This window comes from Rhodococcus sp. KBS0724, from assembly GCF_005938745.2.
GTDB lineage: Bacteria > Actinomycetota > Actinomycetes > Mycobacteriales > Mycobacteriaceae > Rhodococcus_F.
This window is the reverse complement of record NZ_VCBX02000002.1, coordinates 1-57,671: the sequence shown is the minus strand read 5'-3', so window position 1 is coordinate 57,671 and position 57,671 is coordinate 1. Positions and strand designations below refer to the sequence as shown.

Here is a 57,671-nt window from a genome sequence, read left to right as displayed (position 1 = left end):
GGTTACGATAGGTCTATTGATCTGTGATCGTCAACACTCAATTTTTCCCGATAATGGCAAGCATGACGTAAATCGGCCCCTATAATTGGTCTCAATTGGTTCATCGAGAGGAATTACTGTGACCCTGGCTGTAGGCCCCACGGCGGCCGCCCTGCGGCACATCGAAGCCCTCGTCGTCGAGCAGCAGTTAGGCCCAGGGGACAAGCTGCCGACCGAACGGGAACTGGCCGCCGACGCCGGTGTCAGTCGTGCTGTGGTCCGGTCCGTCCTCGAAGAGCTTGAACACCGTGGAACCGTGGTGCGGTACGTCGGTCGGGGCACATTTCTCTCCCCCCGGGAATCCCACCCGGAGACGGCGAACCATCCCAGCCCCAGCGAAATCATGAGCTCGCGGCTCATCCTCGAACCGGAACTGCTCCCACTCGCCGTCGCCGCAGCGACCCGCGACGACATCGAGGAAATGCGGCGCTGCCTGCACGGCGGGGACGGCGCCCGATCCTCGGAGGAGTTCGAGAGGTGGGACACCGCGCTGCACCACAGCTTTGCGCTCGCCACCCACAACATCGTCCTGATCGGGGTCAGTCAACTCCTCATCGATAGCCGTCAGCAACCGATCTGGGGCGGCCTGAAGAAACGCACCTTCAGCCTTGAACTGCACCGTGAATACTGCGGCGAGCACGAGGACATCGTCGAAGCCATCGCCGACCGCGACCCGGACAGCGCCCGCACCGCGATGCGCGTGCATCTACGACACGTCCGTACGACTCTGCTGGGGGACAACGCCTGACCGACCGCTGCGCCACTCACTAAGGATCGGAACAGGTTTCGGTGGTCGAAAGGGAAAACTTACGAGTCCTTTGTCGCGGACTACTGATCGGAAAATCGCTGAACATCGACTCGTGCCGCCACGACTCTGGTCAGTTGCCGTGCCCAACTCGCCCCGCAATCAACAGCCCCCGGCACCGACGTGATCCGCACAGTTCCTGGTGGATCACCACACCCCGAAGCGGTGAGGAGTACACACGCTGCACTAGGCGCAGCGCACCACCCATCGCCCCGCGAACGCGCGGGCCCGGTCGCCCTCAACGCCCGAAGTGACTCAACGGAACCATCTTTCGATCTCTGAACGGTGTGCACAGGTTGTTCTTGGCTGCGCGTGCCGCATTGATGATCTCGCAGCATCTTGTAACGTGATACAACCACGATTGATGCACGCGGGTAGGAAAATTATGGGGGAGCGATGGCCGAGAATTTCGTCCGACTTCTGTTCGACGACCTTGACGATGCCGCGGCGAGCACCAGGACATCGTCGACGCCATCGCCGACCGGGACCCGGACAGTGCCCGCACCGCGACGAGGGCTCATCTACGGCACGTCCGTACGACTCTGCTGGGGGACGACGCCTGACCAGACCGCAATGCCACCCGCCACGACGGAGCAGGTTTCGGTCACCCCGTTATATGCAATGCAACTGCATGGCCCGAACCTTCAGGGAACGCCCATCGTTACTCGCGATCCATCCGCTCTTGTCTGCATCATCGATCGACGTCGACGGACAGGCCGATCTGTAGTGCGTGCAGCATCGGTATTGTCGATCTTACCGCCCCCTCGATCCGGTGAGCCCATCGCTGCAATATCAGCAACCGAAATCACGCCGCAAAAACTCGCAGAGAGATCAGCTCGGCAAGAGCTGGTATGCAAGGACCACGACGGCGTCTGTTGCTTCGGCGTGTAATCCACGTGCGTGCGGGCTCAAGTCCCGTTGGGCTTCGCAAAATCCCTTCTATACTGCATCAGTTGTTGCGGCCAGGACAAAACTGCGGCGTGACTATTGAACCCGATGAGAATCTCGTAGTGATCTGCGACCGGTAGGCATTCGACGGATGTCCTCAAGCCGCCGAAGCGAGACCGGACCGGTGAGGCCGCAACAGCGTGGACAGATCCCGAGAAGCGCATCTTGAAGAGGACATCGCATATTTACGTTCAGCCGACTTCACCGCGGGGCGGAGGTCTCGGATTGATTTCGCAGTTGAAAAACCGGTATCACTGATTCACTAGCGATTGTTTGAAAGACCACCCCGACTGGCAGGCCGACCTGCAGGTCTATCCCGTTGGAGCCGATCAGGTTCGTATGCATGAGAGGTCCTTCGTCGAGCTTCACCACCGCAACGACAGTACGTTCCTCGGTGAAGGACTTGCTGTATTTCTGATGCACGACAGTCCATGTATGCAGGGTTCCGCCACCGCTGGCCGTCACCCAGATCATGTCTTGCATGCCGTGTTGGGGGCAACATCCTGCAGGCCAGAATGATTCAGCGCAGATACGGCAGCGGTAGATGAGCAGGACATGGTCACGACATGCGTCCCAGAATGGTTGATCGATCGCGTCTTCTACGACGTCACCCGGTAGGGGCCGGTCGACGGGGATCATCGAGCTGCACCCAGGATGAGGGCGGCGTGTGCCCAGGATCCCTGTATTCCGCCGTTCCCCCCAGATCCGCTGACCAGGCATGTCTGCGCGCCGACAACCTGATTGCTCGGTGCCTCACCTCGCATCTGAAGAATCCCTTCGCTCAGCGGGGTAAATCCGGTGGCATAGAATCCGGATAGTTGACCGCCTCCGGTATTGGTCGGGATCGTGCCACCTGGCCCGGTGTGGCCGGCGGCAACAAATGAACCGCCTTCGCCTGGCTTACAGAATCCGTATTCTTCGAGTTGCATGAGCGTAGCAATGGTAAATGGTGCGTACAGCTGCGCAACGTCGATATCTTCGATTCCGACTTGAGCCTGTTCGAACGCGCGCTGCGCAGCGCGACTGACATTCATGGACTCGAACATCGAACCGTTCCACCAGCTTTCGATCCCATGCGAGGTGCCGGCTCCGAGAACTTCAACCGGGCGATCGGTGAGATCAGCTGCGCGTTTTGATGACGTGACGATGACGGCCGCCCCGCCGTCGGTTGGACGAGAGCAGTCGAGAAGCCGTAGGGGATCGACGATCATGCGCGAATCCTGGTGATCATCAAGGGTAATCGGCTGCCCGTAACCTTGTGCTCCGGGCCGAACCGACGCAAATTCTCGTTCGGTCACGGCAACTCTTCCCAGATCTTCCGACGTTGTCCCGTAAAGCGACATATGGCGACGGGCAGCAAGCGCATATGTCGCTGCGGGCCCGACCATGCCGTAAAGATAGGGATAGCCGTAGCTGTACGCCTTGATGTCTCTCTCAGTGCCAGCATTGCTGTGCGGATTGAGTTTTGGTGGAATTGACGAATACGCCTCGCCGTAGACGCAGGCTACGTGTCGAGCCTGGTCCGTAGCCACAGCCCCGGCGGCCACCAGGATGCTGGCGACTGGAGATGCCCCTCCGGTCATGAGGGAATATGCAAAAGCAGGTGAAAGCCCCAGGTAGCGGAGGTCTTCCGGGGTTGCGCCTATGAAAATGTAACCATCGATGTCCGAACGTTGTAGGTTGGCGTCAGTCAAGGCGAGGTCAAGAGCTTGCCGCCGCAGCTCTCGACGGGAAATGCCAAGGCGTCGGCCTTGTTTGGTGAGACCCATGCCGGCGATCGCCACGTCGAGCTGTGAGTTCATGTGTTTCCACCTTCCAATCCGCAAACCGAACTCCTCGAGTTGCGTTGTGGGCTAACTCGTCAACCACAACTCTTCCGGCAACGGCGATCCGAGGCCGTACATGACGACGCCCTGCATATTCCGTCCTGCGATCACCGAGGGCGAGGACCGGATGTAGAACACGCCCGGAACCAACTCCGCAAGCCGCGTTTGCACAACGTCGTACGCCTTCTTTCGCTCTTCTGTCGAGGCTGCAACGCGACCGGCATCGAGCGCTGCATCGAGTCCGGGGTCGCTGATTCCGCTCATGTTTCCCGCAGACTTCGAATGGAAACCGGTCCACAATTCGGTGTCGGGGTCAAGAATATTCGCCGAAGTGATCACCATCTCGAAGTCGCGCTTTCCGACGACACTCGAGATGGCGGTGGAATCAACGGACTTGACTTCGACCTCGACATTGTCGAAGGCGCTCAGTTGAGCCTGCACACCCTCTGCGGTCATCTTGTTCTCAGCGCTCGAATACGAGGTAAAGGCGAAGGAGACCGGCTTACCTGCAGCAGCCAACTCGTCGAACAGCGATTGTGCCACTTCCTTGTCGTTCTTTGTCAGCGCTATGTTGCTGTAGAACGGGGATACTTCTGGGAACAGAGTCGTCGGGACGTCGCCCGTGCCGTTGTAGACCACGGTATTGAGCATGTCCAGGTCCAGTGCCAAGGAGACTGCACGGCGGGCCCTCGCATCGTCGAACGGAGCGCGACGAAAATTCATCGCCAGGTACTGTCCGCCGCCTGTTTGCACGAGATCTGTTGCGAACCCGGCTTTGTCGGCATCATTCAAGTTCGATGGATTGGTTTCGGATGTGAGGTCGGCACTGTCGGTGGTAACCGCGTTGTACCGTTGGGCAGTATCAGGCATGAACCGTACGGTGAGTGAGTCCAGGTACGGCTTGGGCGCATCCCAGTAGGCTGGGTTTCTTTTCAATACGATCTGATCCTGCCGTGTCCACGAGGCCAACGTGAACGGGCCGGCACCGATGGGTGCCGTATCGAATCCTTGGCTTCCCTTCTGCAGGGCGGTTGGTGACGCAATCCAGTTCATAGAAGTGGTGACCACGGCCTGCACGAAGTGTTGATTCGGCGCAACCATGGTGAGTCTCATTGTCGTAGGGTCGATTACCTCGGTTCCCGCGATCTGAGGAGTGACCTTACTCGCCCCTGAACCCAATGCGGGGTCGCGTAACCGATCCCAGTTGAACTTGACCGCTGCAGCATCGAGTGGGGTTCCGTCGGTGAACATCAGTCCTGGCCGTAGCTTCAGGATGTAGGTGCTTCCGCCATCTGTGGTGGAGAAGTCCTCAGCCATCTTGTATTCGATTTCGAGTGTCTCGACGTTGTTGATCATCAGCGTTCCGTACAGCGCGTTACCGAGTTGAGGTTGAGTCGCCCATGCATTTCCCAGTGTTGCTGGGTCAAGAGTGCGAGGTTCACTGACTTGGATGGTGCGACCGGTACCCCCGGCCACTGGACCGCCGACCTCTTCCGCGCTCGCGCCGGATTGGGGAACCTGGCCGCACGAAGTGAGCATCATGGTTGCCGCACATGCTGCACCGACCAGCGCGCAGAGTAGTCGTCTTTGTCGAATCATCGTGGACCTCTTAGATGAAGTAGGAAAATGGGGTCACATAATTGCGCGGTGTTCCTTGAGATCGCCGATCTCTTCCCAGTCCAGTCCGAGGCTCAACAGGACTTCTTCGGTGTTTGCGCCGTGCTCGGGGGCGCGTCGCAGCTCCGGAGGACCTTCATCGAATTGGACCGGACCATTCGGCATGGTCAGTACGGTGCCGTCGTCGGACTTCACCGAACCGAGATATCCGTTGGCTAGAACCTGGCGGTCCACCAGAAGCTCCTCGATCGATTGCACTGGAGCCCAGGGCAAGTCCGAGGTATCGAACCGAGTCACCCACTCCGCGTAGGAGCGTCCGGCGAATATCTCATCCAGAATCTGCAGGCAGTCCTCGCGGTTGTCGGCACGGTTGGTCATCGTCGTGAAGCGTTCATCGGCCGCCAACCCCGGTTGCCCCAGAATGGTGCAGAGCTCGACCCAGTATCGATCAGGTTGTAGAAGAGCGAGGGTGATGTGTCGGTCATCCTGCGTTCGGAAAACGTTGCCCAGTGGGTTTGGGCCTTGTCCGCGTGAGCTTCTGGCTCGTGGTTTGTTGCCCTGGACAGCGCCCAGCACGTCCGAGCCCAGCGTCCATATGGCGCTGGCCAACAGAGACACGTCGACCACGGACGGCTCACCGGTGCGTTCTCTCCGAAACAGAGCACCGGCAACACCGAATGCGAGGTTCATCGCGGCTTGCCGATCGCCGAACGCACCGCGGGGCGAGAGCGGATACTCGGATCCCTCAGGAGTCAGTACGTGTCCCATCCCGCCGCGCGACCAAAAAGCAGTGTTGTCGTATGCGGGAATGTCTTTGTCCGGTCCCCGAACACCGAAACCGTGTCCGCGAGCATAGATCAGCTGGGAATTATGTTGCCGCAGTTCGTCAACTCCAAGGCCCAGTCGGTCCAACGCTGATGATCGAAAGTTCGTGAGGAACACGTCTGCGTCGGCAATAATTCGATAAAAGATGTCGCGTCCCTCCGGATTCTTCAAATCGATTCCGACACTGCGCTTCCCGCGGTTCGCCAGTTCAATCGAATAGTTCACCGGTCCGGACCCGGTGGTCACGCCTTGCTCGATCAGTCCGCGGTAGGGGTCGCCGGCCGTCGGCGATTCCACCTTGATCACGTCGGCTCCCCAGTCGGCCAGCAATGCACCCGCCACCGGCACGAATACCCACTGAGCGAGTTCGACCACCTTGATCCCGTGGAAGACGTCCACTCCTATCGCAGCATTCAAAATCTATCCTTCCGTCGCCTCAACTTCCGGCTTTGCGGTCGCGTTTCGGTCTTTTCTGTTGTTGGCGTGTGGGTTTGGTGGGTTGGTTAGGGTTGTGTGGGTGGGGTGCTGGGGGTGAATCGGTAGAGTTTTTCGGCGTTGCCGCGGAGGAGTTTGTATTGTGTGGTTTCGGGGAGGTGTGCGATTTGTTTGCGGGCGATGTCGATGGAGTTCGGCCAGGTGGAATCGGAGTGTGGGTAGTCGGTTTCGAACATGATGTTGTCTTCGCCGATGAGGTCGATGTTGGCGATTCCGGATTCGTCGTGGATGAAGCAGCCGTAGACGTGGTCTTTGAAGCGTTGTCGGATGTCGAGGTCCATGGGGACTTCGGTGGCGGCGTGGCCTTCGTATTTGACGCCTTTGGCGGCCCAGAAGCGTTGTTTGTCGTAGACCTGTTCGGCGCGTTCGAGGAAGTAGGGGATCCAGCCGATATTGCCTTCGGAGAGGGCGATTTTGAGGTTGGGGAACTTTTCGAAGTAGTCACTGAAGAGCCATTGGAGCATGGTGCCGGCGGTGCGGGTGGCGCCCCAGGTGAGGTTGGCCATGAAGGGGGCGTCGGAGGCGATGGTGGGGAGTCTCGAGGAGGAGCCGACGTGCATGGAGATGACGAGGTCGTTGTCGGCGGCTGCGGCCATGACGGGGTCCCAGTAGCGGCTGGGGTCGTTGATGGTGGGTAGGCCGAGGGGTTCGGGGTTTTCGGAGAACGCGATGCTGCGGGCGCCGAGGGCTGCGGTGCGTTCGATTTCCTTGACGGCCAGTGCGGGGTCCCAGAGGGGGATGATGACGAGGGGGATGAAGCGGCCGGGGTCTGTGGCGCACCATTCTTCGAAGATCCAGTCGTTGTAGGCCTGGAGGCAGCGTAGTGCGAGTTCTTTGTCCTGTGCTTCGTAGAAGATTTGGCCGCAGAATCGGGGGAACGACGGAAAGCCGAGGGAGGCAAGGATTCCGGCTTGGTTCATGTCTTCGAGGCGGGCTTTGGGGTCGTAGCAGCCGGGGCTCATGTCGGCGTAGGTGATGGCTTCTGGGCTGAAGTCTTCGCGTGATTTGCCGATGACGGCGGACAGGCCGCTGGTGGGGACGGATCTGTTTTCGTAGATCCAGGTTTCGGTGGTGCCGTTGTGGACGAGTTTGGGGGCGCGGTCGCGGTCTTTGGCTGCGATGCGGTCTTGCCAGAGGTTGGGTGGTTCGAGGATGTGGTCGTCCACCGATATCAGCCAGTTCAGGTCGGGTGTGGTGTGTTGTGAGGTCACCTGGTGGTTTCCGTTCGTTGGTCGAAGGAAGGGTGTGTGTGAGGTGTTTGGAGGGTTGTTCTCGTTATTGTGAGAATCACACTCTCGTACGGTATAGAACGTAGTTCCCGTTGGCAATGGGCTGCCGTTGGTCAGGTCGGATGGGCCGTCGACACTTCTGCAGCCTTGTCAGCAGTGCGTTGCATGGCATTCATGCACTGCTGCAGGGCGAATGCCGGGTTGAATTCCAGATGGTTGGTGGGTTCGTCGTACTTGAGGACGTGGCCAGCGGGAATGAAGTAGACCTCGCCGGCCGAGATCACTTCGTCTGGCTGATCTGTGTTCGGGTACACCGCAGTAATGGCACCTTCAAACACGTAGCCGTAGTGCGGGCAGGGGCATACGCCGCCGGGGAGACCTCCGATTCGGTTGAGATCGGTGGTGTCCACAGGGGTTTCAGTGGTGGTGTAACCCACTTCCATATCTCCCCACTGCGTTGAACGGAAGCGGCCATTGGTCGCGGGCCATCGGCCCCCGCCGCCATTGGGTAGATCGGCAGGCTTTGCGTGTGGCATTGAAGTTTCCTGTTCGTTGGCTTGGGTGTTGTTTCCGGTCGAATTCCGGCGGACTGGATGCGAATGGTGGTCCTAGTAGAAGAGAATTATCTTCTCTCGCAAGAGAATGTAATACATTTCGGGTGCCTCTAAAACGCTTCGCGCTTATCCGCAGGCTGGCAGTGGGTCCCCGTAAAATGGGCAGATGCCGATTGTGTAGATCGGCGGAAAAGACTCGTGTTCTCGCCGTATCTAGAGTATCGTTCTCGAATTGGTAGATCAAGGTTCTCGACCTGGTGTCCCCAGTGGAGGTCGCGCACTGGCGGATTGCCGAAACCGTAGCTTAAGCGACTGGTCGCAACACAGTTGGCAGCCAAAGTGGCGGAGCCGCTGGACACTTCGAAGGAGGATTTAGAGCTCCATGCGCACTATCCCGGTTGAGTTGAAGCGGCAATATGAATCGATGGGGTGGTGGACAGGCGACTCCCTCGGAACAATGCTCGCCGACGGACTGCAGGCCAACTCCAACGTCACGTTTCGGGTTCATTCGGTCGTTCGCCCCTATGAGGGGACATTCGGCGATGTCGAATCGATTGCACGGAAGCTAGCCACAGGGCTCAAGTCCCGCGGTGTTGGGCCTGGCGATGTCGTGGTCATGCAACTGCCTAATTGGATGGAGGCCGCGGCGACATTCTGGGCATCAGCGTTCCTCGGCGCTGTAGTCGTTCCCCTGGTGCATTTCTACGGCCCGAAAGAACTGAGGTTCGTTCTGGCTGACACCAAACCTCGGGTATTCATCACCGCGAACGAGTTCGGCCGCATGAAATATGATCCCGAGGTCAGTGCGGACGTTCCGATTGTCGGTGTGGTCGGTGCCGGATTCGAAATTCTCCTCGACAACGAACCCATGACCGGCACGCTCGAGGTCGACCCCGCGAGGCCGGCTGTCATTGCGTTCACGTCCGGGACTACCCGAGACCCCAAAGGGGTCGTTCACAGCCACCAAACGCTGGGCTTCGAAACCCGTCAGCTTCTTGCAAACTATCCGGCGGACCGCGGCGCTCAATTGACCGCGCTCCCGGTAGGGCACTTCATCGGTATGGTGAGCGCGCTCCTCACCCCCGTGCTCGAGGGCGTGTCGGTAGATCTGCTCGACCAGTGGGATCCTGCCCGTGTGCTCGAATTGATCGACAGCCACGGTGTGGCGATCGGCGGTGGCCCCCCGTACTTTGTTACCAGTTTGCTCGAGCAACCCCAGTTCAGAAGCGATCATTTGAGCTATCTCCGATACCTGGGGCTTGGTGGGTCCTCGGTGCCCGGCGCGGTGACTCGCAACCTCGCGGACCTGGGGATCTGCGTGACTCGCTCGTATGGCAGCACTGAGCATCCATCGATTACGGGCTCACGAAACACCGATCCGGAAGACAAGCGCCTGTACACCGACGGCAAACCACGACTCGGCGTCGAGATTCGATTGGGGGAAGACGGCGAAATCTTCAGCCGTGGACCGGACCTCTGCCTCGGCTATACCGACAACACTTTGACCGCAAGTGCTTTCGATGCCGATGGCTGGTACCGCACCGGAGATGTCGGCGTTCTCGACGGCGATGGTTACCTGACGATCGTAGATCGTAAGTCCGACTTGATCATCCGCGGCGGCGAGAACATCAGTGCAGTGGAGGTTGAAGACGTGTTGCTGTCGATGCCAGCCGTCGCGGAGGCCGTGGTAGTAGCAGCGCCCGATGCTCGACTCGGTGAGCACGCCGCCGGAGTGGTTCGCGTGCGGATCGGACATCGTGTGCCGACGTTGGACGATGTCCGCGCCCACTTCGACTGTGCCGGAATGGCTCGGCAGAAGTGGCCTGAGGAGCTTTTCGTCATTAAGGACTTTCCACGCACAGCCAGTGGCAAAGTGCAGAAATATGCTGTTCGTCAGGACATCCCGAAAATGCGGGCAGAGATTCAAGCTCTCCAACCAGAGCCTTCGGGTCACTAAACCGGGAATATAGACAACAATGATCCGGCAGGTTGTCGACGCTGGTGCCGGCTCGGTGATCCTGCCATGATCGTGCACTCCCGAGGCTCTTGACGTGGCGTTCTCCCGGTGCCTCACTGCCGCACTGCAGTGGCGCTTTCAGGGAATTGAGGTTCACTGCGTTAGTCCCGGCCCGGTCATGCCGTGGGTATCTACCGATGCATGCTTCACCGTTAATACTCGGAAGCTCGACAACGGCGTGATCGCTGATGATCTTGTTGCGCAACGAGGAGAAGTACACCGCCTTGACGTTGGTCGACATTGGCGCGACTGTATACGGCGACATGGAAGCGGTCACAGTGAGCGACGACGCGCGCATCGGCACAACCCGGAGGGCATGGGGTGAGGAAAAGGTTGTGTCGCGAATTAGCAATAAGTTCGATACCAAATGGGGTGTGATTCACGGCGACACCCGTCCAGGAAGTCTCGTTCTCGACTCGGCAGGACAACCGGCGCTTGTCGATTGGCAGCTCGTGCCGCTTGGAGCGTGTTCGAGAGTGCTTTGAACAACCTCTGTAAGTCATGAACATATTTAAGTTCACGTGGGCCACGTTCGTTGCCGGGATGAACCAGACAGCCATCCCGGCAACTCTTCTACCGCAGGAATTTGGGCGGAAGCGCTTCGCTATCAGCTTTTAGTCGACTGCCGTTTCGTGGCACGGCGACGAGGGGAACTTGGAGGGCGTCCACGGTCCAGTGCTGCTTTGCAAAATTCCCAAAGGTATTCGGTTGTCTGCTCGGCGTCACCGCTGATAACACCGAGGGCAATTTGATGGTAGAACGACATCACGAGGTTCTGAACGATCTTCGCATCGCGTTCAGCGTCGACGATATGGAGGACACCTGCCTCCGCGGCGTTGCGCAGAACACCCTCCATCAGGATGAAGTACGGCGCTGTCACCAGAGCAACGTCAGCGGGGTGATCCACCTGGAGACGAAGGTGCTCTCGGACTATGGCCGCACCCATCAGCGTTCGCTGCTTCGAGGCCCGCGCTGACGCTGCGCCGACGATCAAGGAGCGAACCTTCTCCAACGGATCAGAGATATCGGTAAGCGCTTGCTCGATCTTGTCCACAGACGACCGTATTTCTTCTTCCAAGACTGCCAGCACCAATAAGTCTTTGGTCTCGAAATGCCGGTACACGGTTTGGAGCGCCACTCCTGCCCGGACACTGACCTGCTTCATCGTGAACTGGAAGCTACTTGTCTCACTGAACAACTGCCTGCTCGCCGCGATGATCTCGCGGGCTGTGACGAGTTGGCGGGTGGCAGTTTTCTCTTGCGCGCGATAGGCAGAGCGATCGAGCGCGCGCGACTCCCATCCAGCTTGCGCCCGACTGTCTGAATCGTCTTTCATCTATGACCACCCTTAATTGTTGTGTCCCGTCGACCCTAAACCGTCAGCTGCATCTTTCCTGCCAGCGAATCACCAAGCGGAGCTACATTACGCAGTGCGCGTTGGTCTCGATCAATCTGGTCGGGAAGACGGAAGCCGTAGTCGGTCCGCGGATAACCACAACAGAGTCGGCCCTGTACCTCGGCCTCATTTATTCGAGACCGCGCCCGGTTCGGCGAGGCGCTGTTCGTCGATGATGGTCTGGAGTTTTCCGAGGGTTTCGTCGAGGCCGGCGCCCAAGCGTGGGCTGGGAGTGAAAGTGGCCGGGAGGTTCCGCATTCCCTGGATAGTGCCGATCGATTCGTAATGCACCGCACCTGCCGGGTCACAGAGGTAGTCCGGCATCCGGTCGAGTACCGCGAGGAGCATCCGTTTGAACAGCGTACGGGCCAGGTTCGAGCCGATGCAACGGTGCACTCCCAAGCCGAAACTGAAGTGCCGATTGGCTTTACGGAGTAGATCGATTTCGTTGGGGTCTTCGAACATTTCGGGATCGCGGTTGGCCATCGCCCAGGAGAGCCACAGACGTTCGCCCTCCTGGAATTTGACATCGTCGTATTGACAGTCTGCAGCGAAGGTACGTCCGGCCCCGGCAAGGGGAGTGTAGTAGCGCAGGAACTCCTCGGTCGCCGGATTCAGCAGGACGTCGCGGTCTTCGCTAAGGCTTGTGCGCTGGTCGGGATTCTGTGACAGCCATTCGAATGCGTGCGACGACAGCGCGGTCGTGGTATCGAAGCCACCTCCGATGATCAGGCTGAGCACGCCGAGCACTTCCATGTCGTCAGGGTGTTTACCATCGACTTTCGCACGGACGAGCGCATCGATCATTCCGGGGCGAGGCTTCTCACGAATCTCCGTGAGGCTGGACCGGAGGTCTGCTCCCATGGCGCGTTTGAGTTCCCCGATACGTTCCATGTCGGGGGAATTGGGTGGGGTGTAGATAGACGCATGAACTGGTTCGCAGTAGACCTCCCACTTCTCAATCGGAATACCCAGCATTGCGAGCGTGAGCACGGCCGGTACAACGTTCACGAGATCGTCGACGAAGTCGATGGAGCCCGTTTCGATTTTGTCGTCGAGGGTTGCTCGGATCACCTCGTCGATGACAGGGTGCCATTTCTCGATGGCGGCAGGGGACAAGAACGGGTTGAGTACCGCACGATACTCGCGATGTTCGGGTTCATCCATTTCGGCGATGCCGCCCCTGATGTTCGTCACGTTCGGTGCTGTGGGGATGGATATACCTTTGTACCCCTTACGTTTTCCCCTGACGTCGTGGTCGCTCGAGATGGCCTGGGAGCGTGCCAGGGTGAAATTTGCGGCAGCACTGGCGGCGACCCAGTGGCCGCCGTGGGTGTCGGACCACGCCACCGGACACTTCGACTGCATTTCCTCGGTGATACCCACAAAATTGTCGCGGTAATGCGGGCCATGCCGTTCGAACTGGAACGCAGGTTTTCTCCGGCTGTCGTCGGATACGACACTGGCGGGTACAACATCGTCAACGCTCATGGTGTCAATCCTTCGCTGCGATTGCTTGTTCAGGGCAGGACTTCTGGGCGTTGAGTACCTGGGCGGTCAGGAGTGCAGGAACGTTGCCTGGGGTGGCCGACGCATGCCCGTCAATGTCGCTGAGTTCGAAGACTTCTGGGGCGGCCATCGCGCACAGGGTATGTCCCTGGCAGAGTTGGGGGTCGACATTAACTTTCACTACTTCTCCCGATTCTGTGCAGGTGTGCGGCGTAGGACGATGACAGGAATTTTTCGGTCGGTACGTTGGGCGTAAGCGTTGTAGTTGGGCCACGAAGCTGCCGCCAGATTCCAGAGCCGTGTGTATTCGGCACCTTCCGCTTCGAGCGCCTGGGCAGTGAAACGGTCATCCTGGACTTGCACGCTCACACTGGGGTCAGTGTTCAGGTTTAGATACCAGTTCGGATGTGTGGGGGCTCCGCCTTTCGAAGCGATCACGATGAGATCGTCACCGTCGCGCGCGTAGATCAACGGGGTTTCTCGCATCAATCCACTTTTTCGTCCGAGCGTGGTCAACAGTAAGCACGTCACGCCATTCCATTCGTGCCCTTCTCGGCCGCCGGTCTCTCGGTAGCGTTTGACGTGTTCCTCGTTGAGTAACAGCAGATTTGGTGCTTCGTAGTCTTTTTCACCTTGATTGCCGGACATCATCGACTCCTCGATCTATTGCGCTACGTATCCACCGTCAACAGGCAAGATGACGCCGGTGATGTTGCGTGCGTTGTCCGTTGCAAAGAACAGCGCGGCCTGTGCGACGTCTTCCGGTGTGATATTTCGGCCTAGCGGGTGTTGCCGAGCCACCCGCTCGAATGCTGCGGGCTGTTCTGCTGAGCCAACGCCGGGGATATGCATGAAATTGGTCGTCGGCATTCCAGCCGGACACACCGCGTTGACACGGATATCGAAGGGAGCCGATTCGATCGCAACTGCTCGGCTGAGTTGAATTACCCCACCCTTGATTGCTCCGTAAACCGTTCCACCCCAGCCGACCAAGCCTGCAACGGAGGCCGTGTTGATTATCGACCCCGCGGTTTTCTGCGCCCGGAATTGCAGTACCGCGTGTTTGGTCCCGAGGAAGACGCCCTTGAGATTGATGGATACGAGTCGATCGAAATCGTCGAGGGTGTGGTCCTCGAATCTGAGACCAGGACGTGGTGTCGAGACGCCGGCGTTGTTATACATCACGTCCAACCGGCCGTACTCACCTACAGTCGCTTTGATCGTTGCCTCGATGTCGTCCTCGGAACTGACATCGCAATGGACGGAAACCGCACGCCCACCGGACTCTTCGATCAGTCGTACGGTTTCCTTGGCCCATTCGTCTCGAACATCCGCGCACACGATATTGCCGCCCTCCCGTGCGAACAGAAGCGCCGCGGCGCGACCGACTCCCGAACCGGCTCCGGTGATGACAATCGACTTGTCTGTGAGCTGCATTTCCGAGATCTCCTTGGTTGTCTTGAACATGGCGGATTCTCCGATCACCAATTGCTGACGCTGAGATGCTTGATCTCCTGGTAACCGCGCAAACCATCGACGCCACGCTCGCGGCCGAGGCCACTTTGCTTGTAGCCACCCGAGGACGCGTACGCACTCGCCGCGAGGCCATTGACATTGACTGCGCCGGCGCGGATTCGGGTTGCAACCTCGGTCGCCTGAACCAAGTCTGGACCGAAGACCTGACCGGAAAGCCCAAAGGGCGAGTCATTGGCTATCGCGACAGCCTCATCGATCGTGTCATAGCCGATGACGGTGACGACAGGACCGAAAATCTCATCCTGCGCTGCCGGATTCGAGTTGTCCGGGACGTCGAGGATGGTCGGCTCGAAGTAGAACCCTCGGGGTAGTGACTTCGGACGACCACCGCCGGCGACGACGCGGCCGCCGTGCGCGACAGCGTCTTTGACGTACGTTTCACAGCGTTCCCGCTGGCCGGCCGAGATGAGGGGCCCTACAAGTGTTCTCGGATCGATCGGGTTGCCGACCGTCAATCGCGATGCTATGGCAGCACCCTTCTCGAGTACCTCCGCCTTGCGGTCGTGGGGCACGAGCATGCGCGTCGCCGCAACACAGGCCTGGCCAGCATGGTTTGCGAACACAGTGGGGAATCCCGCGGGTGCCCGGTCCACCGCATCAGGCAGGTACAGCTGTACAGACTTACCGCCCAGTTCGAGCATCACCCGCTTCGTTGTCGCGGAGGCTTGTTTCATGATCATTCTTCCGACTGCCGTGGACCCGGTGAAACTGATTTGATCGACCGCCGGATGAGAGGTCATCAGTGCGGAGCCTTCGAATCCGCTTTCCACCACCACGTTGAGGACACCTGCCGGAAGTCCTGCGGCCTCGGCTGCATCGCCGAAGACCAACGCAGACAACGGAGTGAATGGACTGGGACGAAGCACGACGGTGTTGCCCGTCAGTAAAGCCGGGAAAACCTTCCATGCATTGATCCAGAACGGATAGTTATATGCCGAAATGCAGGACACGACACCGACAGGTTCGTACGTCATCACGCTCAGTGCCACTGAGTTCGACGAGATCGCATCACCTAGAGGCCTGGGGCTGTATTCCTGTTCCGGCAGAGTCAGATACAGGTCGACTGTCTGGCGCATTTGCAGAATTGCTTGATCCAATTGTGCCGATCCGAGCATGCGCGCCGTCGCTCCGGCCTCCTGACGAAGGGTCTCGGCTAACTCATCGCGATGTTCTTCGAAATAGTCCAGCATCCGAAGTACGACTCGAACACGGTCTCGTCGATCGGACCCCGTCCAGGTGTCGTCGTCGAACGCATCGCGCGCAGCGCGCACCGCATCCTGGACTTGCCCGATCGACGTGGTTTCGACGTCCGTGACGGCGTCCTCGGTCGCAGGGTTGACTACCGCCAGCGGATCACCCTCGCCCACCACGAACTTTCCGTTGATGTAGGGCGCTCTGGTGCTGATGATACTGCTCATGGGGCTCCTCTTGACGATGCGAGATCGCCGGCCGGAGATCGCCTCAACTTCCGGCTTTGCGGTCGCGTTTCGGTCTTTTCTGTTGTTGGCGTGTGGGTTTGGTGGGTTGGTTAGGGTTGTGTGGGTGGGGTGCTGGGGGTGAATCGGTAGAGTTTTTCGGCGTTGCCGCGGAGGAGTTTGTATTGTGTGGTTTCGGGGAGGTGTGCGATTTGTTTGCGGGCGATGTCGATGGAGTTCGGCCAGGTGGAATCGGAGTGTGGGTAGTCGGTTTCGAACATGATGTTGTCTTCGCCGATGAGGTCGATGTTGGCGATTCCGGATTCGTCGTGGATGAAGCAGCCGTAGACGTGGTCTTTGAAGCGTTGTCGGATGTCGAGGTCCATGGGGACTTCGGTGGCGGCGTGGCCTTCGTATTTGACGCCTTTGGCGGCCCAGAAGCGTTGTTTGTCGTAGACCTGTTCGGCGCGTTCGAGGAAGTAGGGGATCCAGCCGATATTGCCTTCGGAGAGGGCGATTTTGAGGTTGGGGAACTTTTCGAAGTAGTCACTGAAGAGCCATTGGAGCATGGTGCCGGCGGTGCGGGTGGCGCCCCAGGTGAGGTTGGCCATGAAGGGGGCGTCGGAGGCGATGGTGGGGAGTCTCGAGGAGGAGCCGACGTGCATGGAGATGACGAGGTCGTTGTCGGCGGCTGCGGCCATGACGGGGTCCCAGTAGCGGCTGGGGTCGTTGATGGTGGGTAGGCCGAGGGGTTCGGGGTTTTCGGAGAACGCGATGCTGCGGGCGCCGAGGGCTGCGGTGCGTTCGATTTCCTTGACGGCCAGTGCGGGGTCCCAGAGGGGGATGATGACGAGGGGGATGAAGCGGCCGGGGTCTGTGGCGCACCATTCTTCGAAGATCCAGTCGTTGTAGGCCTGGAGGCAGCGTAGTGCGAGTTCTTTGTCCTGTGCTTCGTAGAAGATTTGGCCGCAGAATCGGGGGAACGACGGAAAGCCGAGGGAGGCAAGGATTCCGGCTTGGTTCATGTCTTCGAGGCGGGCTTTGGGGTCGTAGCAGCCGGGGCTCATGTCGGCGTAGGTGATGGCTTCTGGGCTGAAGTCTTCGCGTGATTTGCCGATGACGGCGGACAGGCCGCTGGTGGGGACGGATCTGTTTTCGTAGATCCAGGTTTCGGTGGTGCCGTTGTGGACGAGTTTGGGGGCGCGGTCGCGGTCTTTGGCTGCGATGCGGTCTTGCCAGAGGTTGGGTGGTTCGAGGATGTGGTCGTCCACCGATATCAGCCAGTTCAGGTCGGGTGTGGTGTGTTGTGAGGTCACCTGGTGGTTTCCGTTCGTTGGTCGAAGGAAGGGTGTGTGTGAGGTGTTTGGAGGGTTGTTCTCGTTATTGTGAGAATCACACTCTCGTACGGTATAGAACGTAGTTCCCGTTGGCAATGGGCTGCCGTTGGTCAGGCGGTGGAAGCGAGCCAACGGCAAGAGTCACCAGGAAGCGTTGCGCTGCTTAAAGAGGAGGCTCTCGGATGTAGTTTCACGGCAGGTTCTGCGCGGCTTTGAGATCGCCCTTGCGGTAGGCCCGGGGGAGGGGTAAGCAGGGGCGATATCGTCCTACGCGGCCGCCTGGCACGCCGCACTTCGGACAAGTCATTTCCTGAACGGCCGATCTACGTGGCCATCGGTATCACTGCATCCGGGAACGATACATAGTGGGTTTGTGGGCCGGCGACGGCGATGAAGGCGTCAAGCCTCGAGCTCGGCGCCGAGATAAAGATTTGGGGCACCGCAGATTGTGGGCGTCGTAGTCTGCGATGGTCTTACAGCTCGTTCTGATGCATGTGATGCTTTGTTGGGCAACCAGAAACGGTGTTCCTCGATGGAGCATGTTCAATACCCGCGCGATTGGACAGAAGTGTGGTCTCCAGTTGGCCACGGAAATATTTCGCCGCGGCACGAGGGGTGGGTATAATGTCCCCGATAGCGCCGTGCCGTGGGCGATCGTGACGAACTTGCCGGCAAACCTTTCGAAAAGTCATTAACCTGAATGTTTATGCATCCCAGTCGATGCCAGGACAGACAGCGTTCCCGGTGACTCTCTCCGAGACACCGCGTGCGCCAGTCGCCGGGTGAGCCCTATCGGCGAGTGCTGCGCTCATTGCAGCGAGATCGCTTTCGAACACGTAGTGCGCACCGTTGCCCGTAGAACCCCCGCGACGTCCACTGGCAGTCGGTATCGGTCCGCATTGATACAGAACACGCGTCGTTAATAGCCTGGCGCCAGCCCGGTTAGTTGGCAGTACCGCTCCAAACCGGTCTGCGGCGAGTTGGTTTGCCGGCCTTGCGGAAATCCGTTAAGAACGGTGCCATCGCTGCGTAGCTACGTCCTTAATGGGACGTGCTGCCGTCAATGGTTTGGAAGTACTGCTGGACCGGTGGTGGATCAAGCTGTACAACGGTCGGTCTGTCGATGTATCCCTCGAAGAAGGCAGCTCTCAGATTAGCTTTCGCAGTGGCGATATCGGTGTCGATCTCGTAGAGCGCCACAAAACTGGTGCCGTCTTCGGTCTGAAGGCGACGTGCGGAAACGAATCCTTCGACTGCCAGGATCGCAGGGATATGGACTTCGTCGTACCACCTGTGAAACTCGGAGATGTCGTCGAACGAGATGGGCCGACTTTCAACGAGCATGATTCCTGTGGGCATATGCCGTCCTTTTCGATTACTTTGAATCGCCCGGGAAGTCCGGTGACCTTCTATTTGAGAACTGCGCGATCGGCTGAGTTCTGTATTCACAGTAGTGGAGCGTCTCAAGCTCGGCCAGAGGCATTTTCCCGCAGTGCTCGTGCAACCTGTTGGTTGACCACTCCCCCGCTCGAATGTGGGGATTCCGCGTGTTCAGCCTACGGCCGGTACCCTGTTACCGAAGGCGTTCGAGTTGCAATAAACGGCCAATCATCTCCATCAATCGGCTGGCTGGGCTACCAGGGGCGCGGCTCTCGACGAAAAGAACGATCGACGAAGGTTTCCAGTTCTGTATCGGCTTTTCTCGACGGAATCCGGCCACGAGAAGCCGACCAGATCGTGATCGACGAGCTGCTGTCGATGTGAGTGCGGTCAGCGTCGAATCGCTTGGTACACAACCAGTCACTGCTTCGAGTTGATATCCTCAGCAATGGTCTTCGCAGTAATCATGAAGGCGATTCGCCGTTCAATTCGATCACAATAAGCAATGAGGTCATATGTATGTCCTGATCACCGGTGGCGCCACCGGCATCGGCAAGGCGATAGCCGCAGAGTTTCGAAGTATCGCAGGCACGGACATCGTCATCACAGGGCGAACCGAGAGCGCTCTGCAGGCGACGGCCGCGGAACTAGACATCAGCTATGTGGTGTGCGACCACTCGAGCCCTGAAGACGTATCGCGTGCCGCGCAGCGCCTACCTGCGGATCTCGATGTAATCGTCAACAATGCAGGGGGCAATGCCGGGTTCGACAAGGAGGCCCAGACCGGACTCGCAGGCGTGCAATCTGCATGGCTCGAGAACTACGTTGCAAACGTCCTCACCGCTGTGCTCACAGTTGGTGAGTTGGGTTCACGTATCAACGACGGCGGGCGAATAATCAACATCGGTTCTATCGCTGCGGAGAACGGATCCGGTTCCTATGGTGCCGCGAAAGCTGCGGTCGGTTCATGGACGGTCGGCCTCGCAAAAGAGTTCGGCCACAGAGGAATCACCGCCAATACCATCGCTCCCGGATACATTGGCGACACCGATTTCTTCAAAGGTCAGCTGACTCGAGAAAGGGAACGCGATCTGATCTCGCTTACGCAGAACGGGCGACGAGGTACCCCTGCCGACATAGCAGCGGTTGCGCGCTTCCTCGCCTCGCCCGGCGCCGCGCACATCACAGGTCAGACACTGCACGTGAATGGTGGGGTACACACCACGCGTTGACGTCCCCACGGATGGGCACACCGGGTTCAGCAAGAGGGGTGCCGAACCCGGCGACGAAAGGGTCCTACCCTCAGAGGGGGATGGTTGTGCCGCGGTAGATCTCGTCGAGGTAAGGGACTCCTCTGCCGAGATGGTCCTCATCGGCGGTGCTTCGACGGAGTAGATCGCCGTGCTACAGAGTTCGATCCCGCATGGCCGGAAACATGGAAGGTGGACACCATGCGGATCCGGGTGACTGCACTACGGTCCGTTGATCGCGTTACGGGGTCGCCCATTAAGCCGTCCGTCCCGGCGATGCCGACGCACACGGTGTATCCGCTGTCGATGTATCTGCTCAGAATGGGCGCAGAGCAGAGTGTTCTGCGGCGACATCGGCCCGGACCTGGAATCAAGGACCCGACCTACTCATTGCTAGCGAGGACACCGCCGCGGGGCAGATCGCCGGAGTTGTGCCAAACGGCGGCAATCGGGTTTCCCATGACAAGCCACTTGACGACGTAATTAGGGAAGCCCGTCGATCTGGGTGTCTCTTCTCTTCCGAAACCGCCTGCTGCGGAGTGAATCCACAGCAGGAGTCGGCGACCTACCAGCTGCCGGCTGTTCTTATTTGAGCATGCCGCCGGCGTCGACGGTGAGCGGAAGTCCCGTCACATAACGGGACTCGTCCGAAGCAAGGAACAAAACGGCATTACTGATGTCGACGGTCTCCACCCAGCCAACCGGCAGTACATGCATGGATCGTGCCGCAACGGCCATGTCTTCCTCGGTGGGATTCTCGAGGTCCGGACGGAACATCTTCATGGTGGCGTCATGCATGAACATCGGTGAGTTGACGTTCGTGGGGTGCACCGAATTGGCCCGGATCGAGTACTGACCGAGTTCGATGGCGAAGGAACGCGCCAGGCCCACCACACCGTGTTTCGCAGCGACGTATGGTCCGATGTTCGGATGTGCCTTCAGGCCTCCGACCGAGCTCGTCAGAATGATCGAGCCACCGTTGCCACCCGCAATCAAGTGAGGGACACCAGCTTTGACCGACTTCCATACGCCGGTCAGGTTGATGTCGATCATCTCCTGCCATTCGCTTTCGTCAACCTCGTCCAATCGCTTTCCTCCGGTGCCTATTCCGGCATTGGCGACAATGATGTCGAGGCGACCCAGCTGTTCGACACCATCGTCCAACGCTGACTTGACAGCACCGAAGTCGCGGACGTCGACCTTCGCAGTCACGATGCGACGGCCGAGTGCTTCGACCAGTCTTACTGTTTCCACCAAGTCTTCTGGGGTCGCCGGGGCAATGGACGAATCCGGCTGGATGGGTCCGCAGATATCAATTGCGATGATGTCTGCGCCCTCTTGGGCAAGCCGAACGGCGTGACTGCGCCCTTGCCCACGGGCCGCGCCCGTGATGAATGCGACCTTTCCTTCAACTCTTCCTTGCATGAAGAACCTTTCCAGTTGCACATCGCGCATTTCGCCCGATGAGAGTTTTGATGTGACCGGTCTCGGCCGTGCGGCCAATTTGAGTCGTCGGCAGTTACGGTGCCGCTGTGAACTCGATGTTGAGTTCGGCGAGTCCGCGCAAGAGGAACGATGGCTCGTACGTGTACGTGCGATTGTCCGTTGGTCCGTGCGACACCTCGCTGATCTTGAAGTCCTGCATCCGGTCGAGGAGACGGTTCAGGGTTACGTGACCCTCAACTCTCGCCAGCGGTGCGCCTGCGCAAGTGTGCAATCCACGACCGAATGCCACATGATCATGAAGGTTCTTGCGATCCAAGCGAAACTCGTTCGGATTCTCGAATTTTCGCGGATCCCGGTTGGCGCCGGCGAGGCTCAACATGACGATTGTTCCTGCCTTGATGTCCACACCACCGATGGTCGTGTTCGTACGCGCCAATCGGAAGTCAACCTTGGTCGGGCTGTCGAAGCGAAGCGACTCCTCCATGAATGGCCTGATGAGGGCTCGGTCCTCGCGGAGCATCTTTTCGAACTCCGGACGATCGCCGAGCATGCGCAGAGCTGAGCTGAGAAGCTTCGTGACGGTTTCCTGCCCGGCACCGAACAAGAAGGTCGCGGGGCGTACCACCTCCATTAATTCAGGTGTCGAACCGTCTGGGTAGGTAGCGGTTGCCAAACCGCTCAAAATATCGTTCTGGGGATCGCGGCGTCGTTCCTCGAGGTAACCCTTGAACTTCTCATCCAGGTAGGCGAGGGGGTTCACCTCGACTGGTGTGTGGTCGAGCGCACCCACGGTGTGTGGGGTTTCCGATTTTGCTGCCAAGATGCGCCGAAACTCCGGGCGCTCGGATTCCGGTACGCCGAGCAGATCCGTGATGGCGAGTGTTGCGAACGGTTTGGCGTACTCGCCGAGGAATTCGCAGCGTCCATTTTCGATGAACTCGTCGATCTGGGCATCTGCGAGCTTCCAGATGTACTCTTCGTTCTCTTTCAACCTCTTTGGAGTGAGGAGTCGGCCTAATAGGGAGCGGGCCATGGTGTGCTCTGGCGGATCCATGACCACTATGTGCTCGGCGATCGGGAACAGATGGCGATGCGCGTTGATCTGCGCGGTGATGTCGTCGCCTTCCGGCTCGAACGGTAAGGGGGGAAATGGACCACCGATGGCGTTGACGGCCGACAGCGACTCTGAGTTCTTGAAAGCTTCGATCACTTCCGGGTGGCCGGTGACGATGACGACGTTGTGGTGAGGTTCGCGGTAGACGGGATTCTGCTCTCTGAGAGCAGCAAAATACTCAAACGGGTTCTGAGCCAGTGATTGGTCGGTGAAGTAGTCGGCAGATGCTAGATCGGTCATGAGATTTGCGTCCCTTCGAGTTTGGGAAACCGGGGCCGGCATTGCTCTGGCCCGGGGTCTGGTTGCGGGGCAAAGATGTTGAACATGAGATTGGGGATGGAGGTATGTTGGCTCTCAACATTTTTCAATCCAGCTGATGGCCTGACGTGGGCACCCCCCAATGGCGGCTCGAACCTGCGTTATCTTGGATTCCGGAGGATTGTCATCGCACGTGGCGACATCGTCGGCGTCGCTGAGTTCGAAGATCTCTGGCGCGATCTCGACACACAGCGCGTGAGCTTCGCATGCGTGAGGGTCCACATGCAGTCTCTTCTGTGATGGCGTCAATTGGTGTCCTCTCGAGCGGCATTGCCATTTCGGTAGCTGCCACTGCCGAATCGGGCGCGCGTACCTGGTTGTAGTCGATGGCCGGAGCGTTGTGGAGTAGGGCCGAGGGGCTGAACCGCGTCTGCAGACGTCATGAAGCGGCAGCCCGGTTCGGGGCCGACTTTCCCATCAAGTTTCGAAAATCCTTGGAGTATCGGCTCAACGAGTATTACATTCTCATTATGAGAATACAACGTTCTACCCCATGCATGGGAGTTAATGATTGTGAATTGGAATCGCTTGGAGCTGCGTGGACAGTGAGCGCACGCGCGAAGTCGGTTCGGTCATGAAAGCAAGGGTCCCCGACACGCTCGAAGAAGCGCTATCGCCGCAATGGTTGACCACCGCCTTGCAACCCAGTTTTCCGGGAGTTGCCGTCCGTGAAGTGATTCCGGGTCCGATCGTGGATCGGGTATCGACCAATGCGCGCTTCACGATCGTGTGCGACGGGGAGATCCCCGAGGGGCTGTCGCCTAGGTTGTGCGTAAAGGGATACTTCAACGAACAGGGCCGCGAGGCCCGGTTCGTGGGGGAGCGAGAGGCCTATTTTTATCGGGACCTCGCGGCGGAAAGTGGTGTGCGAACGCTAAGGAGCGTGTTCGCCGACTTCGACACCGAAGCCCGTCACGGCGTCGTGGTGACCGAGGATATCGTGGCGGACGGAGGCTCTTTCTTGGACGCCGCCAGTCACATCACCCCAGACCGGGCGGCCGATAGCCTGAGTCAGTTCGCCAAACTGCATGCCTCGACGTGGGGCAATCCGAAATGGGCCGACAAACACTGGCTGGACTCGAATTTGGCGGGTGCACTGCGGGCCTGGGGCGATGATGCGATCACCGCTCGGATAGATGCCAATTTCCACGGCCCCAACGGTCGGCGGGTTCCGGATGAGGTCAGCGATGCGCCCCGCCTTACTAGCGCGTACAGTTCGCTGGTCACCACCATCGAAGCTGAGCAAGCATCTTCAGAGTGGTGCGTAATTCATGGCGATGCCCACATCGGGAACACGTTCCTGGATCCCTCGGGGGCATTGAATCTGGTCGACTGGCAACTCGTACAGCGTGGAATGTGGTATCTCGATGTCGGTACACACATCGGCACTGCGTTGACCGTGGAGGACCGTCGCAGCAGCGAGAAGGATCTCCTGTGGCACTACCTCGATTGTCTGGCGTCCCATGGCGTCACTCCTCCATCGCGGGATGTGGCCTGGCGAGCACTTAGTCGAGGGATACTGCGTGGGCTATTTCTTTGGGGGATCACAACCAAGGTTGACCCGACACTCATCGAGATCCTGCTTCACCGCCTCGGCACGGCTGTTGCTGACCACGACGCGCTATCGCCTGAAAAGTATTTGGCACCACTGTGAAAGGGTATAGAGCCACAAGTGGTCTGCAGCCATCTCATATCACTCCGCATTGAAGTGGTGTAAGACTGGTGCGGGCCAACGCTCTTCGTTGAGGCGTTGCGGTGCTGAGTGGGCTGATGGGGTGGCGGACTCCTTCAATGGGCCTGCAGACGCGGCCGCAGGCTAGAATTCGCAGCATGTCCCGAGCTGAGGAGAGGTCGTCTGCGGTCCAGCGATCGCGGAGTCGTGCGGCTGACCAAGTGCGGTCCATTCTCGAGGCTGCTCAGTGTCTCATCGAGAAAAAAGGTGACACGTTCACGACGCAGGAACTCATTAAGGAAGCCGGTGTCGCGCTCCAGACCTTCTACCGCTATTTCACGAGCAAGGACGAACTACTGCTTGCGGTGATTAGTAATGAGATGAAAACCGCCTGCGCGCTGTGGGAGGAGGCAGCTGCTGAGTTCGACGATCCGTTGGACAGGCTCCGCTTCTACGCCGGACACATTTTGGGCACGCTGGGGGAAGATCCTCGCCGCGACGCGCTCGCCCGGTTTGTCATAACTACCCACTGGAGGCTCCATCGGTTGTACCCCGCGGAGCTCGCCATGGCCGACAAACCCTTTGTTGACCTGTTGCACAAAGAGATTCGATCCGCGAGGGACCGCGGGCAGTTAACCACCACCGCAGCAGAGAGCGACGCCTGGTTCATTGCCGAGCTCGTGCGGACGGTGTATCACTACTGGGCCTATGCCCCAGTGGAACACGATGATGCAGAGGAGCGCTTGTGGAATTTCTGCCTTCGCGCTCTCGGTGGAACGCCGTAGTACGTAAGTCTTTGTACGGGAACGAAATTCGTCTGAATGAGATCCGATAGTTCCAACGCTTGTCTTGAATGCGCGCCCAAGCATATGGTGGTGTAGCTCACTTCAACTGATTCCGTGCATCGCTAAGTTGTTGGCGCGTCGGATGTTCCACACCTTCTTGGGGCACGCAAGATTGTTCGCCTCCTCGCCTCCAGATCGCCTCCAAGCATTTAGCCCATCCGGCCACCCCCTATGAAAGGCTTCCCATGTCCCACCATGTTCGCATGCCGAGATTAAGGTTCGCAGTCCTCTCCGTGACCGTACTGATGCTTGTAGCTGCCTGTGGGGGCGGAAGCGAGACTGCATCGGGCGGTGCGCCCTCTGAAGAGGGTGAACCGATTGCGGGGGGAACGGCTCAGGTTCTCCAACACGCCGAACCCCAATCTCTTGATCCCGCAGCACTTTCCAATACCTGGGCGCATATGGCCACGCTCGGCAATGCGCTGTACGGGACTCTCATTACCAACGACAGTGCCACGTTGGACACTCAGTACAAGATGGCTACGGGTTTCGTTACCACTGATGGTGGAAAGACCTTCGATCTGACTTTGCGTCCGGGGCTGATGTTTACCGACGGCACCCCGCTGGATGCGGCTGCGGTCAAGGTCAACTGGGACAGGCTCAAAGACCCCTCGCTCGGATCGAATTCGACACGTTACGCGGTCCTGGTCGCGAACACCGAGGTAGTATTACCCGATGTCATGCGGGCGACTCTGGTTTCGCCGAACCCACAGTTTGCCGAGACCGTGGTTGCCTCGTCGATGAATTGGATTGCTTCGCCCACCGCGCTCGAGAAGGGCGTGCAGTCCTACTCAGACAGCCCGGTCGGGGCCGGGCCTTTCAAGCTAACCAGATGGACTCGCCAAGGCGAGATCGAACTTGAGAAGAACCCGGGCTACTGGGATGCACCCAAACCGTATCTCGATAGCTTGACCATCCGCACCGTCCACGACGCGAGTCAGCGCCTCAATGCAGTGGCGACAGGGGGCGCAGATCTCGCTTCGGAGTCATCGATGAACACCATCAACCAGGCCGACGCCCAGGGTTTGGGTTACGAGGTCGTTCCCACCGGTGGTGGCCAGATCATCGCAATGAACCATCAGCGACGCCCTTTCGATGATGTCCGGGCGCGTCGTGCTGTCCAAATGGCCTTGGACACAGAGATTTTGAATACGATAGTCTTCTCCGGACAAAATGAGGTTCCGCAGACCCTCTTCAACGAGGAGTCGGCTTACTACCGCGACATACCGCTCCAGAACGCGAACCGCGAAGAGGCTCAGCGACTGTTCAATGAACTGGCGGCTGAAGGTAAACCGATTGTGGCCACCTTTATGGCGTACCCCACAAGCGATTCGCGCATGCTGGCAGAGGCCGTCCAGGCCCAGCTTAGTGCGTACGAGAACATCGAGGTCAAGGTCGACGTGCGCGATATTGTCGGCGCTACAAGGGCAACGATGACCGGTGACTTCGACTTGACGATCTCGGCCGCGATCGTTCAGGGGCCCGACTTCGCACTCTGGACCGCATTCCATTCGACGTCGACAGGTAATCAGATGGGCGTCAGTGATCCGGAGTTGGATGCAGCCTTGGACAAGGGTCGGACCGCCACGACAGACGCCGAGCGACTTGAGGCGTACACCGAGGTCCAGAACCGAATCAATGCAGTGATACCCGGAGTGTGGTACACCCGCGCGGCTCCTGCCGTTATATACGGAAAGAATGTTCGGGGTGTCGAAATGTACACTCTGGGATCGCCTCTCCCCGAGGATCTCTGGGTAAATAATGGGTAGTCGCGACCGTTCGAGTTGGCCTTCGGTCTCGATTCGGGTAGAGGTGTCCTGTTTATGACAGCTTGAGTCGAGACCACCGTGACGGCCAGTCCCAGACCCATCTGCGACTCGCCGGACCGATGATGACGGTTTGAGCTGAGCCCACCTCAGTGTTGTGGCATCTGGCTTGTTCGGATGCCAGCAACTGCTGGAGGGCAGTGATGGAGACTCGGATGGAGTTGTTCGCCCGCATTCGACGTGATGCCCGGGTCGAGGGGTGTTCGATCCGGCAGTTGGCCCGCCGCCACCAGGTTGGCCGGGCAACGGTGCGGATGGCGTTGGCACAGGCGGAGCCGCCACCGAGAAAAGTTCCGGTGCGCTGCTCCCCGAAACTCGATCCGTTCAAAGCCGCGATCGACGCCATGCTCACCGCCGATATCGACGCCATGCTCACCGCCGATATCGACGCACCACGAAAACAACGCCACACCGCCCGCCGGATCCTCGCCAGACTGGCCGACGAACATGGGGCTCAGCACCTTTCGTATTCGACGGTGCGTGACTACGTGCTGGTCCGGCGAGCACAGATCGACGTCGAAGCTGGACGCCGCATCGAAGTGTTCGTCCCGCAGGAACACGCACCCGGTGCCGAAGCGGAAGTCGATTTCGGTGAAGTGTGGGTGATCTTGGCCGGGGTGAAAACGAAATGCCACATGTTCGCCTTCCGACTCTCGCATTCGGGGAAATCCGTGCACCGCGTGTATTCGACGCAAGGGCAGGAAGCGTTCCTCGAAGGCCATATCGCCGCGTTCGACGAGATCGGCGGTGCCGGTGACCCGTCACATCCGCTACGACAACCTCACCAGCGCCGTGCAAAAAGTGATCTACGGGCAATCCCGAGCGCGGGTGGAGAACCAGCGATGGGTGCTGTTCCGCTCGCACTTTGGGTTCGACCCGTTCTACTGCCAGCCTGGTATCTCCGGGGCGCACGAGAAAGGCGGCGTGGAGGGCGAGGTGGGCCGGTTCCGCCGAAACCGATTGTCCCCGATGCCTGTTGTCGACTCGCTCGATGAGCTCAACGAGAAGATCCGGATCTGGGACGAGGCGGACAACGCCCGCCGTATCGGCGACCGGATCCGCACCGTCAGAGCTGATTTCGCAGTCGAGAAGCCACTCTTAGCGCCACTCCCGAACGAGGGGTTCGATCCTGGATTGTCGCTGGAACCACGAGTCGATCGGTCAGCGTTGATCACGGTGCGGATGGCGAAATACTCTGTCCCGGCACATTTCATCGGCAGGCAACTGCGGGTGTCGTTGCGGGCATCGGAAGTGGTGGTCTTCGACGGCCGGGCGGTGATCGCTCGCTATCAACGGGTTATCGCCCGGGGCGGTCAGAGCCTGAAATCTCGACCACTATCTCGAAGTACTGCGCACCAAACCCGGTGCCCTGCCAGGGGCGAGCGCTTTAGCCGCAGCTCGCAGGAACGGGACGTTCACCGCAGCTCATGACGCGTTCTGGGCGGCTGCCCGCAAAACCGACGGTGACGCCGGCGGAACCCGCCAACTCATCGACGTCCTACTCCTGCACCGCACCATCGATAGCGATGACGTAATCGCGGGCATCGAAGCCGCGCTGACCGTGGGCGCAGTGACCGCCGATGTCGTCGCGGTCGAAGCCCGCCGCCACGCATCATCGGAAGTCGATGCGGGTGGGTCTGATTCAGGCCGTCATCTCGTTGCTCGTCGCGCAGGCCGGGAGCAACGCGTTGTCAGCCTGACCCAACGCCGTCTCGCCGATCCGGCAGCGATCATCGCTGGTCTGCCAGCCGATTCTCGGCCCGCGCCGACGGTCGATCACTACGACCAACTCCTGCAACTACCCGAACGCCGCAACCCCGTCCCATCCCGGTATTGCCGTGGGACACGGCTGCATCGAATTGTTGATGAGAGCTGCTGGTGTGAAGGGACTTCCGGGAAACAAACGTGCGCGTTCCAAGCATCAGACTCCGACTCCGAGTGATCTCATGGACCGTAAGTTCACTCGCGACGAGCCGAATAAGCTGTGGGTCACGGATATCACGGAACATCCCACGCCTTGGATTCCAGCAGTCGTCGCAACACTCGTGGTTACGAGACTTCCAGTAAAGCACTCAGGCGCTCTGCAGGGGTGTCCCAGTCGAGCGATTTCCGGGGTCGGTCGTTGAGTTCCTCCGCGACGGCCAAGAGTTTGTCGACGCTGTGCGCTGCCAGGTCGGTACCGCGCGGGAAGTATTGGCGCAGTAGTGGAGTGGTCCCCGAAAGTTGGACTCTTAATGGAACCTTATGCGATGGCGGGTGTTTGGGCGCGGTACTCGTCGGGGCTGAGGTAGCCGAGTCGCTGTTGAATGCGGGTGGTGTTCCACCATCGCAGGTAGTCAGTGAGTCCCGTGTGAAACTCGTCGAGAGTTCCGGGTTTCTGGATGCGGAACCATTCCTCCTTGAGGTGGCTGAAGAATCCCTCCATGACGGCGTTATCGAGGCACGTGCCTTTGCGGGACATTGACTGGGTGAGCCCTGCTTCGCGCAACGTGTCCCTCCAGAGGGTATGGCGGTACTGAAATCCTTGGTCGGAGTGGACAAGTGGCTTTTCGCCAGCGTTGAGGGTGTCGATTGCCATACGGAGGCTGTCGGTGACCATCTTCACGCTCGGAGAGGGCCCCGCCGTCGCTGAGATGATCCGGTTGTCATGGAGATCGAGGATGGGCGAAAGGTAGACCTTGGAACTGCCGATGTTGAACTCGGTTACGTCCGTGGCCCACTTGGTGTGCGCAGTCTCTGCCGCGAACTGGCGGTTCAACACGTTGTCGGCTGCCTCGCCGACCTCGCCTCGGAAGGAGTTGTACCGTTTGCGTCGACGCACCAGGCACCGCAGTCCGAGGGTGCGCATCAGTGTGAGCACGGTTTTCTTCGACACCCTCCGCCCCTGTCGTCGCAGGACAGCGAGGATACGTCGGTGCCCGTAGGCTCCCTTCGCATCTTCGAAGGTCTCACGAATGGCTTCTTTGAGCTCAGCATGCCGGTCCGCGTGACGGAGTCGATTCCGATGGTCGTAGAACGTCGACCTGGGAAGGTCCGCGATCTGCAGCAAGAGTGCCAGCGGAAATTGCGCCTTGAGATCATCGACAGCTCGAACTTTCGCCCGTCGTTCCCGCGACCTCAAGGCCCGCAATTTTCCCAGATACGCGACCTCAGCGCGAAGCCGTTCGTTCTCCGCACGCAGTGTCTCGAGCTCGCTCTTCGAAGGGGAATCCCCGCGATCGGTTGGAGGCCTGCCACGCCTTTTCGGGCGCAACCCGTCTTCTCCGTCACGTCGGTAAATGACCGTCCAGTTCGCTACCGTTGTGGGCGAGGGCAAGTCGTACTCATCGGCCAGAGCCCTTCCGGACTCTCCGTTGACGTTGCGACGCACGATCTCGAGTTTGGTCTCGAAATCGTACTGCCTGCGGTCTCTCGTCACCAGCGCACCTGCTCCCCGAAGTTGCCATCGTTGATACAACATTTGGACAGGGTTCGGGGCGAGGTCAAGAGCCAACGCGACGGACTTCGCAGTGAAGCCTTCCTCGAACAGTTCGAGCGCCGACACGGCGTCGATGTGACTTAACGTGCTTTTCGAGTACATCTAACTACTCCCTGAAGAAGGATACCTAGATTCGGTGTCCAACTATCGGGGTCCAGTCCACTTCAGCGGGTTGGACTGATGTCGCGAATTGCGGCGATGTTCAGAAGTGATCGCAAGGCGGAAAGTGAACTGATCCGGAACGGGGACAACGAGGTGAACACCCTGAAAATAGGTGACAAAGTCGTTGCCAGCGGGGATTTCGGCGGGATTCTGCGCAGACGAATCCCGGCGGGGTCAGTCGGCCGCGTCGTTCAGGCGGGGTTGGCGCGGAATCTTCGGGTGTCATTCATCGTCAAGGGTGAACCTGGTGGACATTTCGGAGTCGACGAACAGGTTGAAGTCACTGTCAAAGACATCGATCCGGTGATTCCCGTACGAACGTAACTTGCTTAGCTGCAACCGCCGGCGTCGCCGCCGCTCGTTCCACAATCGGAAGAGACTGTGCCGCTGTCGAATCCGCTGAAACTGTGGAAGCTTCCCGCTGCGCCGGAGCTTGCACTTCCAGCTCGGCGTCTGCCAGGGGAGGGATGCTCGTCGTACGCGTCGAACCGATGCTTCGGCACGTCGAGCACAGCCTTTCGTGACACGTCAGTCTGACGTTGCTGGCGTAGCGCCGCCGGTAGCGCGAAGACTGCCAGGCCGACGAACAAAGCGATTGCAGCGATAGTCACCATCATGTCGATCATGGTCCGACCCCTTCATTTCCGCCTGCTACCAGGCTCTTTGTGTACCGCCTGTCAGTTTCAGAAAACGACTGCATTTTTCAGAAGACCACTGCACGTCAGCTGGAAGCATCGTCATTAAGTCGACCCCGAGCTGCCGGCGGTCGAGGCGTGGTTCGCTAGATCCGAGACCAACTCCGAGAGTTCCTACGTGCGTGTGCGCCCTCAACTCGGAATTGATTGCTTTCTCCTATCAAGCTGCACGTGTCCATCAATCGGCGGTTACTGATACATCGATCAGAAGCTTTCTTTCGACGTCTCGCGAAGATGACGAGCACGCCCCGGCACTCCGGACCCGTTTCGGCACAGCCGGGATTGGTACCTACCTGTAGATAGATACCAAAATCCCGGCACTGCCACTAGAACCCTCCGCTGTATTCGCCCGGCTGATCCTCGTTGGTATTCGACCCTCGCACCGGGGTCTCCCCAGGGCTGCGTCCCATTTTCGAATCTCTCTCGAAGTCTTCCGAGGTTTGGGGCGCACCATCGTCGTACTGCTGAACCGTCGTAGGATTCGTTGTTCCAGGTGTTTGGTCCTGGCCTCGATCGGTGAGCGCAAAGTACGAACCGACGAGCACAACCGCAACCGCGACAGCGGCCAAAGCGACACCTTTTTGACGATTCAAAACCTCAACCTCCAACTTGGTGTTCGGTTAACAAAGAAGTGATCTCCTCCGACGACTCGATCGTATGCATTGAGCAGAACCCTGACCCCGGCCGCCGCGCAAACTCCCCTTTGTATAGTTATGCGCTACTTCGGGTCGTCTCTCTTTCGGCCGATTCTGAGGCACCGACAGGTGAGACATCCGTGAAGGCTCGACGAATCGAACCGAGTGGGAAGATCCTGACATGAGCCGCGAAACGATCCTGCAGACCGAAAGACTGAAACTTACGACCTGGATCCCGTCGGACCTGCATGACCTCGCCACACTGCACTCCGACCCCCAGGTCATGCAATTCATTGGGTACGGACGACCGGAGAGTGTCGCGGAGTCGCAAACGCGGCTCGATGGGTACCTCGATGAACAACGACGTCAGGGGTGGACCAAGTGGCGTTTGGTCAACCGCACCGGAGAAATGGTCGGTAGAGCTGGGTTCGGTGAGGTCGATTCCTGTCGCGAACTAGCCTATGCCTTTCGGCGAGATCAGTGGGGCCGAGGTTTCGCAACGGAGATTGCGTCCGCTTTGGTGGACTGGAATTCTGAACATCCAGACCGAGAACTGTTGTCGGGCAGTCTTTGTGCTCATGTGGAGGATGGGCACCGGGCGAGCATGCGCGTCCTGGAGAAGGTCCGTTGCCGCCCGTGCGAGGATCCTCGCTGGGGCGGCCAAAGTCATTGGGCGCCAGCGGATACAGTGCCGCGAGCATCAACGACGTGATCGTCTGCGGCGGCCTCACCAAAGGCGGTCTGTTCCATCACTTCCCGTCCAAGCAGTCCATTGCACAGCAACTCGTTGTCCGTTGGTCACGGTCCACCACAGATCTGGTGGTTGAACGAACTGCACGCGGTGTCCGGGGATGAGTGCCCATGCCGCGATCGTTGAGGGTGAGGATCGTGTTGCGGTGCGCATGATGCACTCTGTGCGGGGGGATCAGTGATGTCGTTGGGCGTGTCAGCAGCTCGTAGTGGGAGCGAGGCCGGCGAAGCGGGTGTCGCGGAACTCAAGCGCCGTGGCGGACTTCGACGCCGATCCCTGTAGCTGCCGCGTAGGTCCAGGGAAGTCACCGTCGTGATGTCCTGCCCCTTTCGAATCAGCTGCGCCTCGGCGCGATCCTTCCGAAGTCATCGTTCCCGACTTGTCCCATTCCATGCTCAATGCAGTAGCCGCACAGAAAGTTTGGCCACCAGAGGTCCTGGGGGCTCAGGATGCTTCAGGGTCAGGCACTGGTTGACTCTGCTAGCTCGGGAGTCGGTACTGGCGTCGTGGATTTTCGGGCCATGAGAGCTGACTTGTACAGTCGGCCCGCTCGATAGGACGAGCGAACAAGCGGCCCGCTCATGACTCCAAGAAATCCGGCTTCCTCGGCTTCCTCTCTCAGTTCGATGAATTCTTCTGGCTTGATCCAGCGGTCGACTGGATGGTGCAGGGGGGAAGGCCGAAGGTATTGAGTCAGGGTGAGGAGTTCGCAACCGGCAGAGCGTAGATCATGTAGAGCCTGGGTAAGTTCCGTGCGCGTCTCGCCTAATCCGAGAATCAGATTCGACTTGGTGATGAGATTTTCCGTTCGAGCGGCGTCCAGTACCTGGAGTGAGCGGTCATAGTCGAAACCTGGGCGAATGCGTTTGAACAAGCGTGGGACGGTCTCCAGATTGTGGCCGAGCACTTCCGGTTTGCTGGCAAAGACCGTAGCTAGCTGGTCGTGGGAGGCCCGGAAGTCCGGGGCAAGCATCTCGACACCGGTACCGGGGTTGAGCTCGTGGATCGCGCGTACGGTCTCGGCATAGAGCCATGCGCCACCATCTGGCAGATCGTCTCGTGCTACGCCGGTCACAGTTGCATATTTCAGGCCCATCGTGCGCACGCTTGCAGCGACGCGTGCGGGTTCGCCGCGGTCGAGTGCGTCCGGTTTGCCAGTGTCGATCAGGCAGAAATCGCATCGGCGAGTGCAACGACTTCCACCGATGAGGAAGGTTGCTTCCTTGTCTTCCCAGCACTCAAAGATGTTCGGGCAGGCAGCTTCCTGGCAAACCGTGTGAAGATTCTTGCTCTCTACGAGTGAGGTCAACGAGGTGTAGTTCGGCCCGGTTCGCAGCTTGGTTTTGATCCACGCGGGCTTGCGTTCGACGGGCACAGCGGCGTTGCGGACTTCCAGGCGCAGCAGACGACGAGGCGGCGGTGGGCTGTCCGCAGCGACGTGAGGTGTTTCCTTCGCCGATGAATTGTCGAATTCGTTGGTAGCCAATTGGTACTCCTTCGTTGGTATGGCCGGCGGTCGGGCAGGTGCGGCAAGCTCTCGTCGCTACCCTTTTCCAATTGCTGCGCTCGCAAACAACGAATCGGCGGTATTGCGATAGAATTCCAAGTTATGCTGAATTCAAGCCAACGGTGGGACACGGCAACATTGGTCCTTGAATTGCCATCGCGCGCGGTGATTGCTCACCACGCGCATGACGAGCATCAGCTGGTGTATGCCAGCACCGGCGTCATTTCTGTCGCGACGAGTGAGGGAACCTGGGTTGCCCCTGCAAATCGGGCGATCTGGATACCTTCGGGAGCGAGCCATCAGCACCGTGCATACGGGCCGACCAGGTTCCACGGAGTCGGATTACCCGCTACCCGCAACCCATTGGGTGTCGATGTCCCAGCGGTGATCGAGGTGAGCCCCTTGTTGCGTGAACTGATCATTCATTACACAGAACAACCCGATGAAGCAGAAGAACCGCGCCGGCGCCAGCGGCTGTTGACTGTGCTCATCGATCAACTCGCGGTGTCCTCACAACAACCAATACGACTTCCTACGCCTCGCGATCCTCGATTAGTCGAGGTGTGCAAGATGGTCGAGGAGAACTTGTCTGTAGCTCTCGATCTCGAGGATTTGGCCAAGGCGTGTCGGACGAGTTCACGAACTCTTGCTCGATTGTTCCGAGACGAAACGAGGATGAGCTACGTCCAGTGGAGAACTCAGCTGCGGCTTTATTACGCACTACGGCTTTTGGCTGACGGAATGCAGGTGGGCACTGTGGCACATCGCTGTGGCTGGAATTCGGCAAGTACATTCGTCGAAGTGTTTCGCCGCACCTATGGGCACACCCCAGGCGGACGTCGCCAGCGCAGCGAATAAGGCATCACCCACTCCAATCAGCTGGCTGACCGCAATGAGTGCAACGGGAGCGGCAAGGTGATCGCGCATGCTCGTCAAATCAGCTGTTCTGCGTGCAGGTGCGCCCAAGATTGGGCTCTGTCGATCTCCTCGATGTCGGCGGGCGGTGCTCCATCGTGATGGGTGTGAAGCCACGTGTGCAGGGTGTCGCCGACCTTGTCGACGATGTCGAGGAAACCGATCCTTCCTTCGTGGAAGGCCTCCACCAGGTGTTCGTTGGCAGCGTTCAGGACTGCCGCAGCGCATCCACCCGCAGTTCCCGCGGTTTTGGCAAGCCGGACCGCCGGAAAAGTGTCGTGGTCGACGGGCTCGAAGTTCCACCGGTGGCTGGTGGACCAGTCGACCGCGGTGACCGCGCCGGGAAGTCGGCTAGGCCAGTTGAGGGCTAGCGCAATCGGCAACCGCATGTCAGGTGTGGACAGTTGCGCCAGGACGGCACCGTCGACGAACTGCACCATCGAATGGATGTGGGACTCGGGGTGAATGACGGTATCGATCTGGGCGTAGTCGATCCCGAATAGCAAGTGAGCCTCGATGAGCTCGAGCCCTTTGTTCATCAAGGTTGCGGAGTTAGTGGTAATGACCCGGCCCATGTTCCATGTCGGGTGTACCAGCGCTTGCTCGGCAGTGACACCAGCGAGGGCGTTCCGGTTCTTGCCCCGAAAAGGGCCACCGCTCGCGGTGAGAATCAACCGCTCCACCTCTTGGCGGGTTCCGCCACCTAGACATTGAGCCAGGGCTGAATGTTCGGAGTCCACGGGGATGATCTGACCTGGACGTGCACGCCCAGTAACGAATGAGCCACCGGCAACAAGAGATTCCTTGTTGGCCAGTGCTACTAAGTGCCCGGCATCGAGCGCTGCCACGGTCGGCCGCAGTGCTTGCGCCCCGTCGATGGCATTGAGCACTACGTCGGTCTCGAGTTCGGCCAATTCACTGGCTGCACCACCCCCGGTCACGATGAACGGCTGCGCCACGTGGCGGGGATAGATTTCTTTGCATCGATGGTCCAGTTCGGAAGCTTTGGTGGGGTCGGCGATACCGATCACGGGGACTTCCAGGCGCGCCGCCTGCATTGCGAGTGCAGCGACGTCGCTGCCGGCTGCGCAGATCGCGGTGACTTGGAAACGGTCGGGGTGTGCGGCGATCAGGTCGACTGCTTGGGTACCGACCGAACCGGTGGAGCCCAAAATAGTAACGCGGCGGCGGTTGCTCTCGGTCGTGGTCACGGTGCGCCTCAGCCGTTTACGGCGTCGACGGCTGTGTTCGGGTGGTTGTCGAGGTCTTCGATTCCGAACCGGGCGTAGCCACTCTCCTCCAGCTCGTCGGCCAGGCTGGAAGGACCGGACTCGACGATGGTCCCTTCGTGGAAGACATGAACGAAGTCTGGGCGCACATACCGCAAGATGCGGCTGTAATGGGTGATCATGAGGACTCCGAGACCGGAGGATACGGATCGGTTGATACCTTCGCTGACGACGCGCAGTGCATCGACGTCCAGGCCGGAGTCGGTCTCGTCCAGCAGTGCGATTTCAGGTTTGAGCAATTCGAGTTGAAGAATCTCGTGGCGCCTCTTCTCGCCGCCTGACCAACCGACATTGAGATCGCGCTGAGAGAAGGCCGCGTCCATCTCCAATCGGGTCATTGCTCCGTTGAGTTCCTTGACCCAGTTGCGAAGCTTAGGAGCCTCACCTCGGATCGCCGTTGCGGCTGTGCGGAGGAAATTCGACGAGGACACGCCGGGCACCTCCACGGGGTATTGCATTGCCAGGAAGACACCGGCCTTGGCGCGTTTGTCCACAGACAGCGCGAGCAAATCCTGTCCGTCGAGTGTGATGCTTCCGCTTGTGACCGTGTATTTCGGATGTCCGGCGATGCAGCTCGCCAGCGTGGATTTGCCAGATCCGTTCGGACCCATGATCGCGTGCACTTCACCGGAGCGAACGGTCAGGTCGACACCGTTGAGGATTTCGATGTCGTTGTCGATGACGCTGGCATGCAAGTCGCGGATTTCCAGAGTGGTCATGAGAGATTGCTCGTGCTTTCTGTGGGGATCTGACCGCTCGCCAACCGCGAGTCGACAGCGTTCATGATGTGCTCACGGACCGGTTGGAGATCGATCCGACTGGTGACGTCAGCAAGGAAGCCGCGGACGACAAGTTGTTGCGCCTGTTCACGGGCAATGCCGCGTGACTCGAGGTAGAACAACTGCTCATCGTCGAACCGCCCTGTAGCGCTGGCATGACCTGCTTCGGTGACGTCGCCAGTTTCGATTTCCAGATTCGGCACCGAGTCGGCGCGCGCCCCGGTGCGCAGCAGCAGATTGCGATTCATTTCGTAGGTGGAGGTCTGGGTGGCCTCGGGTCTGATACGCACATCGCCGATCCACACGGTGGGCGCGGGGGGGGGGGGGGGGGGGAGAGAAGCACATTCTTGTAGAGCACGTTCGAGATGCACTCCGGTGCTGCATGATCGACGTAGAGGCGAGCCTCGATGTGTTGGTTCGCTCCGGCAACACCCACGCCGAGCATCTCGACGCTGGAGTGCGGGCCGTTCAGCCGCACGCTCGGAGTCGTTCGGAGCAGGCTCCCACCTAGGTCGACGACGACATGTTTGAGCGTCGATCTTTCGCCGAGACTGCACGTGTGGGTAGCCAGGTGGATGCTGTCATCGGTCCAGTTGTGCACGGTGACGAACGTCAGTTGTGCGCCGTCCTCGACGATGATTTCGATATTCTCCGACAACGTGCTGCTTCCCAGATACTCGACGATGACGGTGGCCTGAGAGCCGGCAGCGGCGCGTACGACGGTATGGCTGCACGTGAGCCCGGGTCTACCCCGATAGGTCACGATGACTGGATCTTGTAGCGTCTGGTCTTTCTCGATCTCGATGACCGCAGCGCTGGACTCGTTCTCCCATGCCAATGCACTGGCGCGATCGGTGGGCGCCAGGACCCTCCCCACCGATGAATGCTTACTCGAGACGATGGACCAGGTCGCAGACTCAGGAATGCTGACGTCATCGAGGATCAGTTGCACTGGCGTGAAAGGGCCGACCAGTGCGCGCACCTTTGCAAGTGGCGTGAATCGCCACGTCTCGTCTTTGCCCTGGGGTTCAGGAAACTGGGTCCAGTCCCGAGACGTGAACCGCTCGGCCGGTGATCCTGTTCTGGGTCGGCTGGATCGGGTTTCGGTCAAGGCAGCCATTCAGCCCACCGCTCCTTCCATTTGCAGCTCGATCAGACGGTTGAGTTCGAGGGCGTACTCCATGGGTAGTTCGCGGGCGATGGGCTCGATGAATCCGCGCACAACGGTGGCCATTGCTTCGTCTTCGGACATGCCACGGCTCATCAGATAGAACAGCTGTTCCTCGCTGACGCGCGACACCTTCGCTTCGTGACCCATCGAGACGTCGTCCTCGCGGATGTCAGCGAAAGGGTAGGTGTCGCTGCGACTTATCTGGTCGACCAGCAATGCGTCACATTTGACTGTGGAAGCACTGTGATGAGCGCCCTTGTTGATCCGCACCAGACCTCGGTACGAGGTGCGCCCTCCACCACGTGATACCGATTTCGACACGATGTTCGACGACGTGTGAGGGGCCGCGTGCAGCATCTTTGCCCCGTTGTCTTGGTGTTGACCTTCACCGGCAAACGCGATCGAAAGTACTTCTCCTGTGGCATGTTCGCCCATCAGCCAGACTGCGGGATACTTCATCGTCACCTTGGATCCAAGGTTCCCGTCAATCCACTCCATCGTCGCGCCTGCCTCACAGATCGCTCGTTTCGTGACTAGGTTGTAGACGTTCGTCGACCAGTTCTGGATAGTTGTGTACCGGCATCGGGCACCCTTTTTGACGATGATTTCCACGACGGCGGAGTGCAAGGAGTCAGTCGAGTAGATCGGTGCTGTACAGCCTTCGACGTAGTGCACATAGGCGCCTTCGTCGACGATGATCAAAGTCCGCTCGAACTGGCCCATGTTCTCGGTGTTGATGCGGAAGTACGCCTGCAGCGGGATTTCGACGTGAACACCCTTGGGCACGTAGATGAACGAGCCGCCCGACCACACCGAGGTGTTGAGTGCCGAAAACTTGTTGTCGCCCGCCGGGATTACCGAGCCGAAGTACTCTTTGAACAGTTCGGGCTGTTCTTTCAGCGCGGTGTCGGTGTCGAGGAACAAGACGCCTTGCTCTTCCAAATCCGCTCGGATCGAGTGGTAGACGACCTCGGACTCGTACTGTGCGGCGACGCCTGAAACGAGGCGTTGCCTCTCGGCTTCGGGGATGCCGAGGCGGTCGTACGTGCTCTTGATGTCATCGGGCAGGTCATCCCACGTCGTTGCTGGCTTCTCGGTCGATCGCACGAAGTACTTGATGTTGTCGAAGTCGATGCCAGACAGGTCCGCACCCCACGCCGGCATGGGCTTCCTGTCGAACAACGCGAGTCCCTTGAGTCGCGTTTCCAACATCCAGGCAGGCTCGTTCTTGGTCGCAGAGATGCCCCTCACCACGGCTTCGGACAGGCCCCGTTGGGCAGCTTTTCCTGCTACGTCGCTGTCGGACCACCCGTAGGCGTAGTTGCCCAAAGTTTCGATCTCCTCGGCTTGAGTGAGGATGTGCTCGGCGGCTGTCGTCATGGCGTTCACTTCTTTCCGGACTCCACAGGTTTCTTGGGGTCCTGGTGTTGGTGCTGGTCACTGCACGACTGGGCGCGCGTTCTGCGGCGCGACATGTGTCGCGCTTGGGTCGTTCTAGTTCTCTGCCGTGGACGTGGATGCGCCGATTCGACGGATGGTTCGGGCGTCGATCAACGCGTCGAACACGCTGTAGGGCGTGTCAGGGAACGCGGAATTCGGTAGCGGCGCGAAAACTCGTGGCGCAGCTTCCTCGACGTCATCGTGGGTTCGGAGATGCTTGGGCGCCGGCTCCGCGTGAGAACCCGGCTCGAGTCCGACCGAAGGCCATAGTGGGTGGTTGTGCGACTCCTTCGTGGACATGACACCAGCATGGTGACCTCGATGTGGCGCCGGCAAAGCAATGGCAGACCACCCTGAGTGATTGGCTGGATTTCGTTACAAGTATTTGTAGTTTCGAGTTCCGGATGAATCGCATCTCTGCGGGCTCGATCGGCGTTTGGTAGAAACACGAGATGCATCGGCCGGTCGAGCGCCCTATTGCCGGTAAGCAGCGAAACCTTCACCTCGAGCGGCGCCGTATCGACTGGGGACTGGGCGCGGGCAAATTCGCCGATGACAATCCCAGTGCAATGTCACACTTCCGGTGGCTACGTCGTCATTGAGGTATGAACTCGGGACGGAAGGGCGGAACGCTTGCAGTTCCGTCCGGGCGAGATCGGGTATCTGCGGCACTGGAGCCGAGCTTTCGTATTCCGGCGGAGTCGGTTGCGACTGTCCGGATTCGGGATGTAGCACATGCGCGAAAACATAATGAGCCGTCCTGGCGCGCAGGAGCTCGATCGCACGCACGTCGTCTGTCCCTTCCCGGGCATTCGTGCACGCGGGCACGGCGACTCATTGTCCTACCGAATGCTGTCGTCAGAACAGCGAGGTGTTTCCCTAAAAGTTAAGGACAACAGCATATTTCAATACTCATAGGCGAAATGGAATCTAAATGCGTATAGCGGTTGCAGGAGGGACGGGTCTAGTTGGGCAGCACTTTGTCGACAGGCTCCTTGCCTCTGGACACAGTCCGGTTGTGCTTTCGCGATCGCAAGGGGTAGATCTCACGACCGGTGAAGGGCTGGACGAGGCACTCGACGGCGTGCAAGCGGTCATCGATGTCAGCAATGTAGTGACACAAAAGTGCGCGACAGCAGTCGAATTCTTCGACCGAGTTGGCCGCAACCTCCTCGCTGCCGGCGAGAAGGCGAACATTCTTCATCACGTCGTGCTGTCGATAATCGGGATCGACGACGTTGACTCCGGCTACTACGACGGCAAGCGGACGCAGGAAAGGCGCGTACGCGAGTCGAATGTGCCGTGGACGATTCTTCGGTCCGCGCAGTTTCACGAATTCACCGAGCAGATACTGGGCATGGTGCGCGGGCCAATTGCGGTCGTTCCTCAGATGCGTAGTCAGCCTGTCGCGGTGCAAGAGGTGTCCGATCATTTGGTCGAACTGGTCGCCGGGCCGCCCAGCGGCATGAGTCCGGAGTTGGCCGGGCCAACTGTGGAGTATCAGCCGGACCTTGCACGGCGCCTCTTGCACGCCGACGGCCGACACCGACTGGTGATCCCAGTCAAAATGCCCGGTCGGCCAGGCCGCGCGATGGCTGCCGGTGCACTTCTGCCCTCGCACGACGGACCTCGTGGACGTCAGACATTCGACGAATGGCTGGTTCGAAAGTACGGAAAACGAAACTGATCGGTGGCCACCTTGTTTCCCGACCTCATGGGCGCAGCTTTGAGAATTGGTCGAGGAAGTCGGGAGTATATCGATGTATGCGGACCGGCAATTGCGTGTTCGACCATGTGGTGTGCGTCAAGTGGCAGTGTTGACTGACCAATCGTGAGTCAACAGTGCATAACCGTCGAACACGAGAGGAACGAATGGACCGGATTGTCGAGACCCGGCATCCCTGCGTGTCAGCATGAGTTGAGTCCACTGGTTCACAGCAACCCCACCTGATGCAGGGCGAGATACGGATCGACCGAACATGACCGCTCCAGCGATCACAGACCACAATGAACCGATGGATCCAGCACATCCCAGAGCCGACGGCCCTCGCCGGCGCCGCACCTTCACCACCGCGGACAAGATCGCGCACCTCACGGCGTACGAACAGGCCTGCGAACACGGCGGCGGCGGCGCGTATCTGCGACGGGAGGGTCTGTACTCATCGCTGATCAGCGAATGGCGCAAGCAACGCGATGCCGGAGTACTCCAAGGTAAGAAACTTGGTGAAAAGGTCGGCAAACTGACTTCCGAACAAGCCGAAATCGCGAGACTGACCCGCGAACTTGCCCGGGCAAACAAGCGACTGACCACCACCGAAGCCGCACTGGACATCATGGGAAAAGCACACGCTCTCTTGGAAAGTCTCTCCGAGGGAGCGGATTCGGGCGAGACGAACAACAAACGATGACCGCTGCCTGGTCCGAACTCACCGCTGCCGGTGTCGGTACCCGGGCGGCGAGCACGCTGACTGGTCTCGTCCGCTCGACAGCAACCAGACGCCGCACCGCAGCACGATTGCCCACACCGCCGGCTGTGGCCCGCCCGGCACCGGTGAACAAACTCAGTGACCTCGAACGACGTCGCGTCCTTGACGTCCTCAATTGCGATCGATTCGTCGACCAGGCTCCGCTGGAGATATTCGCTCAACTCCTCGACGAAGGGACGTATCTGTGTTCGGTGTCCACGATGTACCGAATCCTGCGTGAGAATGCGCAGGTCTCCGAGCGTAGACGGCTCGCGCGGCACCCGGCGAAGGCGTGTCCGGAACTGGTCGCGACTGCGGCCAGGCAGGTGTATTCGTGGGACATCACCAAGCTCGCCGGTCCGGTGAAAGGTCAGTACTTCGATGCGTACGTGATGATCGACATCTACTCGCGCTACATTGTCGGCGTCCATGTTCACACGCACGAATCCGGTTTGCTGGCACGGGAATTGATGGAACAGATCTTCGCGGTGCATGGCATTCCGAACGTGGTCCACGCCGACCGCGGAACATCGATGACCAGCAAGACCGTCGCGACGCTCCTCGCAGATCTGGAAGTGACACGTTCACACTCACGTCCGCGAGTATCGAATGATAATCCATTCTCGGAGTCGTTGTTCAAGACGCTGAAGTACGGGCCGGAGTTTCCTGATCGGTTCGGATCACTTTTTGCAGCAAGGGAATTCATGGAAAGCTTCACCAACTGGTACAACCATGAGCATCGGCACACCGGGATCGGCCTGCATACTCCCGCAGACGTTCACTTCGGACTCGCGGCCGGCAAGGCCGCTGACCGAAGAAGTGTCCTCGCCGCGGCCCGCGAGCAACACCCTTACCGTTTCGGCACCACAGCCGCGCCGAAGATCCTCGACCTACCCGACAACGTCTGGATCAACCGACCAGCCGCCGAATCCGAGGACGCAAAGGACTCCGAAACCGCAGCGGCTTAACACCTATTGGACTCAGACGCCTTGACAAGTTCCGCATCCCCACGACCTGATGACTACACCGGCGTCTGTGACTATGGGAGTCGTGGGAGCCGTTGGGTTTCTTGCCGTCGTCGTCATCTTCGACCCTGCCCGATCAACGCCGATTCTTGCCACCTTCCTCGCCATGATCTACGGGGTCTACCTCGGATTCGCGCTCGTGGGTGGCAGCGTTCAAGAGTTACTGGTCGAAGTCTCCTTCGTTGCCGTCGGAATCGCTCTGACAATCAGTGGCTTGTTGTTTGGACCAGTGTGGATTGCGGTGGGCCTACTACTTCACGGACTATGGGACATCGTCCACCAACACAAGCTGCTGTGGCTGGGAGTCGGGACGGTGCCACGGTGGTACGTACCGTTCTGCGCGGTCGCCGACATCTTGGGCGCAGCAGCCATTTTCGTGGCCATCCTGTTGATCTGAGGAGACTCAACCGGGGTGTGAGGCAGAAGATCTCAGTATCTCGGACAACTCGCAAGATGGTGGCACGTGAATGCCGGAGGCCCCACTCGCCCCGGAATTGCTGCGACGACGATCGCGGGTGAGTAGAGGAATCCTCGCACGAATCGCGTGGCAGTATTCATCGAACACCTGCGTGCCGCTCGGCTCGTCGCACCAACGCGTGCGGCTTGCTCCCATGGATCACGTCGCACCAGTCGAATTCGCATGCACGGTCGGGCCTTACCGACGGTATGCGCACCGAGATGACCGCGACAAGCGCGATCTCGCACGCATGTACCTTGCCGTTGAGCGACCCCACTGACGCCGCGAAGTCACATTCGATGCGACCATATCGTCCTATAGGTATGAATAACAAGACGATTCGTAGAGTGGTCATTCTGGGTGGTGGATACGCCGGAGTGATGTGTGCCAACCGGTTGGCGGGAACCCTCCGCGGCAAGGTCCAGGTCACACTTGTCAACCCGATCAACAGTTTCGTGGAGCGACTGCTTCTCCACGAAGTGGCCGCCCGCGCCGACTCCGATTCTGCGACGCGGCATAGTTTGACCGAATTGCTCAACCCTTCGGTCCAACTCGTCATTGGATCGGCGACGACGATTCGACACGACCACAACGAAATTGACGGTGTCGATTCACCTTCGGGGAAGCAATGGACTCTGCAATACGACGACCTGATCTACGCGATCGGCAGCGGTGCCGTGCTCGATCCGGTTCCGGGTACCCGTGAGTTTGCGTTCGACTTGTCTAGCCTTGAACAGGCTCACAAACTGAGGGACGCACTCGCTGAGTGCGTTGCGGGTGACAGCGTCATTGTCGTCGGCGGCGGGTCCACGGCGATCGAAATGGTCTCGGAACTCTCTGTCGCACGCCCTGATCTCAGTCTGAAAATGATCACGTCTTCGGTGCTGGCACCTACCGTGTCCGAGAAAGCGCGCGCCTACATCAGGAACGCTCAAGCGATGCGCAATGTCGACGTGATCGAAAATGTATCCGTCGCAGAAGTCACACCCGACGGAATTATCACCGGCAGTGGCGAACATGTCGAAGGCAATGTTGTGGTCTGGGCCGCGTCCTTTGCCGTACCGAGTTTGGCGCGCGATAGCGGACTGGCTGTCGACAAGTCCGGTCGATTGCTCGTCGATGCCAGTATGCGCTCGACAGCGCACCCGCGAATTCTCGGCGCAGGCGATGGAGCGGTTGTCACCGGATCGGCAGGTAGAACCCTACGCATGGCATGTGCAACTGCCGCACCGCAGGGAGCGCACGCCGCCCAAACCGTCATCGCAGACTTAAAAGGTGTTGAACCCAAACCTTTTGCGCTCAGGTACCTCGTTCTGAGTTTGAGTTTGGGGCCTGGAGACGGACTGATTCAATTGACTAACAGCGACGATACGCCGCGTGATTTCACGATCAAGGGTAAAACCGGTGCGTTGTTCAATGATTTGAACAATCGATATGCCCGCGTGATTCTGTCGTGGGAGCGCCGTCGAGCAGGAAGCTATCACTGGGCCAAACCCAAGAATCACCGCCCGGAAAATATCGATGCGTAGAACGTCAACATTTATCAATTGCAACACTATTCGGCAGAATGCACTGCCGAGGTCATGGATAGGAATCTGATGAGTACATCGTCAACGGGCGCACCACTCTCACCCTCAGAGCTTGCGACCCGGATTGTGCAAGCGGCCGGACACCCTGAGCGAATGATCGAGAATTTAGCACCAGATGTCACATGGTGGATCACCCCGTCGATCCCAGCGGAGGTGATGGAGAGCTTCACATCCGGCCGAGGCGAAGTTCTCGCTAATTTGCATCGTGTGTTCGGTGACCTGTACGACCCGAACAAGATGACTGTGGAAGTGCACCATGCGATTACCGACGGAAATATCGGAGCGGTTCGCTTCAAGATGAGTGGTGAATTCTCCACTGGCGGGTTCTACGAGAACGAATACAGCCTCTGGCTGGAAGCGATCGATGGTTGGGTCGTCAGAGTGTGGGAGTACGTGGATATGGCACACACCACTGCCCAAATCCGCTCGGCCACGTCAGATCGATGACCCAGTTGCAACCGACTACGAACAGGACTTGCGTGAGGTCAACGACCGACGCCGTGACGAAGCAACGGAAGGTTGATTCATGTCGAAGATTTTGATTGTCGGGGGAGGCTTCGCCGGCGTATGGAGCGCTGCCAGCGCCGCGAAACTGCGGGATGAGTGCGGTGTGGTTGACTCGGAACTGGAAATCGTTGTTGTCAGTGCCGGTGACGATCTGGTGATACGCCCACGTTTGTACGAATCGGAACCTCACAATAAGCGCGTCCCACTCGACTCCATTCTTGGGCCGATAGGTGTCCGGCGTGTGCCGGCAACTGTGACCGATATCGACACCGACGCCCAATCGGTCACAACAGTCGGTAGGGACGGGCGCAGTGCCGTAATAGCCTACGAAAAGCTCATACTGGCGTCCGGCAGCCAGGTCGTGATGCCGACCATTGTGGGGGCAGAACATCTCTTTGACGTCGACACTCTTGCCGGTGCTGCCCGGCTCGATTCACATCTGCACCGACTTCCGCATGAAGGTGTCAGCGCTGGGCAGTACACGATTGTGGTCGTGGGGGCAGGATTTACCGGACTCGAAATTGCGGCGGAGTTGACGCAGCGAGTTCGTGAGATCGCCGATGGCCAGGCAGTAGTACGGTTGGTCTTGGTGGAGAGGGAACGCCAGGTTGGGCCCGAGTTGGGTTCGGGTCCGCACACTGCAATCTCTGCCGCGCTGAGCGACCTCGGAATCGAGGTACGCCTCAACGTGAGTGTGGATAGTGTTCGCTCACATGGGGTTACTTTGTCCGATGGTACTGAAATCGACGCTCGCACGGTGGTGTGGACAGCGGGAATGACAGCCAGCCCACTGACGAAGTGCATTCCTGCAGAACGTGACTGGCTCGGCCGACTGTCAGTCGACGAGTACCTTCGTGTAAGCGGTGTTGCCGACGTCTATGCGGCGGGCGATACCGCGGCGGCGGTTGCAACGCACGGCCGGACCGTGATGCAGAGCTGTCAGTACGCTGTACCTCTCGGCAAATTCGCCGGCCACAATGCTGGGGCCGATCTGCTTGGGGAACCTCTCGTAGCATTTTCCCCGGATGAATATCAGACGTGTCTGGCGCTAGGGGCGGCAGGGGCCGTGGTCACGACGGGTTGGGATCGTACAGTCGTGATGACTGGCAGTGCTGGACAACATCTCAAGGTAACGATCAACACAGAGTGGATCTATCCGCCAGCCGATGACAAAGAGTCTTTGTTGGCAATGGCAGGTCCGAACGGTGCTCTGCCGGAGTACATTCCACCGGTACCGAAGCCTTGACCCAAACTGATACGCCGATTGTGCTGCCGATCGAGAACCCACGGCAGCACAATCGGTTCCGCAAGTGGCCCCGATTGCAATAAGCAATCGGATCGGCTGAAGGATGCACGTCTCGCGGTGAGGGTGCGCGCTAGTGGAACTTGATGAATCGCCACAACCGAAACTGCTCCTCACGCCGGGTAGCGGCAAGCCACACTCGAATTCTCAGTGGGTTGAGCGCGTTACGTCGGGTACTGAATTTCTGGAACTAGTGGTGCGGACCTACAACTCGCGAAGAGATGAGTTCATTGGCTTTGCGGAGCGCGAGAACCGCACTGTGGCGATCACGAGCGATCTCGAAACTTCCGGCGAGGAGAAACCACAGCCGCCAGTCAGCGGAGTCCGAATCGACGTCGGAACGACATTTCTCTACGTACGCCTTCGCATCTTCGGGAAGAACTCGGCCGGACGGGCGCCGAGGGAGGTCCGGGAAACCTCGGTCGTCACCTTCCTCGATGAGTACTTTGAGTAAACGATCTGCTGATAGACCGAATCGAATCTGGTTCACGATCAATGCTGCGGCCCTGCGTGTCAGCATGAGTTGAGTCCACTGGTTCACAGCAACCCCACCTGATGCAGGGCGAGATACGGATCGACCGAACATGACCGCTCCAGCGATCACAGACCACAATGAACCGATGGATCCAGCACATCCCAGAGCCGACGGCCCTCGCCGGCGCCGCACCTTCACCACCGCGGACAAGATCGCGCACCTCACGGCGTACGAACAGGCCTGCGAACACGGCGGCGGCGGCGCGTATCTGCGACGGGAGGGTCTGTACTCATCGCTGATCAGCGAATGGCGCAAGCAACGCGATGCCGGAGTACTCCAAGGTAAGAAACTTGGTGAAAAGGTCGGCAAACTGACTTCCGAACAAGCCGAAATCGCGAGACTGACCCGCGAACTTGCCCGGGCAAACAAGCGACTGACCACCACCGAAGCCGCACTGGACATCATGGGAAAAGCACACGCTCTCTTGGAAAGTCTCTCCGAGGGAGCGGATTCGGGCGAGACGAACAACAAACGATGACCGCTGCCTGGTCCGAACTCACCGCTGCCGGTGTCGGTACCCGGGCGGCGAGCACGCTGACTGGTCTCGTCCGCTCGACAGCAACCAGACGCCGCACCGCAGCACGATTGCCCACACCGCCGGCTGTGGCCCGCCCGGCACCGGTGAACAAACTCAGTGACCTCGAACGACGTCGCGTCCTTGACGTCCTCAATTGCGATCGATTCGTCGACCAGGCTCCGCTGGAGATATTCGCTCAACTCCTCGACGAAGGGACGTATCTGTGTTCGGTGTCCACGATGTACCGAATCCTGCGTGAGAATGCGCAGGTCTCCGAGCGTAGACGGCTCGCGCGGCACCCGGCGAAGGCGTGTCCGGAACTGGTCGCGACTGCGGCCAGGCAGGTGTATTCGTGGGACATCACCAAGCTCGCCGGTCCGGTGAAAGGTCAGTACTTCGATGCGTACGTGATGATCGACATCTACTCGCGCTACATTGTCGGCGTCCATGTTCACACGCACGAATCCGGTTTGCTGGCACGGGAATTGATGGAACAGATCTTCGCGGTGCATGGCATTCCGAACGTGGTCCACGCCGACCGCGGAACATCGATGACCAGCAAGACCGTCGCGACGCTCCTCGCAGATCTGGAAGTGACACGTTCACACTCACGTCCGCGAGTATCGAATGATAATCCATTCTCGGAGTCGTTGTTCAAGACGCTGAAGTACGGGCCGGAGTTTCCTGATCGGTTCGGATCACTTTTTGCAGCAAGGGAATTCATGGAAAGCTTCACCAACTGGTACAACCATGAGCATCGGCACACCGGGATCGGCCTGCATACTCCCGCAGACGTTCACTTCGGACTCGCGGCCGGCAAGGCCGCTGACCGAAGAAGTGTCCTCGCCGCGGCCCGCGAGCAACACCCTTACCGTTTCGGCACCACAGCCGCGCCGAAGATCCTCGACCTACCCGACAACGTCTGGATCAACCGACCAGCCGCCGAATCCGAGGACGCAAAGGACTCCGAAACCGCAGCGGCTTAACACCTATTGGACTCAGACGCCTTGACAAGTTCCGCGGCGACAGTTCCGATGACGACAAGGGAGACCCCCAGCGAGACACCCACCGGTGTACCTGTGAGTATTTGTGCGGTAGCTGGTGCGAGTAGGGCAAACACGCCGAGAAGGGCGAGAGTGGCTGCCATCAGGGAGACTAGTTTCTTGTTCATCGTTTGTCCTTCAACAGTGCTCTCACGACGAACACGGTGAACCACACCACGAACAGCGCGGCGAACACCAAGACGATCTCGAAGAATGTTCCGACGCTCATCTGTACGTATACCTTTCGAGTGTCAATTCAGGGGGTGGGGCAGAAGTCGGGCAGATTCCCGGACAAGATCCCGGCAGGGCATGGGTCGAATGTGAAGATCGTGAAGGTGCCGGCGATGAGCATCATGACTGCCGCACTACAGATGAGCATGGTCATCCAGAATCGAACGGGGGCGCGAGTCGAGTAGTCGGCGATGATGACGCGAACACCATTGGTGCCGTGCAGTACAGCGAGCCAGAGGATGGCAAAGTCCCACAATTGCCAGAATGGATTTGCCCACTTTCCAGCGACGAATGCGAAGTCGACTTTGTGGACGCCTTCACCGGCGACCAGATTGACGTACACATGCACGGTTACCAGGACGAGGAGTACGACACCGGACAGTCGCATGAAGATCCAGGCGAGTTTCTCGAAGTTGCCTCCGACGTTCGCTTTGGTCCGTAGGTCGCGTGTGGTGGTCGGGATGGACATACCCTCTCCTTTCAGATGTAGTGACTCAGGTGACGGATGACGAAGGGGATCATTGCCAGCACCCAGAGCACGACGACGATCCACAGCATGAGCTTGGATTTCTCGATCCCCTTGGACCAGAAGTCCAAAATCACAATCCGGATGCCGTTGAATCCATGACCGAGGATGGCTGCGACGAGGCCTATCTCTCCGATTCCCATGATGAGTGTCTTGTAGGTGTGAATCACTTCGTCGTACGCGGCAGGTGATACTCGCAACGTGAGGTTGTCTGCTACGTGAACGAGCAGGAAGACGTAGATCACCATCCCGCTGACACGCTGGGCCACCCATGCCCACATCGACAGGCCCCCACGGTAAAAGGTGTTGTGAACTGGGCGGGGAGGCTTCACCTCTGCCGCGTCACGCGTCAACATGAACATTCGCCAGCTTGGTCGGCGCAACGAGAATGTCGATACGGGAAATTGTCGAGGCGCTGACGGATAGCGAGACGACTGCGGTGACGTTGCCGGCGTGAAGCATCACCAAACCGGGTAGTCCGTTGATATCCATGATCCTGATGTCGAGTTGTGTGACCTTGTTGCGAAGGCCGACAATGAATCTGGATACTTTGTCTGCCCCCGACACCGGGCGCCGCGCCGCCGAGACCACGCCCCCTCCGTCGCTGGTCAGTACAACCTGGGGATCGAGAATCGTCAGAAGTGCGTCGACGTTTCCGCTGATCGCTGCTGCTTGGAATGCCTCGACCACTGCTCGATGTGAGCTGACATCGATATCGATGTGCGGAATGCCGGCGGCGACCTGTTTGCGGGCGCGAGCGGCGAGCTGCCGCACGGCCGCTGGAGTGCGACCGACAACGGTTGCGACATCTTGAAATGGCATCGAAAAGAGATCGTGAAGTACCCACGCGGTGCGTTGAGCGGGACTCAAGGTTTCCATGACAACGAGCAATGCAAAACTAACGGATTCATCTAATGTCACACGATCGGCGGGGTCCTGCGGTGCCTGTGAGGTGGTGTGCACGGTTGGCTCCGGAAGCCATGGACCTACGTACATTTCGCGGCGAACTCGCGCGGATCGGAGAGAGTCGAGCGCGTGGCGAGCGACCGCTACGGTGGTCCATGCACCAACGTCCTCGATTCGGGTTTGAGCGTTTGCTCTGACTAGCCGTAGCCAGCAGTCGGAGACAACGTCTTCTGCTTCGGCGTGGGTGCCGACCACCGCGTAGGCGATTCGGATCAGGCGTGGGCGGGCTGCACTGAACTCGCCTGCCAGCCGCTCCTCCGCCATGATCGGTGTTTCGAATGGGGTCGACATCGGGTTTTAGTCCTTTCGCATGGAAATCGGAACCTATTGGGAAGACGAGATAGACGGATTGAATGTGACAAAGCGGAGGTGAGGAGGATTCGAGTATTGCGTGTTGGGGTGGGTCCGTACATCGTGTGTCTGCTGAATCACCTGGTGATATGCCACGTCTTGACCTGGAGGCGGGTTGTCGTTGGCGGAAGCCGAACTACAAGGACGGGCGATTCGTGGGCAGATCTCGCGGCTTCCGTGCAGTACCGACATCAACAGGGGGCGATCGCCGGGTGGAACCGCGATTCGATCGCGAAGTGGGGATCCGTGGCGGACAATCCGACTTCAAGTACCTCTCACAGCAGCTTGGGGTCACGCCTCTCTCGAGTCACACCGCGAGCGGAGACCGGAGGGCGTGACACACCAGACAAGAGTCATCCCGACCTGAGGGAGACAGAATGTTCACGAGTCATTCCTTCCGGCCTACTACGACACGCTATGGGCTGCAATCCCGGTCACTTGCCGTAACACTCATGTAAGTCGGAATGTTCACTACAATTATTGTGAGTCTTGGAGTGGCTGTTCTGGAACTCTCACAAGTACGTGACCGCTGCCCGTGCGACTACTGCACAGCTGAAAAGACTTGGGTGCCCAGGGCACTTACCGACAAGCTCGTTGAAGGATTCCGACCCTGCAAGCAACCACATCTGACCCGACCAGCCGAGATTCTCCGCGTGGCGTTCGCCGACTATTCTGGACTGGTGCGTGGCCGAAGACTCTCACGTCCAACGCGTCGCAGCGGTGCAACGAATCTACCTCGAGCACCTGGCACTACCTTTCGGGCGTTGCTACATCGATGATTCCGGCAACGGCGTCGTCGCGGTCCTGCCGCCGAACGTACCGGAGCCTGATGAAAAGGCTGTCGAGAAGATCGTGGAACTGCGCGGAGATCGGTTAGAGCGGATTCTCCAGGCAGACGAACAACTGTCTGCGGTTTCCATCCCTGCGCACGCGTGGTCGGTGGCAACGATCGGTACGACGCCGCGCTCGCGCGGGACATGATTGGGTTCTGCGCTACTGCGACACGCATTGGGCGAACTGGATCGCTCCGGGGAGGCGTGCTTGCTCGATACCTCGACGGAACGGAATCTCCCGCTGTATGAACGGTTCGGGTTCACGATCGCTGGTGAAATCTCACTGACCGACGGTCTGGCGGATACACCGAACTCAGAGCTGATTCGCCGATTTCAGTAGTCGCCGAATCATTTTCGACAAGGATGCGAATTGGGTGATCGTGTTGACGGCAATCCACCTCGACACCGGCCAGGTCCTGCTCCACGAGAAGTCCCCGACCGCCAGAAGTTGATCGTCGTCGAGGGTCTCGATGTACTTGCGCAACAATGCGACAGCAACTCCCAAGCGATCGCGAAGCACCAGAATCGGAACGTCTGCACTTGCGTCGACAACCGACTGATTCAGTGCGGGAGTTTGCGTCCAGTTAAAGCCGGGTTCCGGTGTCTGCGGATTCTCGTCGCGCAGTCCGGCCGCGATCCACTCAGCCACCGCCTCGGCCCACCAGACGCGTACAGCGACGACGTCGTGAACAGTCCAAGCATCAACTGCGACCTCGTCGAACAGATCGGCTTCGGCCGCACGGTCGAGTAGCGCTTCGAGTTTCGAGTAGGCAGAGTCGAGTTCCGTTGCCAGCTCTTCGCGCGAGAGAACCTGCCCCACCACATCTCCGATCACCACAGGGGGTGGTGGATTCCGGTCCCTGTAGCGAAGACCAGAATTCACCTTGACTCGGGTGAGCCTAGTTCAGTTCGTCCACGAACGACTTGACATGCTCGGCGATAGCCGCCAAGGTCGCTGCACTCACCAGTGCTGTGATCGTGGTCGGGTGTGGAAGCGACGACTCCCGCTAGGCCACCTCGGTCAGCACGTCGACCAGCGGCACCATCGTCACTGACACCAGCGCCGACCTCAGCAGTATTGCGATCGGTTGGGGTGAGCAGCATTCCGACTGCGAGATCCACCACACCCAAACCCGAAGACGTGACCGTCGATGTTTGACGCTGGTGGCTAAGAGATGCGGGCGGCGAGGTACTCGGCGTTGTCGCGACTGGCGAGGGTGGACCAGCGGGTTGCCGCGGCTACCGCGTCCTCGCGGCGTCGTCTGCGAGACTTCCAAGCGGACCTTGTGCGGCAAGCCCTATGCACGTGAGGTTAGCGGCGGCCAGGGCGTGTCCGGTAATGCGAGATCCAAACCTCGAGTAGGGACAGGTCCCGCTGGAGCGGGGGGTCGCAACCGGCGAGGCCTGACGCCCTCATCAGTGGAGCTGTGTGCTCAACTCCCGCTGAAGGGGTGCATAGAAGGTACTGGCAGCAACTCGGCCTCGCCATTTACGTACCAGTAGTCACGAAACCCTTGGCTTGGCACTGAGATTGGGGCTTTGCGATGTCGGATCCGAAAACAGGTGCCTATGTAGGTACTTCGGCCCATGTGTATCGCATTTACCACTGGCAGGTTCAGAACGTGCCTACATACAGTGATCGAAGGTGACGGCAGTGACTACTGTCAGAGATCAATTGGACACGTGTCAGTTCCTGCTGAACCGTGCCCGGCTCGCCGAGGACGACGATGCAATCCGGCGACTCTCGGAGCGTCGAGACATGTTGGTTAAGCAGCTGGCTAGCATGGGATCTCACCTTCGTCTGGTGTAGGCAGCAGTCGGGCTGGAGGCGTTGCGATCTGGCCGCCTCGTGGTTTCATCTCAAGGTTTTCATTTCAAGGTCACGAATCCCCCAACCTTGCGATGAGGTTGGGGGTTTCGTTTGCATCCGCGCTGAGCACACAGCGCAGCGACCCGCTATCCGCGCCGAGATTCACGCCCCTCATAGCGAATCCCTGCATATTCACGGTAAGACTCGGTGAGAAGCAGATGCAGGTTTTGACGAGATTTCTTCAAGTGGGTGACCAAAATCCAAGCCTGTCTAGGTATGGACGGTATTCGTCGCCGCAGGGAAAGAGCTCACCCACGCGGGAGGTGGACGTGTTGCGCCGGTGAGCCGTACACGCCGAGGGCGGTTTCTATCGGTCGTCGCAACACTTCTCCCTAGAATCTGGAGTTTGTGTTGTCGTCATCTCGTCGTGTGAAGAAGGGGCCGGGGCGTCGTCCGCAGTCGGCCAAGCGTCAGCGGTTCATGGAGCTCCGCGGCCGCGGGTGGAGCATTCTCGCGGCTGCCCGTGAGGTCGGTGTATCCCGAACCACCGGAAACAACTGGTCGCGCGGCTACAAGACCTACCGCAACGGTGCGGCCGTGGGGTTCGTACCTGCTTTGGAGCGGCTGGCGGTACGTGAGATCAGTGCCCGGTTTCTGTCCCAAGACGAACGCATCGAGATCGCCGATCTACGCCGTGCGGGACTGAGTATCCGAGCGATCGCAGGCCGGTTGGGGCGGTCGCCCTCGACGATCTCGCGCGAACTTCGCCGGAACGCAGTCACGGGCAACGATTATCGGCCGTTCGAGGCCCACCGACGTGCCACGGCCCGACGAGCCCGGCGGCATCGGCGACGTCTGGAGATCACACCAGAATTACAGCGGGTCGTGGCGGAACTGTTGTCGCAGCGGTGGAGTCCGCAGCAGATCAGCCGGCATCTGCGGGCGCGATTCCCGGACGAGCCGCGGATGTGGTTGTGCCACGAGAGCATCTATCGGGCCATCTACCAGCCCGGATCGCTTTTACTGCGGCCCTCTCCGCTGGCCCCGCAGCGGCGGTCACCGCTGCGCACCGGCCGTGATCACCGGCGTGCTCAGCGGCGCGGAGAGCTACGCCGCCCGCGATTCGAGCAGCCGATGCTCACCATTCATCAACGGCCATTCCCTCCCGAGGACCGTTCGCAAGCTGGGCACTGGGAAGGTGACTTAATCACCGGCGCCCACAACCAATCCGCGATCGGCACGCTCGTCGAGCGCCAGACACGGATGGTTCGGTTGCTGCATCTTCCCTTCCGCGACGGCGATTCTCTCCATGCGGCGCTGACCGCGCGGATGCGCGATCTGCCGGCGGCGTTACTGCGGTCGATCACCTGGGATCAGGGCTCCGAAATGGCCCGTCACACTACGATCGCGCGATCGCTGGGCGCACCGGTCTACTTCTGCGATTCACGTTCCCCGTGGCAGCGCGGTTCGAACGAGAACGCCAACGGACTGTTGCGTGACTACTTCCCGAAGGGAACAGACCTCGCCATCCACTCGCCGGAGCATCTGCTGGCCGTTGAGAACGAACTCAACAGCCGTCCCAGGGTCGTCCTCCAAGACCGTTGTCCGACAGAGTTGTTCACGGCTCTACTAGAGTCACAGAATCCGTCGGTGTTGCGACGTTGACTAGAACCCAAGGTGCCGTACCTTGATCAGTTTTCACCTGCCGTCGACACCGGACGATGCGGAACGGTCCGAGGCGTAGTCGAGGGCAACGAGTTAGGCCAGTGAGCCCCATGTTTCTATGGACCGTCGTTCACACGCCACCGTCTTAAGAGCGCTGCACGCTAAAGAAACTACGAACGGAATGGCTGAAATCCGTCTGGCCACCGTGTTTCTGAATAGGTAACTTCGGTGAGATTTGCGTCGGTCAGGTTCGCACCGGTGAAGTCGGCTCCGGTCAGGTCGGCGCCACTCAGGTTCGCGCCGGTTAAATTTGCGTATCTGCAATCCGCGCCGACGAGTTTCGCCCCTTTCAAGGATGCGCGAATGAGTTCGGCCGCACCAAGTTTCGCGCCAGATAAGTTCGCCTCGTTGAGGTCGATAGCGGACAGTTTCGAGAAATCGAGCACTGCGCCCGTCAAATTGGCGCCTGGCAGCCACGCGTGTTCCAAATTCGTATTTGTTAGATCTTTGCCGGCAAGATCGGCGTCCTTCATCTGTACGCGCGTGAGCCTCGTGCCCCGTAGAGCCGCCTCGGTCAGTATCGCTCCCGTGAGGTCAGCGCCTTCGAGGTTTGTCGGATTGAGGATGCTGACTGTGCGGTGGGCTGAACCATCAGGGGACTTCAAGAAATGCACGTATGCGATTCCGCCCATCCGCGCCCGGGTCAGATCTGCGCCAACAAGTTTTGCGCGGGACAGGTTTGCGCTGGTGAGGTTTGCGTCGGTGAGATTGGATCCAGACAGATCGATTCCGCTCATCTGTGCGTCCTGGAGGTTTGCGTTCATTAGATTGCCACCAGGTGCTTTCGACTCGACCAAGTACGCGCGAGACAGGTCCGCATCGGCCAGATTTGGGCGGACCAGCGGAACAGCGGAAAGATCGGCATGCGCCAGGTCATAGGTCAGTCCCATCCACTCTCTTGCCCTCCGGTCACTCAGAAGCCGGATGATCGTCTCTCGGACGGGACCGTCCACTCCAGGGTGAGGGAGGTGGTCCTCGTCTCCTTCTTTGTACGTGCTGTTCGGTTCGGCGAGATACCCAGTAAGGACGTTGATACAGGCCTGGCCTTCACCTAGATTCTTGAGCGCAAGCCAGTCGTTGGCCAGTGATGCCATGGCAAAGACACCCGAGCGGCGAATGGTGGGACTGCTGTGGGCAAGCTGACCAGTAGCGGTGGTGAATCGGCTGCGGAGATCGCGATCGGTCTCCCTTGAATGCTGTCTGTCGCTCTCGTCCTGGCGTGTTTGTAGGTCCTTCTTGTTCCGCACCGCTTCGGCGTCTCGTTGGCGTTCGCCGTTATAGAACGCAAGTGCTCCAGCTGCAAGTGCCGCCATACCTGCAACCACGGTGGCGAAGGGCTGACCAGCGCCTTTCCAGAATCCTTCCCACTCGTACGTCCACGCCAGCAGCGCAAGGATTCCCATCGTGATGAGGGCGGTGACGATGACCGCGAATGCGATCCAGACCCACTGGATCGCTGGTGTCTGGCCGGAGGCCACTTCGTCCTCGTTCATCTACGCGTGGATCTCCTCAGCTCTGGTCGGTTGAGTATACGGTTTGCTCCATTTCGTCAACGACATCTGAATCT

General features: G+C 59.2%; 52 protein-coding genes and 3 pseudogenes. 22 read left to right on the top strand and 33 right to left on the bottom strand.

The window, feature by feature from the left end:
• Nucleotides 1-118: 118 nt before the first annotated feature.
• Both FFI94_RS31170 and FFI94_RS31165 read left to right on the top strand, forming a co-directional pair.
• Nucleotides 119-787, top strand: a complete 669-nt coding sequence (locus FFI94_RS31170) for a FadR/GntR family transcriptional regulator (RefSeq protein WP_138873796.1) — start codon at nucleotides 119-121, stop codon at nucleotides 785-787.
• Between the two features lie 515 nt (nucleotides 788-1,302).
• Nucleotides 1,303-1,407, top strand: a pseudogene (locus FFI94_RS31165) (FadR family transcriptional regulator); the annotation flags it as partial.
• 586 nt (nucleotides 1,408-1,993) lie between these two features.
• On the opposite strand, the gene FFI94_RS31160 reads toward FFI94_RS31165, so the two are convergent.
• The 6 genes from FFI94_RS31160 to FFI94_RS31135 form a co-directional block, all read right to left on the bottom strand.
• Nucleotides 1,994-2,431 (bottom strand): Zn-ribbon domain-containing OB-fold protein, encoded by a 438-nt coding sequence (locus FFI94_RS31160; protein ID WP_185993455.1) that lies wholly within the window; start codon nucleotides 2,429-2,431, stop codon nucleotides 1,994-1,996.
• Nucleotides 2,428-3,594 carry a thiolase family protein gene (locus FFI94_RS31155; RefSeq protein ID WP_138873794.1) on the bottom strand — a complete coding sequence of 389 codons (1,167 nt, stop codon included), beginning with the start codon at nucleotides 3,592-3,594 and terminating at the stop codon, nucleotides 2,428-2,430. Before FFI94_RS31155 ends, FFI94_RS31160 begins: the two co-directional genes overlap by 4 nt.
• A 51-nt stretch (nucleotides 3,595-3,645) precedes the next feature.
• Entirely contained in the window at nucleotides 3,646-5,217 is a 1,572-nt protein-coding gene (locus FFI94_RS31150) for an ABC transporter substrate-binding protein (RefSeq protein WP_138873793.1), read from the bottom strand.
• Nucleotides 5,218-5,250: 33 nt separating this feature from the next.
• Nucleotides 5,251-6,477 carry a CaiB/BaiF CoA-transferase family protein gene (locus FFI94_RS31145; protein WP_138873792.1) on the bottom strand — a complete coding sequence of 409 codons (1,227 nt, stop codon included), beginning with the start codon at nucleotides 6,475-6,477 and terminating at the stop codon, nucleotides 5,251-5,253.
• A gap of 86 nt (nucleotides 6,478-6,563) precedes the next feature.
• Nucleotides 6,564-7,766, bottom strand: a complete 1,203-nt coding sequence (locus tag FFI94_RS31140; RefSeq protein ID WP_138873783.1) for an amidohydrolase family protein — start codon at nucleotides 7,764-7,766, stop codon at nucleotides 6,564-6,566.
• Nucleotides 7,767-7,897: 131 nt separating this feature from the next.
• On the bottom strand, nucleotides 7,898-8,320 hold the full coding sequence (locus FFI94_RS31135) for a hypothetical protein (protein ID WP_138873791.1): 423 nt from the start codon (nucleotides 8,318-8,320) through the stop codon (nucleotides 7,898-7,900).
• Nucleotides 8,321-8,720: 400 nt separating this feature from the next.
• Here FFI94_RS31135 and FFI94_RS31130 point away from each other — a divergent pair, with 400 nt between their 5' ends.
• The gene (locus FFI94_RS31130; protein ID WP_138873790.1) at nucleotides 8,721-10,295 is read left to right on the top strand and encodes an AMP-binding protein; all 1,575 of its coding nucleotides are present in this window, start codon (nucleotides 8,721-8,723) and stop codon (nucleotides 10,293-10,295) included.
• Between the two features lie 667 nt (nucleotides 10,296-10,962).
• On the opposite strand, the gene FFI94_RS31125 is transcribed toward FFI94_RS31130, so the two are convergent.
• From FFI94_RS31125 to FFI94_RS31085, 8 genes are all read right to left on the bottom strand, one after another.
• Entirely contained in the window at nucleotides 10,963-11,691 is a 729-nt protein-coding gene (locus FFI94_RS31125) for a TetR/AcrR family transcriptional regulator (protein WP_138873788.1), read from the bottom strand.
• A 186-nt stretch (nucleotides 11,692-11,877) separates the two neighbouring features.
• Complete coding sequence (locus FFI94_RS31120) at nucleotides 11,878-13,242, bottom strand: cytochrome P450 (RefSeq protein WP_138873787.1); 1,365 nt, start codon at nucleotides 13,240-13,242, stop codon at nucleotides 11,878-11,880.
• Between the two features lie 4 nt (nucleotides 13,243-13,246).
• The gene (locus FFI94_RS31115; RefSeq protein ID WP_138873786.1) at nucleotides 13,247-13,441 is read right to left on the bottom strand and encodes a ferredoxin; all 195 of its coding nucleotides are present in this window, start codon (nucleotides 13,439-13,441) and stop codon (nucleotides 13,247-13,249) included.
• Entirely contained in the window at nucleotides 13,441-13,911 is a 471-nt protein-coding gene (locus tag FFI94_RS31110; protein ID WP_397495592.1) for a nitroreductase family deazaflavin-dependent oxidoreductase, read from the bottom strand. Before FFI94_RS31110 ends, FFI94_RS31115 begins: the two co-directional genes overlap by 1 nt.
• Before the next feature lie 12 nt (nucleotides 13,912-13,923).
• Nucleotides 13,924-14,727 carry an SDR family NAD(P)-dependent oxidoreductase gene (locus FFI94_RS31105; protein WP_397495591.1) on the bottom strand — a complete coding sequence of 268 codons (804 nt, stop codon included), beginning with the start codon at nucleotides 14,725-14,727 and terminating at the stop codon, nucleotides 13,924-13,926.
• 14 nt (nucleotides 14,728-14,741) lie between these two features.
• On the bottom strand, nucleotides 14,742-16,214 hold the full coding sequence (locus FFI94_RS31100) for an aldehyde dehydrogenase family protein (protein WP_138873784.1): 1,473 nt from the start codon (nucleotides 16,212-16,214) through the stop codon (nucleotides 14,742-14,744).
• Between the two features lie 110 nt (nucleotides 16,215-16,324).
• Nucleotides 16,325-17,527 (bottom strand): amidohydrolase family protein, encoded by a 1,203-nt coding sequence (locus tag FFI94_RS31095; protein WP_138873783.1) that lies wholly within the window; start codon nucleotides 17,525-17,527, stop codon nucleotides 16,325-16,327.
• A 1,062-nt stretch (nucleotides 17,528-18,589) separates the two neighbouring features.
• Nucleotides 18,590-18,907 (bottom strand): DUF4286 family protein, encoded by a 318-nt coding sequence (locus FFI94_RS31085; RefSeq protein ID WP_138873782.1) that lies wholly within the window; start codon nucleotides 18,905-18,907, stop codon nucleotides 18,590-18,592.
• Between the two features lie 536 nt (nucleotides 18,908-19,443).
• On the opposite strand from FFI94_RS31085, the gene FFI94_RS31080 reads away from it, so the two are divergent.
• A complete protein-coding gene (locus FFI94_RS31080; RefSeq protein WP_138873781.1) occupies nucleotides 19,444-20,160 on the top strand; it encodes an SDR family NAD(P)-dependent oxidoreductase in 717 nt (238 codons plus the stop codon).
• Nucleotides 20,161-20,763: 603 nt separating this feature from the next.
• Here the strand turns inward: FFI94_RS31080 and FFI94_RS31075 are convergent.
• From FFI94_RS31075 to FFI94_RS31065, 3 genes are all read right to left on the bottom strand, one after another.
• Nucleotides 20,764-21,603: a mycofactocin-coupled SDR family oxidoreductase gene (locus FFI94_RS31075; RefSeq protein ID WP_138873780.1), complete on the bottom strand. Its 840-nt coding sequence runs from the start codon at nucleotides 21,601-21,603 to the stop codon at nucleotides 20,764-20,766.
• Between the two features lie 94 nt (nucleotides 21,604-21,697).
• Nucleotides 21,698-22,978, bottom strand: a complete 1,281-nt coding sequence (locus FFI94_RS31070; protein WP_138873779.1) for a cytochrome P450 — start codon at nucleotides 22,976-22,978, stop codon at nucleotides 21,698-21,700.
• 114 nt (nucleotides 22,979-23,092) lie between these two features.
• Nucleotides 23,093-23,305, bottom strand: coding sequence for a ferredoxin (locus tag FFI94_RS31065; RefSeq protein ID WP_138873778.1), 213 nt, complete (start codon nucleotides 23,303-23,305; stop codon nucleotides 23,093-23,095).
• A 289-nt stretch (nucleotides 23,306-23,594) separates the two neighbouring features.
• Here FFI94_RS31065 and FFI94_RS31060 point away from each other — a divergent pair, with 289 nt between their 5' ends.
• From FFI94_RS31060 to istA, 4 genes and pseudogenes are all read left to right on the top strand, one after another.
• Nucleotides 23,595-24,710, top strand: coding sequence for a phosphotransferase (locus tag FFI94_RS31060; protein ID WP_313905582.1), 1,116 nt, complete (start codon nucleotides 23,595-23,597; stop codon nucleotides 24,708-24,710).
• A 176-nt stretch (nucleotides 24,711-24,886) separates the two neighbouring features.
• Complete coding sequence (locus FFI94_RS31055; protein WP_138873776.1) at nucleotides 24,887-25,513, top strand: TetR/AcrR family transcriptional regulator; 627 nt, start codon at nucleotides 24,887-24,889, stop codon at nucleotides 25,511-25,513.
• Nucleotides 25,514-25,776: 263 nt separating this feature from the next.
• Complete coding sequence (locus FFI94_RS31050; RefSeq protein WP_260684538.1) at nucleotides 25,777-27,342, top strand: ABC transporter substrate-binding protein; 1,566 nt, start codon at nucleotides 25,777-25,779, stop codon at nucleotides 27,340-27,342.
• Nucleotides 27,343-27,542: 200 nt separating this feature from the next.
• Nucleotides 27,543-29,265: pseudogene (gene istA, locus FFI94_RS31045) on the top strand (IS21 family transposase).
• A 198-nt stretch (nucleotides 29,266-29,463) separates the two neighbouring features.
• Here istA and FFI94_RS31040 read toward each other — a convergent pair.
• Nucleotides 29,464-29,613, bottom strand: a pseudogene (locus tag FFI94_RS31040) (IS30 family transposase); the annotation flags it as partial.
• Between the two features lie 28 nt (nucleotides 29,614-29,641).
• The gene (locus tag FFI94_RS31035) at nucleotides 29,642-30,979 is read right to left on the bottom strand and encodes an IS3 family transposase (protein WP_138873775.1); all 1,338 of its coding nucleotides are present in this window, start codon (nucleotides 30,977-30,979) and stop codon (nucleotides 29,642-29,644) included.
• Between the two features lie 78 nt (nucleotides 30,980-31,057).
• Between FFI94_RS31035 and FFI94_RS31030 the strand changes: the two genes are divergently transcribed.
• A complete protein-coding gene (locus FFI94_RS31030; RefSeq protein WP_138873774.1) occupies nucleotides 31,058-31,363 on the top strand; it encodes a hypothetical protein in 306 nt (101 codons plus the stop codon).
• A gap of 5 nt (nucleotides 31,364-31,368) precedes the next feature.
• On the opposite strand, the gene FFI94_RS31025 is transcribed toward FFI94_RS31030, so the two are convergent.
• Nucleotides 31,369-31,665, bottom strand: a complete 297-nt coding sequence (locus FFI94_RS31025; protein WP_138873773.1) for a hypothetical protein — start codon at nucleotides 31,663-31,665, stop codon at nucleotides 31,369-31,371.
• Between the two features lie 885 nt (nucleotides 31,666-32,550).
• Between FFI94_RS31025 and FFI94_RS34825 the strand changes: the two genes are divergently transcribed.
• Both FFI94_RS34825 and FFI94_RS33890 read left to right on the top strand, forming a co-directional pair.
• Nucleotides 32,551-33,081: a GNAT family N-acetyltransferase gene (locus FFI94_RS34825; protein ID WP_138873771.1), complete on the top strand. Its 531-nt coding sequence runs from the start codon at nucleotides 32,551-32,553 to the stop codon at nucleotides 33,079-33,081.
• A complete protein-coding gene (locus FFI94_RS33890) occupies nucleotides 33,006-33,224 on the top strand; it encodes a TetR/AcrR family transcriptional regulator (RefSeq protein WP_260684537.1) in 219 nt (72 codons plus the stop codon). Before FFI94_RS34825 ends, FFI94_RS33890 begins: the two co-directional genes overlap by 76 nt.
• A gap of 356 nt (nucleotides 33,225-33,580) precedes the next feature.
• On the opposite strand, the gene lipA is transcribed toward FFI94_RS33890, so the two are convergent.
• Nucleotides 33,581-34,606 carry a lipoyl synthase gene (lipA, locus tag FFI94_RS31010; protein ID WP_138873769.1) on the bottom strand — a complete coding sequence of 342 codons (1,026 nt, stop codon included), beginning with the start codon at nucleotides 34,604-34,606 and terminating at the stop codon, nucleotides 33,581-33,583.
• A gap of 123 nt (nucleotides 34,607-34,729) precedes the next feature.
• On the opposite strand from lipA, the gene FFI94_RS31005 reads away from it, so the two are divergent.
• Complete coding sequence (locus FFI94_RS31005) at nucleotides 34,730-35,485, top strand: helix-turn-helix transcriptional regulator (RefSeq protein ID WP_138873768.1); 756 nt, start codon at nucleotides 34,730-34,732, stop codon at nucleotides 35,483-35,485.
• Nucleotides 35,486-35,559: 74 nt separating this feature from the next.
• On the opposite strand, the gene dxr is transcribed toward FFI94_RS31005, so the two are convergent.
• The 6 genes from dxr to FFI94_RS30975 all read right to left on the bottom strand — a co-directional run bounded on the left by dxr (nucleotide 35,560) and on the right by FFI94_RS30975 (nucleotide 40,521).
• On the bottom strand, nucleotides 35,560-36,765 hold the full coding sequence (gene dxr, locus FFI94_RS31000) for a 1-deoxy-D-xylulose-5-phosphate reductoisomerase (protein WP_397495605.1): 1,206 nt from the start codon (nucleotides 36,763-36,765) through the stop codon (nucleotides 35,560-35,562).
• Nucleotides 36,762-37,550, bottom strand: coding sequence for a Fe-S cluster assembly ATPase SufC (sufC, locus tag FFI94_RS30995; protein ID WP_138873766.1), 789 nt, complete (start codon nucleotides 37,548-37,550; stop codon nucleotides 36,762-36,764). Before sufC ends, dxr begins: the two co-directional genes overlap by 4 nt.
• The gene (locus FFI94_RS30990; protein ID WP_397495590.1) at nucleotides 37,547-37,858 is read right to left on the bottom strand and encodes a SufD family Fe-S cluster assembly protein; all 312 of its coding nucleotides are present in this window, start codon (nucleotides 37,856-37,858) and stop codon (nucleotides 37,547-37,549) included. Before FFI94_RS30990 ends, sufC begins: the two co-directional genes overlap by 4 nt.
• The gene (locus FFI94_RS30985; RefSeq protein ID WP_138873764.1) at nucleotides 37,855-38,730 is read right to left on the bottom strand and encodes a SufD family Fe-S cluster assembly protein; all 876 of its coding nucleotides are present in this window, start codon (nucleotides 38,728-38,730) and stop codon (nucleotides 37,855-37,857) included. Before FFI94_RS30985 ends, FFI94_RS30990 begins: the two co-directional genes overlap by 4 nt.
• A complete protein-coding gene (gene sufB / locus FFI94_RS30980) occupies nucleotides 38,731-40,161 on the bottom strand; it encodes a Fe-S cluster assembly protein SufB (RefSeq protein WP_138873763.1) in 1,431 nt (476 codons plus the stop codon).
• Nucleotides 40,162-40,275: 114 nt separating this feature from the next.
• Nucleotides 40,276-40,521, bottom strand: coding sequence for a hypothetical protein (locus tag FFI94_RS30975; protein ID WP_138873762.1), 246 nt, complete (start codon nucleotides 40,519-40,521; stop codon nucleotides 40,276-40,278).
• Nucleotides 40,522-41,155: 634 nt separating this feature from the next.
• Between FFI94_RS30975 and FFI94_RS30970 the strand changes: the two genes are divergently transcribed.
• The 8 genes from FFI94_RS30970 to FFI94_RS30935 all read left to right on the top strand — a co-directional run bounded on the left by FFI94_RS30970 (nucleotide 41,156) and on the right by FFI94_RS30935 (nucleotide 49,605).
• On the top strand, nucleotides 41,156-41,908 hold the full coding sequence (locus FFI94_RS30970) for an SDR family oxidoreductase (RefSeq protein ID WP_138873761.1): 753 nt from the start codon (nucleotides 41,156-41,158) through the stop codon (nucleotides 41,906-41,908).
• A gap of 328 nt (nucleotides 41,909-42,236) precedes the next feature.
• Nucleotides 42,237-43,654, top strand: a protein-coding gene (locus FFI94_RS30965; protein WP_138871141.1) for an IS3 family transposase whose coding sequence is annotated in 2 segments (ribosomal slippage) — nucleotides 42,237-42,614 and nucleotides 42,617-43,654 — 1,416 coding nt in all. Because the reading frame shifts where the segments join, the coding sequence is not laid out codon by codon here.
• Nucleotides 43,655-43,736: 82 nt separating this feature from the next.
• Nucleotides 43,737-44,108, top strand: coding sequence for a DUF6010 family protein (locus FFI94_RS30960; RefSeq protein ID WP_144298308.1), 372 nt, complete (start codon nucleotides 43,737-43,739; stop codon nucleotides 44,106-44,108).
• Nucleotides 44,109-44,491: 383 nt separating this feature from the next.
• A complete protein-coding gene (locus tag FFI94_RS30955) occupies nucleotides 44,492-45,697 on the top strand; it encodes an NAD(P)/FAD-dependent oxidoreductase (protein WP_185993452.1) in 1,206 nt (401 codons plus the stop codon).
• Between the two features lie 54 nt (nucleotides 45,698-45,751).
• Complete coding sequence (locus tag FFI94_RS30950) at nucleotides 45,752-46,204, top strand: nuclear transport factor 2 family protein (RefSeq protein ID WP_138873758.1); 453 nt, start codon at nucleotides 45,752-45,754, stop codon at nucleotides 46,202-46,204.
• A 79-nt stretch (nucleotides 46,205-46,283) separates the two neighbouring features.
• Entirely contained in the window at nucleotides 46,284-47,510 is a 1,227-nt protein-coding gene (locus tag FFI94_RS30945) for an NAD(P)/FAD-dependent oxidoreductase (protein WP_138873757.1), read from the top strand.
• 133 nt (nucleotides 47,511-47,643) lie between these two features.
• Entirely contained in the window at nucleotides 47,644-48,021 is a 378-nt protein-coding gene (locus FFI94_RS30940) for a hypothetical protein (RefSeq protein ID WP_144298306.1), read from the top strand.
• A gap of 166 nt (nucleotides 48,022-48,187) precedes the next feature.
• A protein-coding gene (locus tag FFI94_RS30935; RefSeq protein ID WP_138871141.1) for an IS3 family transposase occupies nucleotides 48,188-49,605 on the top strand; the annotation gives its coding sequence in 2 pieces (ribosomal slippage) (nucleotides 48,188-48,565 and nucleotides 48,568-49,605; 1,416 coding nt in all).
• Here the strand turns inward: FFI94_RS30935 and FFI94_RS30930 are convergent.
• The 4 genes from FFI94_RS30930 to sigJ all read right to left on the bottom strand — a co-directional run bounded on the left by FFI94_RS30930 (nucleotide 49,602) and on the right by sigJ (nucleotide 51,676).
• The gene (locus FFI94_RS30930) at nucleotides 49,602-49,790 is read right to left on the bottom strand and encodes a hypothetical protein (RefSeq protein WP_138873755.1); all 189 of its coding nucleotides are present in this window, start codon (nucleotides 49,788-49,790) and stop codon (nucleotides 49,602-49,604) included. The genes FFI94_RS30935 and FFI94_RS30930 overlap by 4 nt on opposite strands.
• Nucleotides 49,791-49,918: 128 nt before the next feature.
• The gene (locus FFI94_RS30925) at nucleotides 49,919-50,362 is read right to left on the bottom strand and encodes a succinate dehydrogenase (RefSeq protein ID WP_138873754.1); all 444 of its coding nucleotides are present in this window, start codon (nucleotides 50,360-50,362) and stop codon (nucleotides 49,919-49,921) included.
• Between the two features lie 11 nt (nucleotides 50,363-50,373).
• Nucleotides 50,374-50,775: a succinate dehydrogenase, cytochrome b556 subunit gene (sdhC, locus tag FFI94_RS30920; protein WP_138873753.1), complete on the bottom strand. Its 402-nt coding sequence runs from the start codon at nucleotides 50,773-50,775 to the stop codon at nucleotides 50,374-50,376.
• Nucleotides 50,762-51,676 (bottom strand): RNA polymerase sigma factor SigJ, encoded by a 915-nt coding sequence (gene sigJ, locus FFI94_RS30915; protein WP_138873752.1) that lies wholly within the window; start codon nucleotides 51,674-51,676, stop codon nucleotides 50,762-50,764. Before sigJ ends, sdhC begins: the two co-directional genes overlap by 14 nt.
• Nucleotides 51,677-52,420: 744 nt before the next feature.
• Here sigJ and FFI94_RS34455 point away from each other — a divergent pair.
• On the top strand, nucleotides 52,421-52,717 hold the full coding sequence (locus tag FFI94_RS34455; RefSeq protein WP_260684533.1) for a hypothetical protein: 297 nt from the start codon (nucleotides 52,421-52,423) through the stop codon (nucleotides 52,715-52,717).
• A gap of 165 nt (nucleotides 52,718-52,882) precedes the next feature.
• On the opposite strand, the gene FFI94_RS30905 is transcribed toward FFI94_RS34455, so the two are convergent.
• On the bottom strand, nucleotides 52,883-53,407 hold the full coding sequence (locus FFI94_RS30905) for a ClbS/DfsB family four-helix bundle protein (RefSeq protein ID WP_260684532.1): 525 nt from the start codon (nucleotides 53,405-53,407) through the stop codon (nucleotides 52,883-52,885).
• Between the two features lie 1,452 nt (nucleotides 53,408-54,859).
• On the opposite strand from FFI94_RS30905, the gene FFI94_RS30900 reads away from it, so the two are divergent.
• The gene (locus FFI94_RS30900; RefSeq protein ID WP_260684448.1) at nucleotides 54,860-56,044 is read left to right on the top strand and encodes an IS30 family transposase; all 1,185 of its coding nucleotides are present in this window, start codon (nucleotides 54,860-54,862) and stop codon (nucleotides 56,042-56,044) included.
• A 170-nt stretch (nucleotides 56,045-56,214) separates the two neighbouring features.
• Here FFI94_RS30900 and FFI94_RS30895 read toward each other — a convergent pair whose 3' ends face one another.
• On the bottom strand, nucleotides 56,215-57,597 hold the full coding sequence (locus FFI94_RS30895; RefSeq protein WP_138873750.1) for a pentapeptide repeat-containing protein: 1,383 nt from the start codon (nucleotides 57,595-57,597) through the stop codon (nucleotides 56,215-56,217).
• Between the last annotated feature and the right edge of the window lie 74 nt (nucleotides 57,598-57,671).

Coding starts and splice junctions, on each gene's coding strand:
- FFI94_RS30925 (WP_138873754.1), bottom strand. CDS start 50,362: ATGTCCATCCCGACCACCACACGCGACCTACGGACCAAAGCGAACGTC.
- FFI94_RS31155 (WP_138873794.1), bottom strand. CDS start 3,594: ATGAACTCACAGCTCGACGTGGCGATCGCCGGCATGGGTCTCACCAAA.
- FFI94_RS31025 (WP_138873773.1), bottom strand. CDS start 31,665: ATGATCGACATGATGGTGACTATCGCTGCAATCGCTTTGTTCGTCGGC.
- FFI94_RS31100 (WP_138873784.1), bottom strand. CDS start 16,214: ATGAGCAGTATCATCAGCACCAGAGCGCCCTACATCAACGGAAAGTTC.
- FFI94_RS31160 (WP_185993455.1), bottom strand. CDS start 2,431: ATGATCCCCGTCGACCGGCCCCTACCGGGTGACGTCGTAGAAGACGCG.
- FFI94_RS31035 (WP_138873775.1), bottom strand. CDS start 30,979: ATGTACTCGAAAAGCACGTTAAGTCACATCGACGCCGTGTCGGCGCTC.
- sdhC (WP_138873753.1), bottom strand. CDS start 50,775: ATGTTGACGCGTGACGCGGCAGAGGTGAAGCCTCCCCGCCCAGTTCAC.
- FFI94_RS31055 (WP_138873776.1), top strand. CDS start 24,887: ATGTCCCGAGCTGAGGAGAGGTCGTCTGCGGTCCAGCGATCGCGGAGT.
- FFI94_RS31130 (WP_138873790.1), top strand. CDS start 8,721: ATGCGCACTATCCCGGTTGAGTTGAAGCGGCAATATGAATCGATGGGG.
- FFI94_RS30900 (WP_260684448.1), top strand. CDS start 54,860: ATGGAGCTCCGCGGCCGCGGGTGGAGCATTCTCGCGGCTGCCCGTGAG.
- FFI94_RS30985 (WP_138873764.1), bottom strand. CDS start 38,730: ATGGCTGCCTTGACCGAAACCCGATCCAGCCGACCCAGAACAGGATCA.
- FFI94_RS30930 (WP_138873755.1), bottom strand. CDS start 49,790: ATGAACAAGAAACTAGTCTCCCTGATGGCAGCCACTCTCGCCCTTCTC.
- FFI94_RS31050 (WP_260684538.1), top strand. CDS start 25,777: ATGCCGAGATTAAGGTTCGCAGTCCTCTCCGTGACCGTACTGATGCTT.
- FFI94_RS30945 (WP_138873757.1), top strand. CDS start 46,284: ATGTCGAAGATTTTGATTGTCGGGGGAGGCTTCGCCGGCGTATGGAGC.
- FFI94_RS31120 (WP_138873787.1), bottom strand. CDS start 13,242: ATGAGCGTTGACGATGTTGTACCCGCCAGTGTCGTATCCGACGACAGC.
- FFI94_RS31150 (WP_138873793.1), bottom strand. CDS start 5,217: ATGATTCGACAAAGACGACTACTCTGCGCGCTGGTCGGTGCAGCATGT.
- FFI94_RS31030 (WP_138873774.1), top strand. CDS start 31,058: ATGTCGCGAATTGCGGCGATGTTCAGAAGTGATCGCAAGGCGGAAAGT.
- FFI94_RS34825 (WP_138873771.1), top strand. CDS start 32,551: ATGAGCCGCGAAACGATCCTGCAGACCGAAAGACTGAAACTTACGACC.
- FFI94_RS30950 (WP_138873758.1), top strand. CDS start 45,752: ATGGATAGGAATCTGATGAGTACATCGTCAACGGGCGCACCACTCTCA.
- FFI94_RS31005 (WP_138873768.1), top strand. CDS start 34,730: ATGCTGAATTCAAGCCAACGGTGGGACACGGCAACATTGGTCCTTGAA.
- FFI94_RS31135 (WP_138873791.1), bottom strand. CDS start 8,320: ATGCCACACGCAAAGCCTGCCGATCTACCCAATGGCGGCGGGGGCCGA.
- FFI94_RS30895 (WP_138873750.1), bottom strand. CDS start 57,597: ATGAACGAGGACGAAGTGGCCTCCGGCCAGACACCAGCGATCCAGTGG.
- sigJ (WP_138873752.1), bottom strand. CDS start 51,676: ATGTCGACCCCATTCGAAACACCGATCATGGCGGAGGAGCGGCTGGCA.
- FFI94_RS30970 (WP_138873761.1), top strand. CDS start 41,156: ATGCGTATAGCGGTTGCAGGAGGGACGGGTCTAGTTGGGCAGCACTTT.
- FFI94_RS30975 (WP_138873762.1), bottom strand. CDS start 40,521: ATGTCCACGAAGGAGTCGCACAACCACCCACTATGGCCTTCGGTCGGA.
- FFI94_RS31110 (WP_397495592.1), bottom strand. CDS start 13,911: ATGATGTCCGGCAATCAAGGTGAAAAAGACTACGAAGCACCAAATCTG.
- FFI94_RS31105 (WP_397495591.1), bottom strand. CDS start 14,727: ATGTTCAAGACAACCAAGGAGATCTCGGAAATGCAGCTCACAGACAAG.
- FFI94_RS31075 (WP_138873780.1), bottom strand. CDS start 21,603: ATGCAAGGAAGAGTTGAAGGAAAGGTCGCATTCATCACGGGCGCGGCC.
- FFI94_RS31125 (WP_138873788.1), bottom strand. CDS start 11,691: ATGAAAGACGATTCAGACAGTCGGGCGCAAGCTGGATGGGAGTCGCGC.
- FFI94_RS31085 (WP_138873782.1), bottom strand. CDS start 18,907: ATGCCCACAGGAATCATGCTCGTTGAAAGTCGGCCCATCTCGTTCGAC.
- FFI94_RS30990 (WP_397495590.1), bottom strand. CDS start 37,858: ATGAATCGCAATCTGCTGCTGCGCACCGGGGCGCGCGCCGACTCGGTG.
- FFI94_RS30955 (WP_185993452.1), top strand. CDS start 44,492: ATGAATAACAAGACGATTCGTAGAGTGGTCATTCTGGGTGGTGGATAC.
- sufC (WP_138873766.1), bottom strand. CDS start 37,550: ATGACCACTCTGGAAATCCGCGACTTGCATGCCAGCGTCATCGACAAC.
- FFI94_RS31070 (WP_138873779.1), bottom strand. CDS start 22,978: ATGACCGATCTAGCATCTGCCGACTACTTCACCGACCAATCACTGGCT.
- FFI94_RS31080 (WP_138873781.1), top strand. CDS start 19,444: ATGTATGTCCTGATCACCGGTGGCGCCACCGGCATCGGCAAGGCGATA.
- sufB (WP_138873763.1), bottom strand. CDS start 40,161: ATGACGACAGCCGCCGAGCACATCCTCACTCAAGCCGAGGAGATCGAA.